Here is a 56362-nt window from a genome sequence, read left to right on the forward strand (position 1 = left end):
TGGGGCCGGGCGTACTGGACGCTCGGAAACTGAGGTGCGCTCGCCGTCGTGCTGAGTCAGGATCGCGGGCGTGACCGAGATCCGCGTTCTCACCGACGAAGCGCAGTATCGCGCCCACCACGGGCTCTTCCGCCGTGCGATGCACTGGAGTCCGGCCGAGGACGACAAGTGGGAGATCATCCGGCAGACCTACGAGCCCGGCCGGACGCACGCCGCGTTCGAGGGCGACGAGATGGTCGGCTCGACGCAGACCTTCGGTGGTTCCATGGTGGTGCCCGGTGGTGCCGTCGTACCGCACGCTGCCGTGTCGCGCGTGGGGGTTCGTGCGGACTACACGCGCCGTGGCGTGCTGAGCGCTCTCATGCGCGAGCAACTCTCCACGCTGTCGGAACCCGTTGCGACGTTGCGCGCGTCGGAGGGCCGCATCTACGGCCGTTTCGGTTACGGGCTCGCCGGGCGGGTGCGGTTCCTGCGGATCGACGCGCGCAAGGCGGTGATCCCGGGTTCGCCGGTCGGGCGCGTGCGGATGGTGGACCCGGACACCTCGGACAAGCTCCTGCCGGAGTTGCACACCGAGATCGGCCTCGACCGGCCCGGTCAGATCTCCCGCTGGCCCGGCTGGTGGGCGATCCACCAGGAGCGCAAGGGTGCGGCCGAGAACCTGGTCACCGTCGTCCACAGCGGACCGGGCGGCGACGACGGCTTCGTGTCCTACAAGGTGTCCGCGGACAAGGACTTCAAGCACACCATGGAGATCGAGGACTTCGCGTGGGCCAACGCCGACGCGTGGCGCGACCTCTGGATCTACCTGACGCGCCTGGACCTGGTGGACGAGATCCACGTCGACGCGGCGCTCGACGACCCGCTGAACTGGCTCTTCGAGGACCCGCGCGTCGTGTGCACGAAGGACGTCTACGACCAGATCTGGCTGCGGCTGGTGGACGTGCCGCGCATGCTCGCCGCCCGCACCTACGGCGCCGCCGAGCCCGTCGTCATCGAGGTGCGCGACAAGTTGCTGCCCGCCAACGACGGCTGCTACCGCGTGTCGCCGGACGGCGCCGAACGCGCCGAGGGTCCCGCCGACATCACGATCTCCGTCGAACTGCTCGGAGCCGTCTACCTCGGCGACACGAAGTTCTCGGACCTCGCGGCCGCCAAGCGGATCGAGGGCTCGCGGTTCGACGAGGCCGACGCGTTGTTCGCCGTCCCCGTCGCGCCGCTCTGCTCGACGTTCTTCTAGGAGCGCCGCTCCATCGCGTTCACCAGGCGCGGCACCGAACTGCCCAGGCCCCAGCGCTGCGTGAGCTCACGCAGCCGCTCGGGGTCGGCGGGCACGCGCGGCACCTCGTCGGAGCGGTCCAGCACGACCGGGGCGTCCAGCGCCGTGCGGACGACCACCGGTGCCACCGCCAGGTAGTCCTCGGCGGCGATGAGCGCGTTGCGGGCCTTGGTGGTGAGCTTGCGGTCCATCGGGTCGGTCACGGCCTTGAGTACGGCGTCGAGCGAGCCGAACTCGGTGATGAGCTTCGCCGCGGTCTTCTCGCCGATGCCCGCGACGCCCGGCAGGCCGTCGGACGGGTCGCCGCGCAGCACGGACATGTCGGCGTACGCGGAACCCGCGTTCTCGACGGGCAGCGAGTACTTGGTGGCCAGTTCCTCCGGGCCGAGGACCTCGGCCTTGTTCCAGCCGCGGCCGACGTAGACGACGTGCACGGGCGTGGGTTCGAAGCGCACGACCTGGAACATGTCGCGGTCGCCCGTCACCACCTCGACGCGTGACTTCTTCTCGTGGTGGGCGAGCGCGCCGATCACGTCGTCGGCCTCGTACCCGGCCGCCTCGCCGGTGCAGATGCCGGCGGCGTCGAGCACGTCGAGGATGATCGGGATTTGTGGTGTCAGCGTGTCCGGGACCTCCTCGGACCCGTCCGCGGCGTCCTCGGCGACGCGGTGCGCCTTGTAGGACGGCAGCGCCTTGACCCGGAACTCGGGCCGCCAGTCGGCGTCGAGGCAGGCGACCAGCCGGGCCGCGCCGCGTTCGGTGATGACGCGGGCGATCGTGTCGACGAACCCGCGCACGGCGTTCACCGGCGTGCCGTCGGGCGCCGTCATCGAGTCCGGCAGCGCGTAGTACGACCGGAAGTAGAGGCTCGCGGAGTCGAGCAGCACCAGGGGAGAGCTCACGAATGGACAAACTACTCGTGCGTGGACCTCTGACGCTTGCCGGACGCGTCGTGGGCGTCGCTAGGTGTCCCACCGAGTGCCGAAGGCGTGCGGCGAGCATCGCGGTCCACGCACTAGGATTTCGACCATGGCAACGATCACCGGGCCCATCGACGTGTCCGCGCTGCGTGCGCGGCTTGACCGCGCGACCGCCGCCGCCGAGCAGGCGGGCGTCGACGCCCTCCTCATCTCGCCCGGTTCGGACCTGCGGTACCTGATCGGTGCCGGTGGCGACTCGTTCGAGCGCCTCACCTGCCTCGCGCTGCCCGTGGGCGGCACGCCGACGCTGGTCGTGCCGAAGCTGGAGCAGCCGGGCTACGCGGCCATCCCCACGGACGAGCTCGGAGTCGAGGTCGTCACGTGGGTCGACGGCGAGGACCCGTACGCGCTGGTCAAGGCCGCGCTCAAGGGCAGCAGGACGGCTGTGGCGGACATGATGCCCGCGCTGCACACCATCAAGCTCGGCCACGCGATCGGCGGCGAGCAGTCGCTGGCCGGGCCGATCATCCGCGAGCTGCGCATGCGCAAGGACACCGCCGAGATCGACGCCCTGCGCAAGGCCGGACAAGCGATCGACCGCGTGCACGCGCGCATGGGCGAGTTCCTGCGTGTTGGCCGCACCGAGCGTGAGGTCGCCAAGGACATCGCCGCCGCGATCGTCGAGGAAGGCCACACGGTCGCCGACTTCGTGATCGTCGGCTCCGGGCCCAACGGCGCGTCCCCGCACCACCGCGACTCCGACCGCGTGGTGCAGGCGGGCGAGGTCGTCGTCATCGACATCGGCGGGCCGGTCGCCGAGGGCTACAACTCCGACTCGACCCGCACCTACGTGATGGGCGAGCCCACTTACGACGACGTCCGGGACACCTACGCGGTGCTCCAGGCGGCGCAGCAGGCGGCGGTGGAAGCCGTGAAGCCTGGCGTGACCTGTGAGGAGATCGACGCCGTCGCCCGCAAGGTCATCACCGACGCGGGCTTCGGCGAGTACTTCGTGCACCGCACCGGCCACGGCATCGGCCTGGACGTGCACGAGGAGCCCTACATCGTCAGCGGCAACTCCCTGCCGCTCGAAGCGGGCATGGCCTTCAGCGTGGAGCCCGGCATCTACCTGCCCGGCCGCTGGGGCGCGCGCATCGAGGACATCGTGGTCGCCACCCCGGACGGCGTCGAGTCCTTCAACAACCGACCTCACGACCTGGTGGTGCTTTGACCCTCGAGCAGATCGACAGAGCGATACTGAAGGAACTCGCCTCGGACGGCCGGTGCAGCTTCACCGACCTCGCCGAGCGCGTGGGCCTGTCCGTGTCGGCCGTGCACCAACGCGTGAAGCGCCTCGAACAGCGCGGCATCGTGAAGGGCTACGCGGCCCGGCTGGACGGCGCCGAGATCGGCCTGCCGATGTCCGCGTTCATCTCGCTGTTCCCGATCAACCCGGCCGAGCCGGACGACTACCCGAAGCGCCTTGAGCACCTCACGGAGATCGAGGCCTGCTACTCGGTGGCGGGTGACGCCTCGTACGTCCTCCGTGTCCGCGTCGGCTCGCCGGTCGCGCTGGAGGAGCTCCTGCAGAAGATCCGGGAGTCGGCGAACGTCTCGACGCGGACGACGGTCGTGCTGTCCACGCCTTACGAGGACAGGCCGCCGGCCGTCTGAACCTGCCCGTCGGCCAGCAGCAGCACACGGTCGGCGACGGCGTGCACGGCGTCGTGGTGCGTGGCGATCAGCACCGCGGCGCCTTCGTCGGCGACCCGCCGCAGCAGGCCCACGGCCGCCACGGCGCTCACGGCGTCCAGGTGCGCGGTGGGTTCGTCCGCGAGCAACGCCGACGGCCGCGCCACGACCGCGCGGGCCAGCGCCGCCCGTTGCTGCTGCCCGAACGACACCTGCCCCGGATACCGGGCTCCCAGCCCGGAGATCCCCAGCTCCGCGAGCAGTTCGGACACCCCGGCCACCTCGCGTCCCGCCAGCCGCAACGGCAGCGCGACGTTCTCCTCCAGCGTGAGCTCGGAGGCCAGCCCGAGCGACTGCGGCAGAACGGCACAGGCGGACCACGAGGCCAGCCCGGGCGACACCGAGCCGCTGTCCGGGAAGTCGAACCCGCACAACAGGGACAGCAACGCGGTCTTCCCGGACCCGGACGGCCCGCTCAGGGTGACCAGCTCACCGGCCCCGACGGCCAGATCCACCCCGCGCAGCACGGACACACCGCCAAAGGCCCGGTGCACCCCGTCCGCCCGGATCATGACGCGGCCAGCGGGATGCACAGGTCCGCCAGCGACACGAGCCGCGGGTCGTGCGACGCCACCACAGCGGGCACAGGCAAGGACTCCAACGTCTCCAGCACGAGATCGGCGGACCGCACGTCGAGCTGCGAGGTCGGTTCGTCGGCGATCACGACGGACGCGCCGCGGGCCAGCGCGCACCCGAACGCCAGACGTTGTTGCTGCCCACCGGACAGCGCGCCGATCCGCCAGGTCGCCGACCCGCCCAGCCCGAGCCGATCGAGCAGCGAATGATCCGCGGCACCGGCCGCGCGGAGGTTCTCGCCGACGGTCAGGTGCGAGATCAGGTTGTCGGCCGGGTTCTGGAAGACCACGGCGATCTCCTTGCGCCGCAACGCCCGCAGCTCCGCCCACGACAGGGACGAGGTCGCCACGTCGTGCACGAACACCTCGCCCAGGGACGGGCGTTCGATCAGCGAGAGCACGCGCAGCAGGGTCGACTTGCCGGATCCGGAAGGGCCGGACAGGACGGTGAGGCCGGGCGCGATCGACAACGACATGTCCGCGACGGCGCGCACGGAACCGTAGGACACTCCTACGCCACAAGCGCGAATCACCTGAGCAGTTCTCCCATCCGTGCGGTTCTCACACCGCGCAACGCGAGCCAGGCCGCCACGACGACCACCAGAGCGCCGCACGTCACCATCGACACCAGCAACGGCAGCAGGTCCGGCAGCATCGGGGCCGGGTTCAGCCACGGCGCGGGATCCAGCCGCGGTACGGCCGCTCCCGCGCTCAGGAACGAGGCCACCGAGCCTATCCCGAGTGCCAGCGACGCCAGTGCGCCCACTTCCAGGAGATGGCTCGACCACAGCACGGCCGGGCGCATGCCCATGCGGGTCGACAGCGCGCCCGAGACGGCGTTCTGGCGGCGGCGGACCTCGACGGCCAGCAGCAGCGCCACGGCGGCGACCACGGCCAGGACCACGCCGATCGCCGCCACGAAGCCGAAGGTCCACTCGACGGTCAGGAACGGCAACCCGTCCAGCACACGGGCGCGGTCGGCGACGTTCGTGTAGTGGATTCCTTCGGCCTGCAGCGCGGAAGTCAAGGCGGACAACGGAAGCGACGACCACAGGTGCCACGAGCCGACCTGTTCGGCGGCGGGCACCGAGTCACGGGCCACCACGTAGCCGCGCGTGCCGAGCTTCGGGAACGACGGCAGCGACGCGACGGGCTTGAGCAACGGCAGGCCGGGGACCTGGATCTCCTGGTTCGCCGAACGGCCGATGCGCACGGCGGGCGCGGTCTCGCCTTCCCGCCGCAGCCCCGAGAGCAGCGAACGCACCGAGGCGGCGTCGTCCAGCACCGCGGCGTCGGTGAACGTCGCGGGGTCCACGACCAGCGCACCCGTGCTCACGCCGACGAGAGTGGTGTTGCCCCGCAACGAGGACGGCAGCGCAACCCGGCCGAGCGCGACGTCCTGCGACACCTGGACCGTGCTGTTGGCACCGACGAACACGCCCGACTTCGAGTCCAGCGCCGACTGCTGCGCGCCCGCCACCGCGCTGCCGACGGCGATGGTGCCGACCGCCAGCACACCGACGAGCAGCACGCCGGTCACGGGGCCGGAGGCCGCTGCCAGGCGGCGCACGGCGAGTTGGGCGGCCGGGACCCGCCACCACCGCACGTGGTGCGACCAGACCAGCGACCACCGCAGCAGCCGGGTCGCGAGCAACGCCGCCGCCAGCACCACGAGCAGCGGGAACGCCAGCGCGGCCACGTCGACGCGCGGCAGCGAACCCGGCTTCAACGCCGTGCCCAACCCGTTGTGGGACAGGCGAACCCATGCCGGCACGGCCAGTCCGGCGACGACCAGTTCCCACGGCACCAGCGCGAGCCGCCGCGTCCGGGTCTGCGCCTGGAACGTCCGGTGCGCCCGCCAGGCCGCCACCAGCACGGTCACCGCCAGGCTCAGCACCACCACGGCCAGCACGAACCCCAGCGCCACCCAGAGCGTTCCGGAAGCCGGCACGACCCCTGGCGCGTACAACGGCAACAGCAGCCGCGCGGCCACCAGCCCGAGCAGACCGCCCAGGACCAGCGGCGACCCCAGCTCCAGCACACCGCGCAAGCCCAGGGACAACGGGCTCGCCCCACGCACCCACAGCAGCCGCAACTCGGAATGCCTGCGTTGCGCCCATTGCACGGTCACGGTGCCCACGCCCGCCAGCCCGACCAGCACGCTGATGATCACCAGCGGGAGCAGCGCGGACGAGACGTTGCGCTCCGCGGTCCGTGCCGCCGTGATCGCACCGGACAGCAGATCGGTTCGCGTCAACGGCAGCCCGAGCGCCGCCAGCCGCGCGTTACCGTTGTCCCGCAACGCCTCCGCCTCGGCGAGCGTCGCCGGAGCCTCGGTGGGGAAACGCAGCGACACGGTGGCGCCCGACGCGAACTCCGGCGGCAGCAGGGCGAGGTCGGAAGCGGAGGCCACCCAGATCACCGACGTGCTGGCGCCGTCACCGCCCAACGGGTTCGGCACCACGGTCTTGGCCTCGGAGCACCACCACCCGGACACGGGTTGCGTGAGGTCGGCGTAGATCGCGGTCACCACGAGCGACGAGCCGGTCAGCCGGTCGCCGATCTTCACGCGGGCGGCCGTGGCGATCGTCTGCGGCACCCACAACCCGGTGCCACCGCCCTGCACCACGGTCAGGTGCGACAACGCGTCCGGCCGGTAGCCGAACCGGCCGTAGGTCGCGAGGCCGTTGAAATCAGGCCGGTCGATCCGCGTGTAGGCGGCGCCGAGATCGCTACGCGCCGCCATCGAGACGGCGGCCGGCAACGCGAGCCCGTCCCCGTCCAGCGACGGGTGCACGGAATGCGGGCACATCCGTCCCTGCTGATAGGCCAGAGCGGCACTGCCCGCAGCGGAGGAGTGCAGTGCGGCCGCGGCCACCACGAAGCCCAGCAGCAACGTCGTCGCGATGCTCACCAGCAACGTGAGCGGACTCGACAGCGCGGCCCTGGGCGCGGCTCTCCACGGCAACTGCACCTGCGCACGCTAACCGGCGACTCCGGAATTTGGGAGGCTTTCGACGGTAACGGAACGCATGACCCCGAACCGGGCTCCGAACGGGTCGACGAGCACCGCGATCCGGCCGACCCCGTCCAGGTCGCAGGGTGCGAGGAGCACCGGTGCGGAGGCCGCGGCCTGATCCACATCGGCCACCTCGAAGTACGGCAGCCAGAAGGCTTGGGTGTCCGCGACGATCGCGCCGAACATCCGGCCCGCACCCGTGCCCGCCGGCCGCAGGAACTGGCCAGGCGCCCCGGGAATCAGCTCGATCTCCCACGAGAACAGCGACCGGTAGAAGGAGGCCGACGCGCTGGGCGCGGGGGAGTGGAGTTCGAGCCACGTCAGCGATCCCGGGATCGACACCGCGCCGATCCCGGGGCGTTCTCCCGCCTGCCACACGCCGAACTCACCGCCGTGCGGATCGGTCAGCCGGACGTCGGCCGCCGGTTCCGCGCCGGACGCGGCGAAGTGGACGGTCCACGAACCGGACTGCGAGGGCACCTGTCCGGCCACCGTCCGGCCGGCGTGGGTGAACACGCCGGTGCCCGGGGTCTCGAGCGGCTGGTACCCCCAGCCGAGCACGCGCCCGTAGAACTCCGCCGCGGCGGCCTCGTCGGACGTGCCCAGATCGATCCAGGCAGGCGCTCCGGGCACGAAGTCGGTAGTGATCATCTACGCCCACCTCCAGCGGATACCTACCCAGTTCACCGACACATCAGTCTCGAAGTGGTGCACGGAGTTCGTGTGGTCCAGTTCCAGGTCGATCGTCCGGTGCGGTTCAGGTTCCTCCCAGTCCTGGAGGTAGACGTGCGGGTCGACGGGTGGCGCGGCCGGGTCGAAGTGCACCTCGATCAGGCTCTGCGCGAGGAAGCACCGCACGCCGTGCGCGTACTCGATGCTGTCCAGCTGTGTCGGGTCGTGCGCGACGAACTCGAAGACCCAGGTCTCGCCTTCCAGCAACGGCTTGTCGAACAGCAGCTCGTCGACGACCACGTGCGCGGTCTCGTCGCGGGTGGACCGGCCGAGACGGCAGTTGCGCACCGGTTCCTGGCGCAGCCCCGCCGTCTCCACCGAGTCGTCGCAGAAGTAGTGCGCGTAGAAGCGGTCGACGCCGTCGCGGCGGGCCCGGACGACCATCCGCACGTCGACGCGGGACGCGTGCCGGGCGGCGTCCACGAACACCCTGTCGTGCCGGGAGAGGATCTCCAGGTCGTTGGCGTTGAAGCCGGGCATCATGCCGGGCACGACGTCCGGCCAGCCGCTCGGGCCGGTGTGCTCCAGCAGGGTCCGCAGCGCGCGGGGCGGCACCTCCAGCAGCTCTTCCAGCACCGACACCGCCCTGAGCGACTTCGGGGAGATCGGCCGCACCCGGCCCTGCTGCCAGTCGCTCAGCGTCGACAACGCCACCGCCACGTCGTGTTGCGCGAGGCGGAGCCGGAGCCGTTCCAGCGTCAGGCCACGCCGGCGGATGGCCGCGCGCAGCGCCGAGTGGAACGGTCCGATGCGCAGCAACGCTTCCAGGCTGGGTGAAGTTGTCACGCGCATGACTGTAGTGACTACAACGCGAATCCCTCAGGAAACGGATCGGTCTCGTCCAGAAGATACTGACCCATGCCGGTGATCCACGCGCGTCCGGCCACTGTGGGCACGACGGCCGTGCGATCGCCGAGCGGGACCTCTTCGAGCAGCCGGCCGATGAACCTCGTCCCGATGAACGACTCGTTCACGAAGTCCTCACCGATGCCGAGCTCACCGCGGGCGTGCAGCTGGGCCATCCGGGCGCAAGTGCCTGTGCCGCAGGGTGATCGGTCGAACCAGCCGGGGTGGATCGCCATCGCGTTGCGCGAGTGGGCGCCGTCCTGGCCGGGCGCGGTGAACTGGACGTGCTTGCAGCCGCTGATCGCCGCGTCGACGGGGTGCACCGGCCGGTTCACCGAGTTGATTTCGTCCATGATGGACAGACCAGCCGCTAGAATTCGTTCCTTTTCCACGCGATCGAACGGGATGCCGAGGTCCGCGAGGGGCACGATCGCGTAGAAGTTGCCGCCGTAAGCCATGTCGTAGCGCACTTCGCCGAGTCCGGGCACGGTGACGACGGCGTCCAGTTCGTGTGCGTACGCCGGGACGTTCCGGATCGTCACGAGCTTCGTGCGGGTGTCGTAGTCGGCCAGCACCAGCCCGGCCGGGGTGTCCAGGCGCACGGTCGTGACAGGTTCTGTCAACTCGACCATGCCGGTCTCGACCAGCACCGTCGCGACGCCGATCGTGCCGTGCCCGCACATCGGCAGCAGGCCGGAGACCTCGATGAACAGCACGCCCCAGTCCGCGTCCTGACGGGTCGGCGGCTGCAGGATCGCGCCGCTCATGGCCGCGTGCCCGCGCGGCTCGTTGACCAGCAGCCTGCGGATGTGGTCGTGGTTCTTGATGAAGTTCAGGCGCTTCTCGGCCATGGTCTCGCCGGGGATCACCCCGACCCCGCCCGTGATCACGCGCGTCGGCATGCCCTCGGTGTGCGAGTCGACGGCGCTGAAGTACTTGGCGAACCTCATGAGGTGGCCAGTTTCATGTCCGCGTCGACCTGGGCGAGCTGCTCGGGGCTCAGCGGGCCGCGCGGCGGACGGCACGGACCGCCGTAGCGGCCGACGAAGTCCATGGAGCGCTTGATGGCCTGCACGAACTCGGTGCGCGAGTCCCAGCGGAACGCCGGCACGAGCTTCTCGTACAACGCCCGAGCCTCGTCGAGCTTGCCCTCCAGAGCCAGGTCGAACAGCTGCCTGCTCTCGGCCGGGAACACGTTGGGGTAGCCCGCGAACCAGCCGGTCGCGCCCATCAGCAGGCTCTCCAGCACGACGTCGTCGGCGCCCGCCACGACGGTGAGGTGCGGGGCGGCCGCGCGGATCTCCAGCACGCGCCGGACGTCGCCGGAGAACTCCTTGACCGCCACGACGTTCTCGATCTGACCCAGTTCGGCGAGCAGGTCGGGCGTCAGGTCGACCTTGGTGTCGATCGGGTTGTTGTAGACCATGATCGGCAGCCCGGCCTTCGCGACCTCGCGGAAGTGGTGCACGACCTCGCCGCGGTTGGCCCGGTACATCGTCGGGGGCAGGCACAGCACGCCGTCCGCGCCGTCCTCGGCCGCCAGTTCGGCCCAGTGACGAGCCTGGTGCGCGCCTACGCCGTGCACGCCGATGACCGCGATTCCCCGGCCCTTGACCGCCGCGATGGCGGTCTGGGCGACCTCGCGGCGTTCCGCGTCGGTCAGCGACGAGTACTCGCCCAGCGAGCCGTTCGGGCCGACGCCGCGGCAGCCGTTCTCGACGACCCACCGGCAGTGCTCGGCGAACCTGTCGAGGTCCGGGCGCAGTCCGGCCGGCGCGGCGGGATCCTCCGCGTAGGGGAGTGCGGTGGCGACGATGACGCCGTCGAGGCGTTCGGTCATGACTTGTTCTCCTCCGGGAGTGCGGCGAGTTCGCCGAGGGGGATCGGGACCGCGATCACGCGGCGTTGTCCGTCGAACGGGACGCCGGTCAGTTCGGCGGCGTTGCGGGCGCAGATACGGCCCTGGCAGCGGCCCATCGCGACGCGGCTGGTGAGCTTGAGTTCGCGCATGCTGGTCGCGTCGGTCAGGTCCTCGAGCCTGACCTTCTCGCAGCGGCACACGGTGGTGTCCGGGGCCGGCCACGTCCGCCAGCCCGGTTGCACGGCGTGTGCCCTGGCCAGGGCCTGGGCGAACAGGCGGCCCTTGCGCACGGCCTCCACGGCAGTCCGCGGTGGTTCCTGCCCGGCCGCGGCGGCTCCGGCGATGACGCCTTCGGCTTCGGCGAGGTCGGCGCCGCCGATGCCGGTGACCTCGCCGGCCGCGTAGACGTGCTCGACCGACGTCCGCTGGTGGTCGTCGACGTCGTAGAAGTCGTCGGTGCGGCTCGCGTTCGGCAGGAGATCGGTGCGGGGCAGGAAGCCGTAGCCGACGCAGACGAGATCGGCCTGCACGGTGCGGTGGCTGACCGGCCGCCACTGGCTGTCGAGCTTCGCGACGGTCACGCGGTCGCCGTGCTTGGCGATCACGGCCGTGCGGGTCTCCAGTCGTGGCAGCACTTTCCGGTAGCTCGCGAGCTCGCCGATCTTGTGCCGGTTCGCGGTGATCGCCCTGGTCTCGCGGAGCCATCGGGCGGGGGAGGACGCCTCGTAGACGCCGACGAGCGTGGCACCGAGGTCCTGCAACGCCGTCGCGACCGGCAGCAGGAACGGGCCGGTGCCCGTGACGATCACGCGTTCGGCCAGCGTGACGCCCTGCTTCGCGAGGGCCTGGGCGGCGCCCGCGGTGATGACGCCGGGGCCGTCCCAGCCCGGGAAGGGCAGCGGCCGGTCGTAGGCGCCGGTGGCGACGACCAGCGCGTCGAAGTGCAGTTGTGCCGGTCCGCGCAGGTGGAGCGTGTTCCCCTCCACCAGCCAGGCCTCGGTGTTCTTGAGGTGCGTGACCCCGGCGTGGCCGAACTTGGTCCTGCCGCGCAGGTACTGGCCGCCGGCCTCCGGTTCCGAGTCGACCATCACGACCTCGGCGCCCGCGTCGGCGGCGGTTCTGGCGGCGGCCATCCCGGCCGGTCCCGCTCCCACGACCACGACCCTCATGACGTCGTCCTGATCACGTCGCCGTCGCGCAGCGGGTGGCGGCACGCGCGGACCTCGGGCACGCCGTTGATCTCCGCGACGCAGCCGAAGCACACGCCGATGCCGCAGAAGAACCTGCCGGGCAACAACTCCGCGACGTGCGCGACCTCGCGCTCCAGGCCGTTGAACGTCACCTTCACCTCATCACCTCCGGCCGGTCCACGCGGAACGGGTGGGGATCGACCAGCGGGGACTCGCCGGTGAGCAGTTGCGCGAGCAGACGCCCGGTCGCCGGGGCGAGTCCGACGCCCGCGCCCTCGTGACCGGTGGCGTGCCACAGGCCGGGCGTGCGGGGGTCCTCGCCGATGATCGGCAGATGGTCCGGGGCGTACGGGCGGAAACCGCCGTACGCGCGCATGACCGGGACGTTCGTCAGCATCGGGAAGAGCGCGATCGCCTTGAGCGCCAGCGCTTTCAGCACCCTGCTCTCGATCGTGTCGTCGAAGCCCTTGCGCTGGCGGCTCGACCCGATCAGCACCGTGCCGGCCTGGGTCGACTCGACCACGCCGGACGTCTGCAGGTCCGCGTCGCCGCTCGCGACCGCGCCGACGTAGTCCGCGTCGTAGACCTTGTGCCGGATCGTGCCGGGGATCGGGGTGGTCACGAGCACCACGCCGCGCCGGGGCAGCACGTTGACGCCGAAGTTCCGCGCCCACGGGCCGGTGGCGTTCACGACCGCGCCGCAGCTGATCACGCCGTCCGGGGTGGTGACGCTGCGGCCGTCCGTTGTGGACACCTCGGCGCGTCTGACCTCGATGCCGCGCAGCAGGGTCCGGGTGGCCTTGACGGGGTTGAGCTGCGCGTCCTGGAGGTAGTGGACGGCGGCGGTGATCTCCGGGTTGAGGTGGGGCTCGTGGGTCAGCGCGTCGGCGGTGGTGATCTCGCAGGCGTCGATGCCCGCGGCCCGTTGCTGCGCGGCGAAGGCCTGGAGCGGGACGACGGCCTCGGGCGTCGTGGCGACGACCAGTCCGCCCTTTTCCTCCCATTCGGCGTCTTCCGCCAACTCCGGCCACAGGTCGCGACTCGCCCGGGCCAGGTCGAGTTCGGGGCCGGGCTCCTTGTCGCTGACCAGGACGTTGCCCTCACCGGCCGCGCTGGTGCCCGACGCCGGTCCGTGCCGGTCGACGACGACAACGCGGAGCCCGCGCGCTCGCAGGGCCTGCGCGCACGCCGCCCCGATGATGCCCGCGCCCATGACCACGACGTCCGGCTGCATCGCCACCTCCGTTCAATAGAATGAACGTTAGTGCTTCGGGTACTCCAGCACCAGTACCGAGCTGACCTCACCGCCGACGGTCTCGTACGAATGCGGCATCGAGCCGGGGAAGCAGACGTAGTCGCCGGGTCCCAGTTCGTACGGTTCGTCCGCGGGCCCCACGCGCAGCTGACCGCTCGTGACCAGCACGTGTTCCTTGCCGGGGTGTCCTTCGCTGGTCTGCGTGGCGCCGGGCCTGATCCGCTGGTCGTAGATCTCCAGCACGGTGTCCCCGATGTCCATCCGCCGCATCAGCCGCAGGTCGACGGCGTTGCTGCTGAGCACCTCGACGTCGCGGGCGCGCACCAGCACGACCTCCGGCGGCGTCCGCGCGGTCACCAACTCCGACACCGGCACGTCCAGAGCGTTCGACAAACTGAACACTGTCTCGATCGTCGGGTTGCCCGCGCCGCTCTCCAGCTGCGACAGCGTGCCCTTGGCGATGGACGACCGCCGCGCGAGCTCCGACAGCGACAGCCCGCGCTGCTCCCGGAACGCCCTGATGTTGGCGCCAAGCACCTGACCCGCACTCATAGCCACTGATCGTTGCATAGGCTTGCGCCCATGACTGCGTACACGGAGGCGGAGGGGCAGACCCTCCGCACGGCCGTTTTCGGTGCCATGGTGCTGGTGTCCACTGCGGACCCCGGCTCGGTCGACGAGGAGAGCCAGGCGGGCGTCAGGGCCATCACCCTGCTCACGGACGACCTGCGCGCCATCATCGCCGCCGCGCCGCCCTCGCTGCCGAAGGGCTCCGCGTCCGATGTGGAGTCCGGTGTCCTGGCCGCGCTGCGGGACTCCGTGGCGATCATCAACGCCCACGAACCGCGCGACGTCGCGATCTTCCGCGCCGCCGTGTCGGAGATGTGCCGCTCGGTGGCGGGCGCCGACGGCGAGGTGGCCGCGGCGGAACGGGCGATGGTCACCAAGGTCGTCGAAGCGCTGAGCTGACGGCGTTCCGCCTGGCTCAGGTCGCGCTGGGCCGCGACGCGAGCCAGGCGGCGTGCTCCTTGCCGATCACGGCCTCGGTCTCGGCGACCACGGCGGCCCAGTCGCTCTCCCGCACGTGGGGGAGCCGGTGGTCGATGTCCGCGAGCTCGCCGGCCGCGGCCGCGTAGGTGACCCTGAGGTTCTCGTACTGCCGCAGGCCGATCCAGGCCGCGCCGCCCGCGACGGCCGCGGCCATCACGCCGGACAGGTCGACGTCCCAGACGCCGTTGATGCGCAGGATGGCGAAGACGATCGCGACGAGCTCGCCGACGATCATCAGGACGCGGAACACGTTCGCGCGGGTCTCGTTCATCGCCGCCCGGTCGCGGTACCACCGCACCTGCGGCTGGACGCGGGCCTCGCGGTAGGCGGTCCTGCGCTCGTCGAACGGCGCGGCGCGCAGCTCGGTCATGACCTGCTCGCCGGTGTCGTTCGCGCTGGTGAGCATGACCTCCCTGCGGTGTTCCCGCACCGCGTCGGCGATGGCGAGGTCCAGTTCCCTGCGCGGCTCCCGGGAGATCGCGTGGAACGGGTCGCCCGCCACGGCGTAGCGCCAGGCAAGCGACTTCACGCGTTCGGCGACGGTCCGGCCCGCGTTCCACTTCAGCTCCGGATGCATCACCCACAGCAGGAGCTCGCCGAACAGCGCGATGAGGAACCCGCCCAGCGCCACCCACGCCCAGACGTCGACGCCGCCGCCGATCTGCCACTTGAACGCACCGCCGACGGCCGCGACCACCGCGCCGATCAGCCGCACCCGGCTGAACAGCAGGGTGAGCCGCTGTCCGAGCCGGGAGACCGCCTCCGCGTCGTGGTAGAAGCCGGGCAGGTGCTCGTCGTTCATCCAGTTCCGTCCCCGGTGACCGAAGTTGATCGTGCGCAGCCAAACGCCTGATTATCACGGCAGCGCCTGACAATGCGCCTGATCCTGGATTGCTCCGATGAGTAGTCGGTTTCCGATGCGCTTCGCCCCTTGACCCCGGTGCTTCCGGTTGCAATCATCGGATCTTCTCGCCGCCGCCCCGGACGAGAAGGCGATGGTCATGGGACTACGTCGTTGGTGCGTGGCTGTGGTGGCCGCGTTGCTCGCAGGCCTGCTCACCCCAGGCGCCGCTCACGCCGAGGTGCAGCACCCGAGACAGGAGTGGCTGAGGCAGTCGACCGCCGGCCTGTTCCTGCACTGGGGCATGTTCACCGCCCCGAAGCACCTGAACTGCGCCGAGTGGGAGCGCGACGTCACCGGCGGCGGGTGGACCCCCGACTACTGGATCGACGAGGCCCGCAAGCTCGGCGCCTCCTACGTCGTGCTGGCGACGTTCCACTCGCGGCTGGGCTACGCGAGGCCGTGGCCGTCGAAGATCCCCGGCAGCTGCGCGACCGAACGGGACCTGCTCGGTGAGCTCGTCCGGGCGGGCAAGGCCAAGGGCGTCAAGGTCGTCCTCTACATGACCGACGACCCGCAGTGGCACAGCGAGCAGGGTGTGCAGATGCTCGACTCGGCCGCGTATTCGGCTCATCGCGGCGAGCAGGTCGACCTGACCACGCGTGAAGGCTTCGGCAAGTACAGCTACGACCTGTTCTTCGAGGTGATGAAGAACTACGACGACCTCGCCGGCTTCTGGATCGACAACGACAACGAGTACTGGGAGCGCAACAAGCTCTACGAGCAGATCCGGCAGCTGCGGCCCACCTGGTTGCTGAGCAACAACAACGAGGACACGCCGATCATGGACACGGTCTCGAACGAGCAGAAGACCGGCATGTTCCCGTCCTACGACTACCCGGCGGCGACGTTCACGCCGATGCCCCGCCTGTCCGAGGCCTGCTACAAGCTCCCCACCACGGGCGACTGGTGGTACGACGGCGGAAACCACGCCGTCGACACGCGCCTGAACACCGGCCGCTACATCACCAACGCGGGCTCGTCGATCAAGTCGCTGATGGCCGAGACGCCGATGGTGAACGGCAGGATGCCCGCGCAACAGGAGACCTACAACAACTTCATGGCCTCGTGGGTGCCGCCGATCCGCGAGTCGATCCAGGGCGTCGAGGGCGCCGGGTACATGTACGGCGGCATGCAGCCCGGGTTCTGGAACGACGGCGCGCACGGCGTGATCACCATCAACCCCCGTACCGGCAAGCAGTACGTCCATGTCGTCACCCGGCCGCGCGCCGACTTCGTTCGCCTGCGGGACAACGGATACCGGGTCACTTCTGTTCGTGATCTGCGCACCGGTGAACGGATGCGGTTCTCGCAGTCGGCCGGGCATCTGACGATCCAGGGGATTGCCCGGTGGGACGAGTACGACACGGTGTTCGCCGTGGAGACCGCTGGGCAGCAAGGCTTCTACACCGGAGTGAAGGCTTCGGCGACGTCCTCCTCGAACGGTTTCCCGGCTTCTCATCTGACGGATGGCAGCTATGAGACGTACTGGGACGCGGGTGCCGCGCAGCCTGTCTCGATCTCCTTGGATCTCGGGCGCCGTCGTGCGGCCGCGTTCCTCGCGATCAACCAGCGCGAGTCCTCGCCGACGCACGCCCGCGTGTCGTTCGGGCGGCCGGAGGATTCCTCACGCATCAAGGACTATCAGCTAACGGCGTCTGTCGACGGCCGCAGCTGGTGGCATGTGCGCAGCGGGGCGTTGCCTTCGGCGCGCGGGACGCAGTTCATCGACATCGGCTCGCAGGAGGCCCGGTTCCTGAAGCTGACCGTGCTGAACACCTGGGGCGGGCCGCAGGCTCCCGTTTACTTCAAGCAGCTGAGGATCGACGAGATCCGGGTCGGCCACAGCTATCCACGTGGTGTCGGTGGTGGTGTGCTGGAAGCCGAGGACGCGTCGCGGTCGGGTTCGGTGCGCGGCGAGTCCTGCGCGGCCTGCTCCGGCACGCGGCAGGTGACCGGGTTCGGGAGCGAGCGCGACACCGTGACGTTCCGCGATGTTTCCGTTGGTACGGCTGGTACTTACAGCCTGCGGCTCGACCTGACGTCCGCCGAGCCCTCGGTCGTCTCGGTCTCCGTGAACGGCGCGGCACCGGTTTCCGTCGCGGTGCCGCGTGATCGGGCGGACGTGCCGGACCCGACGTCGGTGGCGGTGCCGTTGAACGCGGGCCGCAACACGGTGAAGGTGTCCGGCACCGGCAAGCTCGGCCTGGACCGGATCTCGGTGGGCGGACTGCCACCGTCGACCTACACGCCGAAGACGACCCTGACCGTGGAACCCCATGGCGTGCAATGGGTTGCGCCCGGCCAGCAGTCCGTGAAGATCACCGCACGACTGCGGCTCGACGCCGACGACCAGATCGACAACGTGTCCCTCGCGCCGGTTCTCCCTGCGGGCTGGACGCTGACCGGTGCGCCGGCCACGCGTGCGTCGATGCGCCTGGCCGGTCTGCTCGAAGGCACCTGGACCGCGACCTCGCCCGCCGGCGCCGACGCGGGTTCGGTGAGCATTCCGGTCGCTGCCTCGTTCCAGCTGCTCGGCTCCGACCGCAAGGTCTCGGGCACGGTGCCGGTGCGCACCAGGCCCGCCGACCGCGTGTTCGTGCGGGAGGCCGAGGACTCGGCGAACCAGTTCGGCAGCACCGGACTGACGGGCTGCGGGCCGTGCTCGGGCGCGGAGAAGGTGCGCAACATCGGCGGCAGCGCGGACGCGTCGGTCACCTTCCCGAACGTGACGGTGCCGGAAACGCGCTCCTACAAGCTGTTCATCCAGTTCACGGTGAACGGCCCGCGGTCGTACTTCGTCTCCGTCAACGGCGGCGCGCCGGTCGAGGTGAAGCTCGACGGGGTCGGCAACAACACGCCTTACGTGGCCGAGATTCCGGTGACGCTGAACGCCGGCGCCAACACCATCAGATTCGGCAACGACAGCGCGGGTGCCCCCGATCTGGACCAGATCGCGCTCGCCTGACCAGGCTGAAAGGCGCCCTGCCTCGGCGGGGTGCCTTTCTCAGCGACCGGCGCGCATCATGGAGTGATGCTGGATGCACTGCGGCGGCAGCTGAGCGAGCGACTCTTCGAGAAGGTCGCGGGTCCGGAGCGGGCGAAACACGCACGCCGGATTCACGACTCGCCGGGGCCGCGCCTGTTCGCCGACGACCGGCCGATCCGGCACGTGCACGCTGACCACGCCATGTTCATCGGCGGGCTGCGGGCGTTGCTGCTGCAGTCGTTGCACCCGCTGGCGATGGCGGCGGTCGCGCAGCACTCCGACTACCTCACCGACCCGTGGGGCCGGTTGCAGCGCACGAGTCTCTTCGTCGGCGTCACCACGTACGGCACGACCCAGGACGCGCTCAAGGCCGTCGAACGGCTCGGGCGCGTGCATCGGCACATCCACGGCACCGCGCCGGACGGCCGGCGGTACCGCGCCGACGACCCGCACCTGCTGGGCTGGGTGCACGCGGCTGAGGTCGACAGCTTCCTGTGCTGCCACCGGCGTTACGGCGAGAAGCCGCTCGACGACTACGACGAGTACGTCGCCGACATGGCCGTCATCGCCGACGCCATGGGCATCCCGGACCCGCCGCGCACGGTCGCCGAGCTCGACGCGAAGCTCGACTCCTACCGGCCTGAGCTCAAAGGCACGCACGAGGCACGGGAAGCGGCCAGGTTCCTGCTGCTCAAGGCGCCGTTGCCGATGCTGGCGCGCGGGCCGTACGCGATCTTGAGCTCCACGGCGGTCGCCACCTTGCCGGTGTGGGCGCGGATGCCGTTGCGGCTGCCCTACCTGCCGATCGCGGAGGCCACCGGGGTGCGGTTCGCGGGCCACGCGTTGATGCGCGGCCTGCGGTGGGTCACCGGGTGAGAGTCAGCGGAAGTCGCTGAGGCGGAACGTGCCGAACATGTCCTTGGTGCGGTCGTTCCTGTAGTCGAAGGACGCCTCGACGCCCACCCAGCCGCGGAACCGCGCGTCGTCGTCGAGGATCTGCAGCATCGGCTTGACGTGGGAGTTCCGCGCGTAACAGAACTCGTCCTTCTCGCCGACGTCGGTCAGGCAGCTGCACCAGTGCCACCGGGTGTCCCTGCGGTCGTTGTTCGAGATCCGCGCGATGTAGTACTGGATCGAGCGGTCGGTGCTCGTCGACTTGCAGCCTGAGGTGCAGGAGTTCGTCGCATGAGGCTGGAGGTAGGTCAGGCACCACGACGTGATCGTGCACGTGATGTGGTCTCCAGGGGTGAGCTCGGAAGGCGGGCTCGTGTGCGGGGCGCCACCCTCCCAGCCCTGGGAGTCCTGCGGGAGCACGCCGGGGTGGGCCCGCACGCTCGACATCTGCCGGCGGACGTTCAGCGGGGTGTTGCTGCCATAGCCGTAGCCGATCGTGGCCAGGGCGTTGGAGCGGAAGTCGAGCCTGGCGAGCTTGTCGTCGGGACTCGTGATGATCGCCCACTGCTCGTTCCAGCCGGGGACGTTCCAGGTGATGTGCAGCTGGTCGCCGTCGATCCGGTAGTTGCCGGTGTTCGCCTCGTTCGGTGCGCCGGTGAACCCGCCCGCTGTGAGCACCTCGCAGGCCCGGACCAGCGGCTTCTCGGGCGTCAGCGACTTGGTCGCGCACGAGCCGTTGGGCGTGAGCCCGGTGCCCTGCCGCGCGACCGGTTTGCTCTGCTGCCACAGGTAGGTGTTCGCGCGCACCTTGCCGTCGGCGGTGAACGTGTAGTCGCTCAGCCGGGTCCAGTTGGCCGTGCCCTCCTTGAACGAGCCGCGCGAGACGACGAAGTAGGCCTTGCCGCCGGGCAGCGCGGCCGCCGTGGCCGGCGCGGGCAGGAACGTGAACAGGGACAGGACGAGTAGAACGATCGGCGCCTTGCGCATTCATCCCCCAGAGAAGAGCTAGCTCTCCAGGAAGTCGACCACAAGAGGCGTCGCCTCGCTCGCGAACTCCTCGAAGTAGCCGTGCCGGGCCCCCTCGATCAGGTGCATGACCGCGCCGGGAATCCGCTCCGTGATCAGGGGAGCGTTGGCCGTGGGGTTGAAGATGTCCTCGGTGCCGTGCACGACCAGGGTCGGTGCGGCGATCGACGGCAGCACGTCCCACGCGTCGTGCTCGGCGCTCGCGAAGAGGTGTCGCTTGCGTGCGTGCGGTGGCATCTGCGGGTCGCCGAGCGTGTTGTACGGGCCTCGGTAGGCCGGTGTGTACATCAACGCTTCCAACGCCCTGCGCGCCTTCATCGGGTCGACCTGCGCCAGCGACTTGCGGACCTCGGCGCTGCGCTCGATGCCGTGCGGGCCGCCGGGGGAGGTGCAGCCGAGTACGAGCCGGTCGACGTGCTCGCCGTGTGCGGCCGCGAGCCACTGCGCGATCCGGCCGCCCATCGACGTGCCGTAGACGTGCGCCCTGTCGATGCCCGCGTCGGCCAGGATCGCGACGCAGTCCTCGGCGAACGTTCTGGTGCTGTACGGGACGTCCGGCTTGTCGCTGGAACCGGTTCCGCGGTGGTCGGTGACGATCGTCGTGAAGCGCGCGGAGAAGGCCTCGCGGACCTGTGACCACCACTTCGACGAGTTCGCCTGGCCCGCGACGAGCAGCAGCGGAGGCCCGGAGCCCTCGACCGAGTAGAAGAGCCTGGTTCCGTCGGCGGCACGAGCGTGGGGCACGGCGAGAAGTCTAGAACCTTGACTTCTCGATAGATGGTCTAGTCCAATTCGGGGTGACCCCCTGCCGGCCGCCAACGCGTGAGGGATGGAACCCATGCTGTTGTTCGCTCGAATATCCGCGGTGGCCGCACTGGTGCTCGGCACCGTGATCGTGAGCCTCGCCCCCGCCAGTGCCGCCGGAGTCACGGCGACGTTCTCCAAGCAGGCCTGGAGCACCGGCTACACCGCGACGGTGACGATCAAGAACGAGACCAGCGCGGCCATCAGCTCCTGGAAGGTCGAGTTCGACTACCCGGCCTCGACCTCCGTCGGCGCCTACTGGGACTCGCTGCTCACCAAGAGCGGCAACCACAACGCGTTCGTCAACCGGGAGTACAACGGCTCGGTCGCGCCCGGCGCCAGCGTGTCGTTCGGCTTCAACGCCGCCGGCACCGCGGACCCGTCGAACTGCACGATCAACGGTGCGGCGTGCACGGGTGGCACCGGCCCGACGACCAGTTCGACCACCACCACGACCACGACCACAACAACGACCACGACCACCACCACGACGACCGGTCAGCCGCCCACGGGGCAGTTGCCGCGCAAGGTGCTCGTCGGCTACCTGCACGCCAGCTTCGCCAACGGCTCCGGCTTCATCCGCATGAAGGACGTGCCGGACGAGTGGGACGTCATCAACCTGTCGTTCGCCGAGCCCACCAGCGCGACGAGCGGTGACCTGCGGTTCAGCCAGTGCCCGGTCGCGGAGTGCCCGAACGTCGAGTCCGAGGCCGAGTTCATCGCCGGCATCCGCGCCCAGCAGGCGAAGGGCAAGAAGGTCAACATCTCCATCGGCGGCCAGAACGGCCAGGTGCGGCTGGAGACCACCGCGGCGCGCGACGCGTTCGTGCGGACGGTCGGCGGCATCATAGACAAGTACGGCCTGAACGGTCTCGACGTCGACTTCGAGGGCCACTCGCTGTCGCTGAACCCCGGTGACCTCGACTTCAAGAATCCGACGACACCCGTGGTCGTGAACCTGATCTCGGCGCTGCGGACGCTGAAGTCCCGCTACGGAGCCAACTTCGTGCTCACCATGGCACCGGAGACGTTCTTCGTGCAGGTCGGCTACCAGTTCTACGGCGGCACGGGCACCGGCGACGCGCGCACGGGTGCGTACCTGCCGGTGATCGAGGCCATGCGCAACGACCTGACGTTGCTGCACGTGCAGGACTACAACTCCGGACCCGTGATGGGGCTGGACAACCAGTACCACAACATGGGCGGCGCGGACTTCCACGTGGCGATGACCGACATGCTGCTCGCCGGGTTCCCGGTGCGCGGTGACGCGTCGAAGGTCTTCGCGCCGTTGCGGCAGGACCAGGTCGCGATCGGCCTGCCCGCCGCGCAGTACGCGGGCAACGGGTTCACGTCCGTCGCGGACGTCCAGACCGCACTGGACTGCCTCACCAAGGGCACGCGGTGTGGCAGCTACAAGCCGAAGGGCGTCTACCCGAACCTGCGCGGCCTCATGACGTGGTCGATCAACTGGGACAAGTACAACAACTACGAGTTCTCCAAGGCCCACCGGGCTTATCTGCCCCGATAGCGGCCGGGGGCGGCTTTCGCGAGCCGCCCCCGTGTCCGTCATGCCAGCGTGGACCAGAACTGCAGTTCGTACGCCTGCAGCAGGCGGCCGTAGCGCCACGCGTGCTTCGGTTGCCAGCCGGCGTCGAGGGACGCCTGGATCGCGGCGACCGCACGGTCTTCGAGTTGCGGTGCGGGCGTGGCGAAGAAGTCGACGAACGCGCACGCCTCGTCGTCGAACCCGTAGTGCTCGCGCAGCCCCTTCGCCATGCGCGCGCAGTAGCCGCCCCACGCCGTGAAGTTCGCCAGGATCGCGAGGATCACGTCGGTCGGCTCCCCGTTGAGCGCCATCCACGCCTGGTAGGCGGGGTAGGACTGGCAGCCGGGGAACGGCTCGTAGCCGTGGAAGGCCTTGGCGGACATGCCCGCCGCCTTCGCCAGCGGCTCCAGCATCGGCAGCACCAGTTCCTCGCCACCCGCGAGCAACGTGAAGAACGCCCGCGCGTTCGGCTCCTCCGCCTTCGCCGCCAGCGCCAGGAATGTTCGCCAGTCCGACGACACGATGTGGTTCTCCTCGGCGGCGAACGTGGCGATCACCGCGCGCGGAGCCTGTCCGGTTTCGATCAGTTTGACCACGAGGTTGTCGTGCTCACCGGGGTGCAGCTCCGTCCGGATGCGCGTGACCAGCTCTTTTGCGTTCATGGTCCCGATTCTTTCGCACTCGGGAAATCGTTCGCCAGACCGCGGGCCCTTCGGGGAGCATCTTCGCTCGTGGCTGAACACACCTACCGAGTACTCGTCCGCGGCCGGTTCGCCGACCTGACCTCCGAGCAGCGCGTCTCGTTGCAGGACCGCCTCAAGGGCTTCGACTTCCTGCGCGACGGCGGGTTCAGCGAGGAGGGCGCGCTGATGTTCGACGAGAAGCTCGACTTCTTCAGCTACCGCGTGATCCTGACCGCCGCCGAGAAGCCCGACGAGGCGGGGCTGCGGCGCGCGGCCACGGCCCTCGACTCGCTCGGCGTCGACTTCCAGGGCCTGAAGGCCAAGGTCACGGACATGGACGAGATGAAGGTCAACCGGCCGAAACGGCTGGGCTGAGCGGGACTTCGAGGACCTCGGCGGCGTCCAGGGCCAGGTCCTCCCGGTACATCCGGGAGACCACCTGGACGCCGGTCGGCAGCCCGCCGCGCAGCCCCGTCGGCACCGCGACCGACGGCACGCCGACGAAGCTGCTCGCCTCGCACAGCTTCAGCGCGTCGAAGTACTCGCCGAGAGCTTCGGGACTGCGCCGGTCCTGGTCCGGTTCGAACGACGCGATGGTCGACACGGGCCCGAGCAGCACCGGGTACCGGTCGAGCAGCCGCGCCCATTCCCGCTGGATCGCCAGCCGGGTGCCGGTGAGCGCGAGGAACTCCGCGAGGTCGAGACCGGGCCGCACCTCCAGGAGGTGGCGGGCGAACAACGCGACCTCCTCCCCGGCGAACGCGGCGAACTGCTCGTAGCCGAGTGCGATCGGCGTGGCGATCATCCGCAGGGACAGGTCCGCGGCCTCGTCCAGCCTGGGCACCTCTACTGCCTCGACCGCGTACCCGGCCTCCGCCAGGCGTTGTGCCGCCTCCTCGACGACCGGGTCGCCCGGCACGAATCCGGCCACTCGAGGTGCCGGTGGGCCGAAGGCCGGTACCGGCACCGTGCGAGGGTCAGCGGGATCGGCGCCGCACAGCAGGCCGTGCACCTTCCACAGGTCGGCGGCGGTGCGGGCGAGCGGGCCCTCGACCGTCATGACCTGGGTGGGGAACGACGGATCGGGCTGGCCGAGCACGCTGCCCTGCGGGTAGCGGCCGTGGCTCGGTTTCAGCGCGCAGACGCCGTTCAGGAACGCCGGCAGCCGCAGCGAGCCGCCGCTGTCGTTGCCGATCCCGAGGTGCACCATGCCCGTGGCCACGGCGACCGCGTCACCGCCTGAGCTGCCGCCGGGCGAGAGAGTGGCGTCCCACGGGTTGATGGTGTGCCCGGCCAGTTCGCTGTACGTGTGCATGCCACGGGCGTTCAAAGTCGGCATGTTGGCGTGCGCGATCGGTGTCGCCCCGGCCGCTCTCAGCCGCGCCACTACGGGCGCGTCCGCGGATTTCACGTTGCCCGCCAGCGACTTCAGGCCGTGCGTGGTGGCGGAGCCCGCGACGTCGATGTTGTCCTTGACTGAGAACGTGACCCCGGCCAGTGGGCCGATTGGCTCGTCCCGAACTTCGAAAACACTGGTCAACGCGTTGTAGACCGGGTTCAGGGCCTCGATGACGCGCAACTGCTCAGAAAGAATCCCCATGCTCCAGTCTATGCGGACCGGAACATGGGGATGTGTCGTTCAAACCACTCAGTGGAACATCAATTCTTGGGGAAACATCACGGGTAGTTGGCCAGGTAGGCCTCGGTGGAACCGGGACCGGCCGTGCCGCCCGTGTTGTTGATGATTCGCTGGATGGTTCCCTTGCCGCCCAACGAGATCGTCACCATGCTGTGGAACTTCACGCCGGGCGTCTGAGGCACCTCGAACGCCCGGTCGGCCACCACGCTCGGGTTGGCGTTGGCGAAGATGTAACTGCCCAGGCCCCACGCCTCGTGCGTCGTGACGTTGTTGGCGACCTTGTACGCCGCGTAGCCGCGGGTCGAGCCGTTCATCCACGCCGCCTGGTCGGGCGCCTCGTACGGCATCTCGTTCTGGTAGAAGTACGTCCGGCCGCCCTGGCCGTTCCAGATGGTCTGGTACTTCTGGTAGTGCTCGACGAACAGGCCGTACATCGTCACGTTGTTGCCGTTGACGATCAGGCCGGTGTCCGCCCGGTTCACGTCCCAGCCGACGCCGATGGAGTGGTCACCTCGCCACAGCCAGAGGTGGTCGCCGATCACGTTGTGGCTGTTGACCACCAACGAGGTCGTGGCCCGCCCGATGGCCGAACCGCCGATGCGCACGTACAGGTCGTGCACCGACGTCGGGTTGGCGGAGTGGTTGGCGTTGCTGCCCGGCGCGCCGATCTGCGCCAGCAGCGGCGAGTTGGTCGGGGCCGCGTCGAGGAGCAGGCCGGCGATCTTCACACCGTCCACATCGGCCACGTCGAGTGCCATGTTGCCGTTGGTGGGCATGACGGTCGCGAGGCCGAGACCCATCACGACGGTGTCGGGACGGGTGACGCGGATGGGCTCCGAGACCTGGTGGACGCCCGGCGTGAGCAGCAGGTGCTTGCCGGCCGCGAGCTGCGCGTTCATCGTCGCCGCCGAGGTGCCCGGCTTCGCGATGTAGAACTGGGACAGCGGGATGTTCGTGCCCTGCTGGTTGCCCGACGCCCAGGTGGTGCCGCTGGTGTTGGAGCGCAGCGCCGGGACGAACACGTTGTAGTTGCCGCTGCCGTCGACGTTCAGGAACGGCTTCTCCCGCACGACAGGGGTCTGCGCGACCGTCGTGTACGGGGGCTCCGGGAACGTGTTCTGCGGTGCGTTGCGGGCACCGACGAACACCATGTTCCAGTTCTCGCCCGTCCACGAACCCCACTCGGTGTTGCGCGACAGCCACTGCTGCTGCGAACCGGAGCGGACCTGGCCCGTGACCACGGAGTCGGCGAGGAAGCCACCGCTCGACCAGCCGTTGTCGTCGAGCTGCATGTTGCCGTAGGTCTTGGTGCGGCGCATCGCGGACGCCTGCGAGACGGCCCACGTGTTGGTGCCCGAAGGCGGGCGGATCGCGAGGTTCTCCGCGCCACGCCAGAAGTTGTGCGTCGCGTTGCCCTCGAACCAGTCGGCCTCGACGTGCACCTGGCCGTTGATCGTCACGCCGTCCGGCAGCAGGCCCAGGCCGAGGACCTGGGTGAAGAAGCCGATGTTGACGTCGACGTTGTAGTTGCCCGGCTTGAACATGATCGCGAACCGGCGCGCGTCGTACTGACCCTCCTCCTGCTGACGGAAGACGTCGTCGAGCCGCGCCTGGATCGTCGCGGAGGACATCGACGGATCGAAGATCAGCACGTTCGGGCCGAAGTCGGGCTGGCCCGGCTGCTGCGTGCCGCCGGTGAGGCGGAAGGTCTGCGCGTTGGTCCCGTTGCAGGTGTACTGGACCAACTGGACGTCACCGGTCGAGGCGCCGGGCACGTCGAGGCACTTGGCGCTGTTGCGGTTCACGAACCGGTAGGTGTCCGTGCCGACCGCTTCGGCGCGCCATTGCTGGTTGTTCGCGTTGAACGACTGCCACATGTGGACAGCCGCGTTGTCCGCGACGGAGACGTTCGAGACGTCCCAGACCTGACCCTGGCCGACGGTGAAGTACCCGTCGCTCGTGGGCGTGAAGGTCCAGGTCTGTCCGGAGCATCCTTGTTGGCGGAGCTGTGCGCCGTTGGTCGTTCCCAGCGACTCCACGCACTTTCCGCTGCCGACGTTCGTCACTTGATAAGCGGTTCCGGGCACCACGTCGGCCTGCGCCGCGACCGTCCACACAGGAACGATCGCTGCTGCCGCCAACGCTGCCACCAGCAGGGGAGTTCTCACGGTCACAGGGTGGGGCGGTTTGTTGCAACCGTCAACGAACCTTACTGTTTCCGGTCCCGTTCCGGTATTGACAAACAATTTTGTCAAATGGGACCGTGCTGGGCGTGGAGTTGTCGCCGTTGCGCAGATCGTTGCTGGAGCTGCTGAGATCGCCCGCCTCGGCGACGCAGCTCGCGGCGGTCCTCGACCTGCCCCGGCAACGCGTCAACTACCACGTGCGAGCCCTGGAGCAGGCAGGACTGGTCGAGCTGGTCGAGGAACGCCAGCGGCGCGGCTGCGTCGAACGCGTGCTGCGCGCGAAGCCCGGTCGCGAGATCGCCGCCGACGTCCAAGATCAGTTCGCCGCCACGCACCTGGTGTCCGTCGCGGAGGGCGCGGCCCGCGACGGCGAGCGGATGTCGGCCGCCGCGGCCGACGCGGGAAAGCGCTTGCTCACGTTCACGGTGGAGACGACGGTCCGGTTCGGCGCGCCCGGCGACGTCCACGAGTTCACCGGCGACCTGGCCGAAGCGGTGCGGCAGATCGCGCTGAAGTACGACACCGAGTCAGGCCGCCCGTACCGGGTGGTCGCCCTGGGCCACCCCGGAGTAGCAGATGAGTGACGAAGGCGTCCAGATCGAGATCACCGTGGCCGCGCCGGTCGAGGAGGTGTGGCAGTCGTTCCGCGACAGGGAGAAGCTGCGCCACTGGCACGGCTGGGACCTCCCGGAGCTCGACGCCGAGATCGACCACATCTACTTCCAGAACGCGCAGGAGGACGGCACCACGCTGATCGTCCACGGTCACGACACGTTCGCACTGAGCGCCGTTCCCGAGGGCACGCGCGTCGTGCTGACCCGCGCGCCCAAGGGCACCTCGCCCGAGTGGGACGACTACTACGAGGACATCACCGAAGGCTGGATCACCTTCCTGCACCAGCTGAAGTTCGCGCACGAGTTCCACCCCGGCGAGAAGCGCCGCACGCTGTTCTGGCCGTCCGAGGTCGATCTCGGCGTGGACGGCAAGCCGTTCTTCGAGTCGGCGAACCAGCGCGGCGTCGTGGTCGGGGAGTTCGGCCCGGGGCTCGTCGTCACCAGCGCGAAGATGACCGTCGTGACGACCTACGGGTTCTCCGACGCCGAGCTGGAGGCACTGCGGGGCAAGGGGCCTCAGCTGGAAGCGGACCCGAAGTAGGTCGTCAGGAAGTCGTTGCGGAAGACGCCTTTCGGGTCGTGCTCGCGCAGCAACGCCCGGAAGGCGTCCCACTGCGGGTAGCGGGCGGCCAGCAAGGCCGGCGGCACGGTGAAGAGCTTGCCCCAGTGCGGCCGCGGCGCGATGGCCTCCTCGAGCCTGGGCAGGATCCGCAGCACGGCCGGGGTGTTCGGCACCCAGGTGAAGTGGATCGCCAGGCTGTCGCGGTCGTAGGCGGGGCTGAGCCACTGCGGTTCGCCGTTGATGGTGCGGATCTCGCAGGTCTGCACCAGCGGTGAGATCACCGTGGACATCTCGGCGAGCGCCCGCAACGCCGTCACCGCGCGGGTGCGGGGGACGAAGTACTCGGTCTGGAGCTCCTCGCCGACCGACGGGGTGAACTCGGCGCGGAAGTGGGGCAGCCGCTCGTGCCACGGTCCGGGCACGCCGCCCTGGACCGTGCAGTGGGCCGCGGGCTGGCCGGGCACCGGGTGGGCCGGTTCGGACGCGGGGCGGCCGGGGAAGCGGAACTCCTCGTCGCCGACGCGGTGCTTGACCCACAGGGTCGCGCCGCCCTGCCAGTCGACGAACGCGCTCACGCTGTACGCGCCGTCGAAGATCTGTTCCAGCTGGACGAGCAGGGTCGTCCACGCGACGTCCTGGTAGACCGTCTGCGCTACCTGGAACGACGGCACCACGTCCAGCGTCACCGTGGTGATGACGCCCAGTCCGCCCAGCGACACGGCCGCGCCACGGGAAGCAAGCTCGACGACCGAACCGTCCCCGCGCAGCACCTCGACGGACCGCACGGCACCGGCCAGCGAACGGGACCCCGAGCCGTGGGTGGCGGTCGCGATCGCGCCGGCCACGGTGATGTGCGGCAACGACGGCAGCGTGTGCAGGGCCAGGCCCGCCGCCTCCAGCCGGACGGACAGGTCGGCGAGCGTCATGCCCGCGCTGACCCGGACCGTCTGGCCGGACACCTCGAAGATCTCCGGCATGGCCGACAACGACACCAGCGTGCCGGTCGTGTCGGCGATCGTGCTGAACGAGTGCCCCGAACCGACGACGTGCACGGCCGACGAACCGCGCACGAGCGCACGCAGGTCTTCGGCCGAGGTGGGGGTCACGGCCTGGGCCGCGGTGAACGTGACGTTGCCAGCCCAGTTGGTCCTCATATGCACACGGTAGGCGTCCTGACGCGGTACGTCATGTCCACTATTGCTTCAGTGTTGACCAAAATCAGGTTGCCCGTGGTGGCAGGGTAGGTCTACGTGGACACCGACGTACAACGGCTCCGAGAGATGTCCGGGCTGATCACGCCGATGGCGCTCCGGGTCGCCGTGACCCTGGGACTGCCCGACCGGCTCCGTGACAACCCTGCCACCGCCCACGAACTCGCACCCGAACTCAAGGTCGATCCGCTCGCGCTCGACCTGCTCCTGGCTCACCTGACCACCCTCGGTGTGGCCGAACGAACGGACGCCGGCTATCGCACGACCGGCTTCGGCTCGTTGCTCGGCGCTGACGCGGGCAACGGCCTGAACAACCTGCTGCACCACGACTCCGCCGCCGGGCGCGCCGACCTCGCGTTCGTCGACCTGATCCACAGCGTCCGCACCGGCGAGCCCGCCTATCCGGTGCGCTACGGCCAGGACTTCTGGACCGACCTGGCCGAGCAACGGCATCTGCGTGACGCGTTCGACCGGCAGATGACCGACCGCATGCGGAACTGGACACCGCAGGTCGTCAGGAACTACGACTGGTCGCGCTTCAGCACGCTCGTCGACGTCGGTGGCGGGCACGGCGGCCTGCTCGCCGCGATCCTCACCGCGAACCCGGCGATGCGCGGCCACCTCGTCGAGCTCGAGGACACCGCGGCGGGTGCGCGAGCGGTGCTCGGCCTGTACGGCCTCGAAGACCGCGTCGAGGTGACCGGGGCCAACTTCTTCGACCCGTTGCCGGCCGGGGCTGACGCCTACCTGCTGTTCGACGTCCTGCACGACTGGGACGACGAGCAGGCGCACCGGATCCTGGCACGCTGCGTCGAGGCGGCACCGGACGGGCGGATCCTCGTCGTGGAGTCCCTCGGGGAGAGCACCGAGTTCGACCTGGTCATGCTTGTGCACTTCGGCGGGCGCGACCGAGGGCTCCACGACTTCGAACGGCTGGCGGCGGCGCACGGGCTCCGGCTGGAGTCCGTGACCCAGGTGGCCGGTGGGCGCAGCCTGCTGGAGTTCACTCGCTGAGCGCGGCGATCCGGTCCTGGGCCTCGGCGAGGTCGTCGGACGTCGGGGCGTCGTCCTGGGTGAGGGCCCGCCGCCAGTAGCCGGCGAACTCGATGTCCTTCTTGGACACTCCGAGGCCGACGAAGTGCCTGCGCAGCGCGCGAACGGCGGAGGCCTCGCCGCCGAGCCACACCCAGACCGATGACGGCACCCGCGCCGCCGTCACCACCGAGACCAGGTCCTCCCCGGCACTGCGGTGAATCCATCGCACGCCGGGGATGTCCTGTTCCTCCACCGGGTCCGCGACCTCGACGAACACCAGTCGTTGCTGTGAATCGGGCAGCAGTTCCAGCAGTGAGCCGATCGCGGGCAACGCCGTTTCGTCGCCCGCGAACACCAGCAGGTCCGCGGTGCCGAGCGGGCGGGCGTAGTCGAGGGACGGCCCGAACCGGCCGATGACGTGGCCCACGCGTGCGTTGGCGGCCCACTTCGACGCGGGGCCGTTGTCGCCGTGCAGCACGAAGTCGACGGTCAGCACGCCGTCGGCCAGTGACCGGACGGTGAAGCCGCGCATCCAGGGCCGTTCGGACTCGGGCATGGCCAGGTAGGCCTGGTACCAGGTGCCGACGTCCGGGGCGTCCGACACGTGTGCCGATCCGCCCGGCCGTGGGAAGAGCAACTTGAGCTGCTGGTCCGGCCAGGTGCCGATCTCGTGCAGGCCGGGGCCGGTGAAGGTCATCCGCGTCATGCGCGGGGTGACCGGCCGGACGGAGGTGACGGTCAGCAGGCTCACGAGAGGTACTCCTTCAGGTGCCGGGCGGTCAGGGTGTCCGAAGTGGACACGAGCTCGCCGGGCGTGCCGGAGAAGACGACCTGGCCGCCGTCGTGGCCCGCGCCGGGTCCCATGTCGACGATCCAGTCAGCGTGCGCCATCACGGCGAGGTGGTGCTCGATCACGATCACCGTGTTGCCGGCGTCGATCAGCTGGTCCAGCAGCCCGAGCAACTGGTCGACGTCCGCGAGGTGCAGGCCGGACGTGGGTTCGTCCAGCACGTACGTCGAGGCCTTCTCCGCCATGTGGATCGCGAGCTTCAGCCGTTGCCGTTCACCGCCGGACAACGTCGTGAGCGGCTGGCCCAGCGACAGGTACGACAGGCCGACGTCGTGCAGGCGGCTCAGCACCGCGTGGGCCTGGCCGGACGGGAAGAAGTCGCGGGCGTCGGCGACGGACATGCCGAGCACCTCGCTGATGTTCTTGCCCCGCAACGTGTAGCGCAGCACCTCGGGCGTGAACCGCTTGCCCTCGCACTTCTCGCAGACGGTGGCGACGCCGGCCATCATCGCGAGATCGGTGTAGACGAGCCCGATGCCCTTGCAGTTCTCGCAGGCGCCTTCGGAGTTCGCGCTGAACAACGCGGCCTTGACGCCGTTGGCCTTGGCGAAGGCCGTCCGGACCGAGTCGAGGAGACCGGTGTAGGTGGCGGGGTTGGACCGGCGCGAGCCGCGGATCGGCGACTGGTCGACCGTCACGACGTCCGGGCCCTTGCGCAGCGAGCCGTGGATGAGCGACGACTTGCCGGATCCCGCGACGCCGGTGACGACGGTCAGCACTCCGAGCGGCAGGTCGACCGAGACGTCCTTGAGGTTGTTGGTGCGGGCGCCGTTGATCGTCAGGAAACCCCTGGGGGAGCGGAACTCCGACCGCAGCTTGGCCCGGTGGTCGAGGTGGCGGCCGGTCAGCGTGCCGGACGCGCGCAGGCCCGCCACGTCGCCGGTGTAGCAGAGGTGGCCGCCGCCCGCGCCCGCGCCGGGGCCGAGGTCGACGACGTGGTCGGCGATCTCGATGGTCTCCGGCTTGTGCTCCACGACGAGGACGGTGTTCCCCTTGTCCCGCAGGCGGAGCAGGAGGTCGTTCATCCGCCGGATGTCGTGCGGGTGCAGGCCGACGGTCGGTTCGTCGAACACGTAGGTGATGTCGGTGAGCGAGGAACCCAGGTGCCGCACCATCTTCACGCGCTGCGACTCGCCGCCCGACAGCGTGCCGGACTCGCGGTCGAGCGACAGGTAGCCGAGGCCGATCTCGACCAGCGAGTCGAGGGTGTCGCGCAGGGTGGCGAGCAGCGGTGCGACGGACGGGTCGTCGATGGCGTGCACGAACTTCGCGAGGTCGCTGATCTGCATGGCGCAGCAGTCCGCGATGTTCACGCCGCGGATCTTCGAGTTCAACGCTGCCTGGTTGATGCGCGCGCCCTTGCAGTCCTGGCAGGTCGCGAAGGTGACGGCCTTGTCGACGAACGCGCGGATGTGTGGCTGCATGGACTCGCGGTCCTTGGACAGGATCGTGCGTTGCAGCTTCGCGATCAGGCCGTCGTAGGTGACGTTGGTGCCGTTGACGTTCAGCTTCGTGGTCGGCTTGTAGAGGAAGTCGTCGAGCTGCTGTTCGGTGAACGTCGAGATCGGCTGGTCGGCGGGGTAGAGGCCGGAGTTCGCGAGGACCTGCCAGTACCAGGTGCCGACGCCGTGGTTCGGGGCGTCGATCGCGCCGTCGTCGAGCGACTTGCTCCTGTCGACGATGGCGTCCACGTCGATGGTGGTGACCTTGCCCAGGCCCTCGCAGGCCGGGCACATGCCCTCGGGCAGGTTGAAGCTGAACGCGCCGGACGTGCCGACGTGCGGCTCGCCGAGGCGGCTGAACACGATCCGGAGCATGGTGTGGGCGTCGGTGGCGGTGCCGACGGTGGAGCGGGAGTTCGCCCCCATGCGTTCCTGGTCGACGATGATCGCCGCGCTCAGGTTGTGCAGCGCGTCGACGTCCGGGCGGCCGATCGACGGCATGAACGACTGCAGGAACGCGGTGTAGGTCTCGTTGATCATCCGCTGGGACTCGGCCGCGATCGTGCCGAAGACCAGCGAGGACTTGCCGGAACCGGACACGCCGGTGAAGACGGTCAGGCGGCGCTTGGGGACGTCGAGCGACACGTCCGCGAGGTTGTTCTCTCTCGCTCCGCGGACCTGGATCACGTCATGGCTGTCGGCGACAGCGTTCAAGGCTGCTTCCCCCGTGTGTGATTCAAAACTGCTTCTTTATGCCGTAAAGTATCGACCGGCAAGGTTACTTTACGTTGTAAGGAGTCGCAACCGTGGTCGTCTACGCAGGTCAGGGCGACCCGCGCCGTTCCGTCGAGCTGCTCTGGCGGGCATCGGTCGCGGAGAAGCGTTCCGGTCCGAAGCCAGGGCTGAGCGTGGACGCGATCGTCGACGCGGCCATCGCGGTCGCCGACGAGCACGGCATGGCGTTCTCGATGCGCGCGGTGGGGGAGCGGCTCGGGCGCACCGCCATGGCGCTCTACACGTACGTGCCGGGCAAGAACGAGCTGGTCGACCTGATGTACGACCGGGCGATGGCCGAGCTGCCGACGTCGTACGAGCTGGACGACGGCTGGCGTGCCGCCGTCACGCGGTGGGCGACGGACATGTGGGAGTTCTACGGCCGTCACCCGTGGGTGCTGCAGGTGTCGCAGGCGCGCCCGGTGCTCGGCCCGCACGAGTTCGCGGTGATCGAGGCGCTGGCCGCGATCCTGGTGCCGACCGGGCTGCCCGGCCGGGAACTGCGCGGCATCGTCGGCGCCGTCAACTACTTCGTGCGCGGCGCGGCCCAGACCGTCGCGGAGGCCCGTGCGGCCGGTGGTGCGACCGGGGAGGCCGACGAGGAGTGGTGGTACGCGCGGTCCGCGGTGCTGCTGGAGATCGAGCCTGACCTGGCGAAGAAGTTCCCCATGCTGCATTTGCTGGAGAACGATAGAGAGCCTATCGATCCGGAACTGCCGTATCTGGAGAACGACGCCGTGGAGAACTTTCGTGGCGGATTGAAAGTGTTGCTCGACGGCGTGGAGGGCGCTGTAGCAAAACCGTGACATAGTCCGGACGTTCAGTGCACACGGACTCGATGAGATCGTGCTCATGGTTTTCGGCAGAGTCCTTGTTGCCGTCGCGTGCGCCCTGGTGCTGACGGCGCAGAGCACGGCGGCCGCACCCTCGCAGGACGACGACTACCGCCCCGCGACCACGTCCACGCGCTACGAGGCCGGTTCGCTGACCGGTGTGGTGCACGCGCCGCGCACGATCGTCGGTGTGCGGCCGCTGGTGTTCCACTTCCGCGGATCCGATGTGTACGCGCAGGAACTGGCGCGGCAGGGGTTCGTGGTGGTGCTGGTGGACGACCGGTTCTCGCTCGACGGGCACCGTGCACTGTGGCGCGAGGTCGTCGTGAGCAGGGGACCGCTGGCGGAGCGGTTCGCCAGGTTCGCGGGCCATCTCGCTGTGGCAGAACCGTGACAGCTCCCTCACAGGATGACCACAAGTTCCGGGTGAGATCGGCACATGGCAATCGGAAGAGCCGCGGCCGCCGTCGTGATGGCGATGGTGCTGGCCGCGCCGACCACCTCCGCGGCCTCGGCTCCGGCATCAGGAAGGTCGAGTACTCGCCCGGTGATCGGGCCTTTCGCGCGCCCGGCTTTCACAGCGAACCGGACGGACCCGTCGCGGATCTCGAACTCACCGCGGTCGTGCACGCGCCGCGCACGCTCGTCGGCAAACGGCCGCTGGTGCTGCTCGCGCACGGTTGCTGGAAGTGGCCGTGTCCCGCCGGGGACGCGTTCCCGAGCTACCACGGGTACGACCACCTCGCAGAGGAGTTGGCGCGGCAGGGTTTCGTGGTCGTGCCGGTGAGCGTGAACGGCGTCGACGTCGTGACGCATCAACCGATCGGCTAATTTCCCCGAGACCTTCTTTGGGTGTTTCCCCCTTCCTCCACTGCCAGGGTTGATGGTGGAAGGGGGAACTCATGCTCAAGACCACAGCGCTGCTCACGACGGCGCTAGTAGTGCTCACCGCGTCACCCGCGACGGCGCACGCCAACGGCGACTGGGCGGGGTGGCAGAAGGACCTCAACGGCTCCCGGCACAACGCCGCGGAGTGGCGGCTCCACGCGGGCAACGCCGGAAAGCTCAAGCTCAAGTGGGCGTTCGCCTATCCGAAGAGCGAGTTCAACGGCGTCCGCAGCCAGCCCGCGGTCGTGGGGGACACCATCTACTTCGGTGGCCCTGACCGGAAGTTCTACGCCAGGGACGCGCGCACCGGCAGGGCGAAGTGGGAGTTCACGCTCCCGACGGCCGCCCACTACACGTACAACTCCGACGGGCCGACGGTCGCCGAGGGCAAGGTCTTCTTCGGTGACAACTCCAGCCGCCTCTACGCGCTCGACCAGCGCACCGGCCGGCTCAGGTGGCAGGTGCAGATGGACGACGGCATCGCCTCGACCACCACCAGTTCGCCGATCGTCCACAACGGACTGTTGTACGTGGGCACGTCCAGTGCCGAGAACACGCTGCCGATCACGCACGCCTGCTGCACGTTCCGGGGCCACGTCGACGCCTACGACATCGACACCGGTGCGCTGGTGTGGCGCCACTACACGGTGCCGGAACCGGTCGAGGTCGGCACGTGGCCCAACGGCGCCAAGCGGTTCGAGCCGTCGGGCGCCGGGGTGTGGAGCTCGCCGGTGATCGACCGCAGGACCGGCACGCTGTACGTCGGTACCGGTCAGAACTACACCGGCAAGGGCGGCGAGTTCGACTCGCTGCTCGCGCTCGACGCCCGCACCGGCGCGGTGAAGTGGACCAACCAGGTCACCGACGCCGACACCTGGCGCGACGCGTGCAACACCCCCGACGCCGAGGGGTACTGCCCGGGACTGAAGGACGGCACCAACCTCGACTACGATATCGGCGCGACGCCGAACCTGTTCGTGGTCAACGGCCGCCAACTCGTCGGTGTCGGCCAGAAGTCCGGTGTGTACCACGTGTTCGACGCCTCGACGGGGCAGGTCGTGTGGCGCCGTCAGCTCGGCGTGCCGCTGCCCAGCGGTGGCGTCTCCGGCATCCAGTGGGGATCGAGCTACGACGGCAAGCGGCTCTACATCGCGACCTACTACGCCGAGCCGGGCACGCTCTTCGCGGTCGACCCCGGCACCGGCGAGGTGCTGTGGGAGACCCCGGCGCCCGAGGACGGTTGCACGACGGGCGGGGCCGCGGGCCAGCCGAGCTGTGCACGGGCGCACGGCCTGCCGGTGTCCAGCACGCCGGGCGTGGTCTGGCTCGGCGCCGCGGACGGCAAGTTCCGCGCGTACGAAGCGAAGACCGGCAGGATCCTCTGGTCCTACGACACCGTTCAGGACGTTCGCGGTGTCAACGGGCTGACCGGGCGTGGCGGGACGATGTCCGGTCCCGGCACGGGCGCGGTGGTGTCGGACGGCATGGTGTACGTGCAGTCCGGCTACTACCCGGAGTTCACGAGCCCGAACGGCAGCGTGCTACTGGCCTTCGGCCTGTAGTTTCGCGCGCACGAGGTCGGTCGGAAGGCCGGCTTCGGTGCGTAGTTCGACGGCCTTCCGCCAGGCTTCTCGAGCCGGCTCGGTGTCACCCGCGGCCGCGTGGGTGTCGCCGAGCTGTTCGTGCGCACCGGCTTCGTGCGCGAGGTCGCCGCCGAGCCGGAACATCTCGGACGACCGGGTGAACGCCTCGGCGGCCTTCGCGTGCTCGCCCAGCCCGAGGTGGCCCAGGCCCAGGTTGTCCCACGCCTCGGCCTGGCCGATCAGGTGGTCCATCGCCCGCCACATCCGCATCGCGCGCTCCGCGTACTCCACGGTTCTGGCGTACTCGCCGAGTTTGGCGTGGCCCCACGCGAGCCCGGTCAGCGCGTTGGCATGCCCGTAGGAGTCGCCGCACTCCTCGAACAGCGCGAGCCCGCGCCGCGTGTGCTCCAGCGCCTCGGCGATCCGGTCGTCCGGGGTCAGCATCGCGATGTTCAGCAGCACGCCGGCCTGGCCCGCCGGGTCGCCCTCGTAGACGTCGAACGCGCGGTGCAGTGCGGCCGTGGCCTCGTCGGGTCTGCGCATGCGGCTCAGGCTGCGGCCGAGGTTGATCAGCGTGCGGCCCAGGCCGTCGGCGTCGTCGAGCTGCTCGACCGCGGCGACCGCGAGTTGCTGGGACGTCAGCAGATCGCGGTAGCGGGCCTGGCGGTCCAGTGCGTCGGCGAGCGACCAGCCCATGAGCCACGTCTGGGTCGCGGTGCCGTGGGGCATCGCCGCCATCAGCGCCGGGTGCTCGGCCATGAGCCACGCCAGCGCTTCCTCGTGCGTGCCGAACCGGTGGACCACCACGCCCGCGGCCGGTTCCGGAGTCGCCGGGCGATGGCGGCCGGGCGTGTACGCGACGGCCGCCTCGACGCTCGTCAGCGCGAGGTGGTCGAACAACCGGTGCAGCGCCTCGTCCCGTTCACCGGCGAGGGCGAGCTCGGCCGCGTAGTCGCGGAGCAGGTCGTGGCAGGTGAACCGGCCCGGTTCCGGCTCGTCGAGCAGGTTCGCCCTCGCCAGTTCGGCGAGCAGCGTGCCGGTCTCCCACTCGTCCAGCCCGGCGAGCGACGCGGCACCGGCGAGGCTGATGTCCGAGCCCGGCATGAGCCCGAGCAGCCGGAACAGCCGCAGTGCCGCGGGGCTCAACGCCTTGCAGGAGTGGGAGAACACCGAACGCAGGTCCGCCGTGACGTCATCGTCGTCGGCGAACGCGTCGAGGTCGGCCAGCTCGTCGGCCAGCGTCGCCAGCGGGAACTCCGGCTGCGTCGCCGCCCGTGCCCCGGCCACCGCGAGTGCCAGCGGCAGGCGGGCGCAGCGGCGGACCACCGTGTCGACCGCGTCCGGTTCCGCACGCGCGCGGTCGTGCCCGATGCGGGCGGCCAGCAGTTCGCGGGCGTCGTCGGGCGGCAGCAGCCCCAACGGCAACGCGTGGGAGTGCGCGGGCTTCAGCGTCGTACGGCTCGTGATCACCACATGCGCGTTCGGGGTGCGCGGCAGCAACGGCTCGATCTGGTCGGCGTCCGTCGCGTTGTCCAGCAGCATCAGCACGCGCTTGTCGGCGAGCGCGTCCCGCAGCAGCGCCGACTGCCCGGCGAGGTCGTGCGGCACCTGGGCGCGCGGCACGTCGAGCGCCGAGAGGAACCGCAGCAGCGCGTCGCCGGGGCTCACCGCCGCGCCGCTCGGTCCGAACCCGTGCAGGTTCACGTAGAGCTGGCCGTCCGGGAACCGGGCCGCCACGCGGTGCGCCCAGTGCACGGCGAGCGAGGTCTTGCCGACGCCGCCGGTACCGGTGATCACCACGACGCCGTTCGGTTCCCGGTCGAGCTCCGCGAGCTCCAGCGCCCGGCCGGTGAACGGCTTGGGCGCCGCCGGCAACTGCCGCGGCGCGGAGGCGGTCTGCAGCCGCCGGTGCAGGGTCGCGAGGTGCCGGGACGGTTCGGCACCCAGCCCGCCGGCCAGCCGTTCGCGCACGATCTCGAAGTGCCGCAACGCCTCCGCCGCGCGCCCGCTGCCGTGCAACGCCTCGATCAGCTGGGCCGCGATCCGTTCGTCCAGCGGGCGTTGCGCGGCGAGGGTCTGCAACTCGGGCACCAGCGCCGAGTGCTCGTCCTGGGCCAGCCGGGCGTCGACGTGGTCGAGCCGGGCGGCGAGCAGCTCGTCCGCGAAGCCCGCGCGCAGCTGCCGGGCCCACGGCGTGTCCAGTGTGGACAGAAGAGGCCTGCCGGCGAGAGCGAGTGCCTCGGTGGTGCGGCCGGTGCGCACGAGGTGCCGGAACAGGTGCAGGTCGATCTCCAGCGGATCGACCCGCACCAGGTAACCGGCTCCGTCGCGTTCGACCAGGCCGGGCAGCGAGTGCCGCAGCCGGGTCAGCCACGTCTGCATCATCGCGCGGGCACGGGGTGGGGGTGCGTCACCGAGAACGCGCTCGACCAGGTCGTCGGCGCTCACCACCCGGCCAGCGTCGACGAGCAGGACGCCGAGCAGCGCCCCCAGCCGGGTCGGGCCGAACTCGGTCGTGCGGTCGCCCGTTCGTGCCGAGACCCCGCCGAAGACCGTGAACCGCACGGTGATCACCGTAGTCGCTCCAGCGCAGGCCTCGCAGAAGAAACGCCTCTCGCAGTTCCGCGACCATCAGCTCCGGCACCTTCAGCGCCGCGAAGTGCCTGCCCCGCGCCATCTCCGCCCACCGCACGATGGTGTGGTCGCGCTCGGCCATCCGCTACGAACGCCCACGTCGTGCGGGCGTTCGTGGCGGCACGCGTCGCCGACCGGTGGCCCGCGCAGGGCGTCGTGCGACTGAGCGTGCCCGCGTCGGAGGCGAGAGCATGGACGACGGAACTGGCCACGGCGTTGCTCCGGGCCGCGGACCGGTTTCGCAGGGCGGCGAAGTTCTAGAGAATTTCTCAGGGTCCTGACAGCAGACTCCTAGCTGCACGCGGCTTAGTGGAGGTCAGGGAGGTCCGCCATGCTGATCGATCGCACGATGCCACTGGCCACCATGCCGATGGGTACCGCGCTCACCGTGACCCACGCGTCGGAGCGTGGGCCGCGCACGTACAACGCCGACGCTTTTGCGCAGCACCGCCGCACGTTCGTGGTGGCCGACGGTGTGGGCGACTCCGCGTCCGCCGCCGAAGCCGCGTGGGCAGCCGCGCGAGCCGCCGCCCTGCTCGCCGACCCGGTCACCGCGATCCTCGCCGCCCGCGACGCCCTCCAGGTGCACGTCGGCGACGCGGTGATCGTCGTCGCCACCGCCCGTCCAGACGGCGGCTTCGACGTGGCCTGGGCAGGCGACTCCCGTGCGTACGCCTCGAACGGCTCGGACCTGGTTCAGCTCACCACGGACCACACGGTCGCCGAGTACTTCCGTGAGCGCGGCATCAAGGCCGAACCGCGGATGGAACACGTCGTCACGAACACCGTCCGCCACGCCACACCCGAGAACATCGGCCGTGCGACGACTCGTGCACCACGGCTCGCTCTCGTGTCCGACGGCATCTACGGACCGTTGGGGCACAACGGGATCGAGGCGATCATGTCCGGGCACGCCACGGCGGAGCGTTTGGTGCGTGCGGCTCTCTACGCGCGTGGCACCGACAATGCGACGGCGCTCGTGGTCAGCTGACCTTCCGCTTCTTCTTGCTGGCCTCGACGCTGCGCTGCAACGCCTCCATGAGATCCATGACCCCGGTGGCCTCGGCGGGCTCGTCCTCGACCTTGACCTTGCGGCCCTTCTGCTTGGCTTTGATCAGCTTGGTGACGCGCTCGGTGTAGGTGTCGCGGTAGTCCTTGGGCCGCCACTCGTCGGCCATGGACTCGACCAGCGACACCGCCATGTCGAGCTCCTTGCCGCGCGGTGCCCGGCCCTCCGGGGTCACGTCCAGCACGTCCTTCGGCTTGCGGATCTCGTCCGCGAAGAACAGCGTGTGCACCGCGAGAATGCCCTTGTCCTCCGTCAGCGCCGTGAGGTACTGCTTGCCGCGCATGACGAACATGGCGATGCCCGCCCGGTTCGTCTTCTTCATCGCCTGCGCGAGAAGCAGGTACGGGCGGGAGAACTCGGGCTTGGCCGGCCCGAGCCAGTAGGTCTTCTGGAAGTGCACCGGGTCGATCTCGTCGATGTCCACGAACGCCTCGATGTCGAGCGTGCGGCTGCGGCCCGGCGCGATCTCGTCCAGTTCCTCCGGCTCCACGACCACGTACTCGCCGCTGTCGACCTCGTGCCCCTTCACGATCTTGTCGTAGGGCACCTCGCGGCCGGTGCGCTCGTTCACGCGCTTGTAGCGGATGCGGTCGGACGTGCCGCGCTGGAACTGGTTGAAGTGCACGGTGTGGTCCTCGGTGGCGCTGTACAGCTCCACCGGGATGCTCACGAGTCCAAAACTGACCGAACCGCTCCAGATCGCCCTCGCCATGCAGGTCAGGTACCCATCGCGGCGCGCGGTTATTCGTCGAGGAGCCGAAGAGCCGCGTGCGGCCGGGGTTGTTACCGGTAATGCGGGCTAGTGCGCCGGGTTTCAGCCCGGTGGTGAAGGCCCGCGCGGGCGGCCGGTCACGGCCGAACGTGTTCTAGCCCGGCCGGTTCTGCTGCCCGATGTACTGCCGCAGCACGCTGATCGGCGCGCCTGCGACCGAACCGGCGCAGTACGACCCGGACGAGAGTCGTTGTGCTCGCCAGTAGTGGCGGGTCAGTTCGGGGAATTCCTGTCGCATCCTGCGGGAGGAGACGCTCTTGAGGCTGTTGACCAGCTTCGAGATCGCGACCTTGGGCGGGAAGCTCACCAGCGGGTGCACGTGGCTGTTCTCGCCGTTGAACTCGGTCAGTCGGTGTCGAAGTCGGCGCAGACCGCCCGCTTGGTCTCTTCCAGCCGGGTCAGGTGCTGGTCGCTGAACACCGTGTGCCGGTACTTCGTCACGAAGACCAAGTGCGCGTGAAGCGCGAAAAACACAGTGCTGGCCAGTACGAACACCGGCGAGATTCTCCATGGAACCAACGGAATATAATGGCGCTGTGCAGTTGCGGTACAACTTCCGCGTCTATCCGGAGCCAGGTCAGCGGGACGCGCTGGCGCGGGCGTTCGGGTGTGCGCGAGTGGTGTTCAACGACGGACTGCGCGCACGCCGGACGGCCCACGAGAACGGCGAGCCGTATCTGTCGGACGGCGAGCTGTCCAAACAGGTCATCACCGTAGCCAAGACGACGCCGGAGCGGGCGTGGCTGGGCGAGGTGTCGGCGGTGGTGTTGCAGCAGGCGCTGGCGGATCTGAACATCGCGTATCGCAACTTCTTCGCCTCGGTCACGGGCAGACGCAAGGGCCGGAAGGTCGCCCGGCCCCGGTTCCGGTCCCGCAAGGACAACCGGCAGGCCGTGCGGTTCACCCGCAACGCGCGGTTCGCGGTGCTGGGCAACGGGCGGTTGCGGTTGCCGAAGATCGGTGACCTCGCGGTGCGCTGGTCGCGTGACCTGCCCGCTGAACCGTCGTCGGTGACGATCGTGAAGGACGCGACCGGCCGGTACTTCGCCTCGTTCGTCGTCACGACGAGGCAGGACGAGGCACTGCCGGCGGTGGAGTCCGAGGTCGGTATCGATCTGGGCCTGACGCATTTCGCGGTGCTCTCGGACGGGACGAAGGTGGCGGCGCCGAGGTTCCTGCGTCAGGCGGCGCGCAGGCTGGCGCGGTTGCAGAAGTCGCTGAGCCGCAAGGTCAAGGGCTCGAACAACCGCAGGAAAGCTGTCATCAAGGTTGCCCGCGCGCATGCGCGGGTGGCCGACACGCGGCGGGACTGGCAGCACAAGCTGTCCACGGCGATCATCCGCGACAACCAAGCGGTGTACGTCGAGGACCTGTGCGTGGCCGGTCTGTGCCGTACCAGGCTCGCGAAGTCCGTGCACGACGCCGGGTGGGCCAGCTTCTCCGGCATGCTGGAGTACAAGGCGGCCCGGTACGGGCGTGGGTTCGCCCGGATCGACCGGTGGCTGCCGACCTCGCAGACCTGCTCGGAGTGCGGGCGGATCGACGGGCCGAAACCGCTGTCCGTGCGGTCGTGGACGTGCCCGTGCGGCAGTGTCCACGACCGGGACATCAACGCCGCCAGGAACGTGTTGGCCGCCGGGCAGGCGGACAACTCAAACGACCGTGGAGCGCAGGTAAGACCAGCATCCGTGCTGGCACCGCGCCGCGAAGCGGTAACCCACTCAGACGCCGCGCGATCCACGCGCAGCGTGGAGAGAGTCTCCGTCTCTTGAGGACGAAGAGGATGTCAAGGTCGCAGCCGTGAGAGTCGTCGTGCTGTCCGACACGCACGCGCCGCGGTACTGGAAGCGGTGCCCTGCCTCGGTCGCGTCACATCTGCGGTCGGCGGACCTGATCCTGCACGGCGGAGACGTCTGCGTGGCGCCGGTGCTGGACGAGCTGGCGCAGTACGCGCCCGTTATCGCGGTGTGCGGCAACAACGACGGGCCCGACGTGGTGGCCTGGGGCGCGCCGGACGTGGTCGAGGCCGAGATCGGCGGGCTGCCGTTCGCGATGATCCACGACAGCGGCCAGAAGACCGGCCGGATGACGAGGATGCGCCGCCGGTTCCCCGCCGCCAGGCTCGTCGTGTTCGGACATTCGCACATCCCGTGGGACGAGCAGGAGAACGGCGTCCGGGTGTTCAACCCCGGCTCGCCCACGGACAAGCGTCGTCAGCCGCAGGGCACCATCGGGTTGCTGGACGTCGAGGACGGCGTGCTGCTCGACGCCCGGATCGTGCCGGTCACGCGCTGACCTCGACGTCCTTCCGCGCCCAGGCCGCGAGTCGGGGGCCGAGAGCTTCGTAGACCTGCGGGTCGAACCCCATGCCGGTGTGCGTGCTGCGCACCTCGACGCATTCCGCGCACGGGTCCTGGCACAGCTCCCACGGCACAATGCCGTCCAGCCGCGAGAAGATGGAGATCGCGGGGACCTTCAACGGTTCGGCGAGCGCCTTGATGTGTTCGTCGAAGCAAGGCCCGCGCATGCAGTCGTCGTCGAGCAGCCCGGGCACACCTGCGGCGGCCAGACGGGTCAGGAACCGGGCGACGCGCAGGACGTTGGGATGCGCGCCCATCGGGTCGAGCACGGGGCTGCCCAGCATCACCAGGCCGTGCACGAGGTCGGGACGCCGGGCGGCGGCGAGTCGCGCGAGCCAGCCGCCGCGACTCTGGCCGAGCAGCACCACCGGACGGCCGGTGAGCTCGGCGTGCTTCTCGGTGCTGTGCAGGAGTTTTGTCAGCAGCTCCGTGGTGCAGCCGACGGTGAACCCGACTCCGGACCGGCCAGGGTGGTAGCCGCGGGCGCGCAACCACGACCCCGCGGGGGACAGGCTGGCCTCACCGGCGCCGAAACCCGGCACGAGCACGACGCCGAGCCCGTTGCCCTCGTGCGGATCCGTGCTGCGCCACACCGGGTGGCGCAGCAGCCTCGGGACGTTCCACACCGCCCTGACCACGCTCTCGCGGGAGGCGGATCGCAATCCGTCGAACATGACTGTGGATTGCCGACTGTTCGGTGACTAAACCTTCATGTTCGGACCACGATGGAGCGAAGGGAAGCATGCCCTGGTCGCCAGCCGGTCGACACGGCGACGTACCGCGCGGTGGTGTCGGCCCCATAGGTCCTGCCGTCCACGCTGTACGTGACGGTGTGCGGTGGCACCGGCCCGGCCGTCCACTGCAGATCGACCTCGCCGATCGCACGGGTCGTGCCCAGGTCGACGACCATGCGGCCGTTCGGTCCCGGCTTCCACGCGGTGTGCTGCTCGCCGTCGACGGCCGCTGATGGATCGCTCATGCCGGGCGGCAGCACGGAGTTCGGGAACGTGACGCGGCCCAGCGCCAGGTCGTTGATCGGGAACGGCGTGGCCGGCGGCATGCTCACCGTGCGCTCGGCCCTGCCCAGCACGACCGGCAGGCTGCGGCCGTCGCGATGGATCAGCACGAACATGGCCGGGCCACCGCGAAAAGTGACCCGCTGCCCGTCGTGCACGACGGCCGTGATGCCCGGCGGGATGCCGCGGGCGGTGAACCAGGGCGCCTCGATCCGGGCGGTGGCGGAAGGCAGGGTGAGCGCGTAGTCGGTGCCGTCGCGGGTGGTGACCTGCGTGCCCCGGTACAGGCGGGTGCCGCGCAGCCGGACGGTTCCGGTGACGTCCGCGCCGGACAGGTTGAAGAGGCTGAGGAACCCGTCCGCGGTGCTCGCCCGCACTCCTGGCGGGCACTCCGGGGCCTGCTCTGCCGCGATCTTGCGCAGATCGGCTCGGACGTACCCCTCGACGAGTCCCGCGGGGACGGTGATCGTGTCGCCGTGCACCGTGATCGGCTCGGGGGACCGCGCGACGAACCCCGCCCGGCCGTCCACGTCGAGCCACCCCGGTGTGCTGAGATCCGGTCGCGGGTATTCGGCCGCCGTCGTCCACGCGGCGCCGTCCAGCGACGTCTCGATGCGGTACGCGCCCGCGGCCGCTGTCTCCCAACGCAAGCGCACGCGTTGCACGGTCGTGGCGGTGCCGAGGTCGACGGCGATCCAGCTGTCCGCGCGGCCGCGTTCGGCACGGGCGACGGCCCAGCGCGTGGCCGGATCGCCATCGATCGCCTTCGCCGGTTCGTAGCCGGGATCGAACGACGAGGCCGTCACCGTTCCCCGACCTACCTCGAACTCGAACAACGAGTAGCCGTAGGTCGGATGCGGGGTGATGCCGACCATGCGGACGTGCCGCGCGGACGTCGCCGGGAACGTCAGCTCGTCGACCCGGAACCCTTCCCGCGCGTGGACCGTGACGCGGCCCGCCGATCCCGTGTAGGTGCGGGAACCGGTGAGGCCGGGCATCCCGGCCATCGCGAGGTTGTGCACGTCGACCCGGCCGGGACGGGGGAGTGCGCACACGATCGTGCCGGTCGGCAGGGTGGCGGTGCCGGCGAACCCGTCCGCGAACCGCAGCAGGCTCGCGGTCGCGTCGAAACCGTCCCGTATTCGTTGGTAGACAACGGTGTCGCGTCCGGTGACGGCCGCCGGTGGCAGCAGCATCGGGGTCGCACCGCTGATCTTGAACAGCCAGTCGTCGTGCGCGGGCTGCCAGGCGAGCTTCGTGAACCCCGGCTTGGTCACCGTGCCCGCCCACGCGGCCGCCGACTGGTGCGTCAGCAGACCGGGGTCGGCGCCGTGGTCGATCGTGATCGCGGCGCGGGTGAAGAAGTCCGTTGCCGGGGCCACCGGCGGGCGCAGTTCGTGCAGCAGGTAGCTGATCGCGAGCTCCGCGCGTGCCTCCGGCTCGTACTTGGCCTCGCCGGAGAACTTCGCGAGCCGGTACACGGGCGGATGTGCCTGGTAGGCGAGCAGCCGGGACGCGAGCGCCGACTCGGCCCACGCCGCCATCGGGTCGCGCAGCACCGTGGAGCGGAACGCGAGCGGGATGACGTCACGGCCGTAGAGGTGTTCCCGGTCGTTGACCATCGGCATCAACGGCTCGCCGGCGTCGCTCATCGTGGCGAGGATGGTGCGCCACAACAGTTCCCCGTTCGGCTGCCTGGTCAGCACCTCGGGCAGCGGTCGTCCGGCGAGCAGGAAGTGCACGGCGTTGCGGCCGGAGGTGCGCCAGAGTTCTTCCTGGTAGTGCGGGCCGAACGAGCCGTGGTTCTCGACGACGAACGTGTCGTGCAGGTTCGTCGCCGTGTTGGCCGAGATCGGCGTACCGTCCACTGTGGAGGGATTGGCGAGGTCGGCGGCGGGCAGTCCCGCCTCGTTGCGGCTCCAGCGGCCGAACGCCTCGCGCCAGCCCGGTCCGTCGCCGTGCCAGGCCAGTCCGGGTGCGAGCGACTGGGCGTAGACGCCCATCTCCTCCAGCTTGGTGTCGCCGCGGTGGCCGCCGGTGAGGCCGTTCGGCGTCCAGCTGCCGGAACGCGGGTCGTTCGCGGTGCCGAGCGAGGTCGTGTAGTCGGCCTGGCCGCGTGCGATCGCCTCCACGTTCGCCCGGGTCCGCGCGTCGAGGTCCGGCCAGAGCAGCCGGGCGGCCAGTACGAAGTAGGACTGGAACGTGGTGTCCCAGAACAGGGTCTTGCCCCACTCGGTGCCGCCCGCCAGCACGTTGCTCGCCGCGAAGTGCCTGATCGTGGCGAGCGTGTGGTCGCGCAGAACCTCCTTCTCGACACCTGCCAGGGACGCGTCGTAGGTGCCTCGGGTGAGCAGGACGGCGTTGCCGAGCACGACCGCGAACCCGAAGTCCGTGCGCCGATACCGTCCGGCCGTGGCGTCGTACTGCGTCTCGGCCCACCTCGTGTGCCTGAGCAGCACCTCGTAGTAGGTGTCCTTGAGCTGTGCGAACGAGACCTTCGGCGCGACCGCCAGCACACCTGTGGCGTAGAGGAACGTTCTGCGGTTGATCAGCACGTCAGCGCCGCCTCCGCCCAGTCGGCGTGGTCGAAGTTGCGGCCGTCGCCGCCGTCGGTGACGCGAAGACTGAGCATCCGGACGTCGCTGACGTCGACGTCGATCGGCACCGCCGCTCCCTTGCCCTGGATGATTCCGCTGTCGTACAAGGGTTTGTCGTCGCCGTAGACCTGGAACGAGACCGAGCCCGGCTGTTCGGTCTCGTCGTCGAGGCCGATCTTCGCGGTGAAGTGCTCGCAGTCGCGGCCGAGGTAGACCGAGACCTCGGACGGCGCGTGCGTGCCGAGTCCCTTGGCGTAGGTGACGCCGCCGACGGTCAGCACGTTGCCGTCGCCCCCGGTGTTCTCGCCGTTGGACCTGTCGCGTTCCACCGGGCCCCAGCCGTTGTTCTCGCTCATGAACGGCAGATCGCTGACCTGGGCGCCGTTCGCCGGCGTCGGGGGCGGCACGAACGCCTTGACCGCCTGCTCGACGTGCACGTCGCCGAAGGTGGCGACGATCGGCACGTCCACCGGGCCGACCTGGGTGCCCGCGCGGAGCTGCCAGCTCCCGCTGATCGACTCGCCCGGCGCGAGCCTGCGGCGTTGCACGGCCGGACCGCTGACGGACCAGCCCTCGGGGGCGGTCGCGGTCAGCTTGACGTCGCGGATCTCCTTGTCGCCGTTGGTGAACGTGCCGGCCACCTCGACGGTCGACCCCGCCGGGGTGTCGACCTGCCCGGTGGGCGTGACGGTGAGCGTGGTCTTCGGGACCTGCCGGATCGGCTGGTCGCAGGTCCGCAACCCCGGCCGGTACCGGCAGATGACCGCCGCGAAGCCGCCGTTGCGCTGGACGGGCACGCTGAGGGTGTCGGAACCGCGCAGGATCTGACCGTCGCGGACGACGTCGGCCCTGATGGCGGGGTCGCGGACGGTCTCCACCAGCCACTGCCCGCCGCCGAGGAACCCGAGTGGCGCCTGAAGAGTGAGGTCCTGGGTGGCGATGGCGCCGACGAACCACCTGTCGCCGTTGCGGCGCGCGACCACGGCGTGCGAGTCCGGGTCGCCGTTGAGCAGCCTGGTCTCGTCCCAGACCGTCGGGATCTGGTCGAGGTAGCGCAACGCCTGCGGATGCCGTTCGTAGGCCTCGGGTTTGTCCGCGAAGTGCGTCCAGCCCGACTCGTAGACGACCGGCAGCGCGACCTCGTGCGCGATCGACGCCTCCTTCGTGCCGACTTCGAGTGACACGGGCGTGTAGTCCATCGAACCGGCGACGTTGCGGGTGAAGAACTGCACGGGGTTGTTGGCGGCGGGCGGGTAGTTCTCGGCGCCGCGCACGGCCTCCATCGTGAGCACGTGCGGCCACGTGCGCGCGAGGCCGTGCGGAATGGTGGAACCGTGGAAGTTGACCATCAGCTTGAGGTCGGCCGTCTTCTGCAACACCGCGTCGTACCAGCGATAACGGTCCTGCGAGTCGGACTCCATGAAGTCGAGCTTCACGCCCTTGGCGCCCCACTGCTTGATCCTGGGCAGCACGGTGTCGCGTTCCTGCTGGGTGTCGAGGTCGCTCCAGTGCAGCCACAGCAGGATCTCCACGCCCTGCGCGCGGGCGTACCGGATGAGCTCCGGCACCCACGCGGCGCTCCAGCCCTCGTCGACCAGCGCGTACTCCCAGCCGTTGCGGGCGGCGAAGTCCACGTACTGCTTCTGCCGCGCGAAGTCGCTCGGGCTCGAATGTTCGCTCAGCCACGACCACGCGACCTTGCCCGGCCTGATCCACGACGTGTCGGTGTATTTCGCGGGACTCGCCAGGTCGTCCACGAGCGTGGAGGTGCTGACCGTGCCGAGATCGCCGACGATCGCGGTGCGCCAGGGGGTGGTTCCCGTCGACGCGACCTGTGCGTCGGCGAGCACGACCTGGAAACCGCTGCCGCTCCTGCGCAACCTGCTGCCCGCGTACCGGCCGTCCACATCGGACTCGGTGAGCAGCGCGAAGTCCTGTCCCGTCTGGAACAGCGACGGGTAGCCGAAGTCGCCGGTGGCCTCGCCCGCGGTCGTGCGCACGCGGTTGGCCTCGTACCAGGCGTTGTAGGGGAGCAGCCACGCCTTCGAGTCCGCCGGAACGCTGAAGCTCGACGCCTCTCCGGTGATCGTCGCCGGGGCGGGCAGCACGTAGCGGTAGGCGACGCCGTCCGCGGAGGCGCGCACGACCAGGTCGAAGCTGCCGCTCGCGTTGCGGAAGCCGAACCTGGCCTCGTTCATCCGGGTGGCGCGCTGCAGCCGTTTGCCGGTCGGCATGGTGTAGCGGTCGATGACAACGCGGTCACTGCGTCCGGTGGACGTCAGGTCCTTCGTGAGGTCCGCGGTGGTCGTCGTGAGGCCGACCGCGGCGGGCTGGAGCACCGTTCTGCCCTGCCGTCGTACGGCCAATGTCAGGTTTCCGCTGTTCAGGGCTACTTCCGCGACGACCTGGCCGGGGCCTGTCACCGTCCAGCCGGCAGGTGCGGCGACGGCGGGCGCGGCGGGCAACAGCAGGGCGAGCACGAGTACGAGCAGTCGTGACATCGTTGTCAGCTCCCGGTGTGAGACCGCTCCCATCGTGTGGGGCCGCTCGTTCCCGGTCAAGAGGCTGATAGTTATCAGTCGATTTGCGGACAGTGGCCGTGCTGCTGGTGCTCACCGTGGTGCGACCGGGTCCGCCTGACGTGCGGGCGCCGAAGGTCCGGCCAGGACGATCGGCCCGCCCGCACGCGTGCAGTCGGCGCGGCCCTCACATGACGACGATCTCGATCTCCCTGCCGAGCTTCGCGCCGCGCAGCAGGTCGAGGTCGTCGCCGCTCCAGAACTTGCCGGGGTCGTACCAGTTGGGCCTGCGCTGGGGCAGCAACCCCATCTCCTCGTACGTCACGGCCACGATTTCCGCGCAGAACGCGCTCTCGAGTGTCGCGTCCCCCTTGGGGCGCAACGGAATCCGCCCGCGTGCCCACCGCGAGGCGAGCTTGGCAGTGGACGGGAACGGCGTGCCGTCCAGCCGTGCCACCGTCCTGAGCGCCGCGTCCTCCATCTCGCGCGTCACCTCGTGGTCGAGCTGCCGCAACCAGGCCCGCTGCCCGTACTTGTCGTGCCACGTCACGACGGCGTCGCGCAGGTCGTGCAGCTGAGCGCCGCGCTGATGGGTGCCCGACCACATGTCCTTCAAGGACTTGCCGAGCTCGGCGTGCCACATCAGCGGCGGCATGTCGTCGATCACGATCGCCATGCCGACGTGGTTGACCGGGCTGTTGGTCATGGCCTGGATCGCCCGGTCCGCCGCACTGCGCCCGCGGAACACCCACACGTCGCCGGTGCGGGTCATCTCGACGGCTTTGTCCAGTGTTGTCGCCATGACCGACTAGCCTAGGCACATGAAGCTCTGGAAGCTGCTCGGCATCGCCGCTTTCGCGGGAGTCGCTGCCAGCGGCGCGGTCGTCGCCCGGAACCAGCGCCGCCGCGAGGCCTACACGCCGGACCAGATCAGGGAACGGTTGCACGAACGGCTGGCCGAGGCGTCCCGCCCGGAATGAGCCGGTAGGCCACGAAGGCCGCCACCGCGAGCAGCGCCGCCGCCACCAGCGCCGTGCCCTGCACGGCCTCCGTGAACGTGCCGGTGGCGGCCCACGCCGACAGCACGGTCCCGAGCACCGCGATGCCCAGCGCCGCGCCCAGTTCGTACGCGGTCTCGGACACCGCGGATGCCGCGCCCGCCTTGTCCGCGGGGACGGCCGACACCACGGCGTCCGTGGTCAGGGTCAGCGCGAGCCCGACACCGGCGCCGATGACCACCAACGCCACCGCGATCGCGCCGTACCGCGCCGAGAAACCGACGATCGCCAGTCCCGCCGCGCTGACCAGCAGGCCGGCCGCGATCGCGCGGCCCACGCCGAGCTTGCGCACCACCGGTCCGATCACCGCGATCACGAGCATGCCCGCGACACCGAGCGGCAGTTCCCGCAGTCCGGCCTCCAGTGGCGAGTAGCCCAGCACGTTCTGGAAGTACTGCGACAGGAAGAACACCAGCCCGGTCAGCGCGAACACGGCGATCATCGTCGCGCCCACCGCGCCGCTGAACGCCGGGTTGCGGAACAGCGCCACGTCGATCATCGGATGCGCGGACGACCGCTGCCGCTGCACGAACAACCACAGGCCCGCCACGCCGACCGCTCCGGCCGGCACCGCGGTCCAGGTCGGGCCGGCCAGCGCGACCTCCTTGATCGCGTACACGAGCGGCACCACGCCGACGGCCGACAGCAGCGCGCTGACCAGGTCGAACGGTCCCGGATTCGGGTCACGGGTCTCCGGCAGCCACCAGGCGCCGAACACCAACAGCGCCGCCATCACCGGCAGGTTGATGATGAACACCGAGCCCCACCAGAAGTGCTCCAGCAGCACGCCGCCGACCAACGGCCCGAGCGCCGCACCGGCTGTGGCCGTCGCCGCCCACACCGCCACCGCCCGCGTGCGTTCGGCGGGGTCGGTGAACAGGTTGCGGATGATCGACAGCGTCGACGGCATGATCGTCGCGCCCGCCACGCCGAGCAGGGCGCGCGCCGCGATCAGCCACTCGGCGGAGGGCGCGAACGCGGCCAGCAGCGACGCCGCCCCGAATCCGGCGGCGCCCAGGAGCAGCAGTTTCTTGCGGCCGATGCGGTCGCCGAGCGTGCCCATCGTGACCAGCAGGCCGCCGAGCACGAACGAGTAGATGTCGCCGATCCACAGCACCTGCGCGGCGGTGGGCGCCAGTTCGTGCTGAAGCGCCGGGATCGCCAGCGCCAGCACCGTGCCGTCCACCGCGATCAACAACAACGCGAGCGCGAGCACGCCGAGCGCTGCCCACTTCCGCATGACGAACCCCCTCAGCCGACCATCTGGTCTGCAAATAACGTACCGTCTGGACGGTCGGCTAAGCAACCGCTAGGTTGATCACATGCCCGGAGAGCAGCGCAACGCGCCCCGCACCCGCAGAGAGGTGCTCGCCGCGGCCGCGCGCGCGTTGAGCGAGCAAGGCCCGAACATCAGCCTCGATGCCGTGGCGAAAGAAGCGGGCGTCTCGAAGGGAGGCCTGCTGCACCACTTCCGCACCAAGCAGGCGTTGATCGTCGGGTTGATCGAGGAGTGGTTCGACCACTACGACACGACGGTCGAAAGCCTGCTCGAACCGGAGGACACACCCGGCCGCTGGACCCGCGCGCACATCAGGGCGACCTTCGTGCCGGACGACCTGTGGTCTCACCCGTCTGTCGTAACGGCGTTGCTCGGCGTGCCGGAACTTCAGCAGCGCCTGGACGTCGCGGCGACCCGCTGGCGGCAGCAGACCGATTCGGACGGCCTGCACCCACAGCGGGCGGACCTCATTTCCCGTGCACTCGATGGAGTGACGCTGGCGGATCTCCTGTGGCGCGGCCAGGAGTCGGACGAAGAACGCGACCGCACCCGTGACCTGCTGCTGAAGCTCACCGAGCAGACGGGGCCGTTCGTCTGAGAGTTTGTCCGCAGAACGTTGTCAAGTGGAACAACGCTGACACCGGACAACGAAGTCTGCGTACCGTCGGAAGTGGGGGGCACTCCGGGGGGAAGCACATGCCGATCGTGATGTCCGAATCCGTGCCCAAGGGGCGCGGACTGACAATTCTGTTCGAGCTGGAAGATCTGGCGCGCACGCGGTTCGCGTCGGCTCCACTGCCGATGTACGAACTGGTGTTCACACTGCACAGCGGCAACTGGGACCGTCTGCTGCTGCCGCAGATCCGCCCGCTCGCCGAACTGGTCAGACCTGGCCGGTTCATTCCCGACTTCTTCAACTCCGCGCGGCCCGACTTCGACGACGCCGTGCGCCAGGTGCTCGAAGTGCCGTCGACGCGGGTGCGCGACCAGATCGCGAGCATGCTCGGCACGACGTCACCGTGGCTGCGGTCGTTCGCGGCCGGCACCCCGACCTCGCGCCAGGACCTGAGGTCCGCGTTCCACTCCGGTTTCCGCGACCTGCTCGGCCCGAACTGGCCGCAGACGCGGCAGGGGTTCGACGCCGAGGTGCGCCTGCGGTCCTCGCAGGCCGTGACGCGCGGGCTGGGAGAGCTGCTCGGCCACCTGCACCCGTCGATCTCGTGGACCTCGCCGGCGCTGCACGTCGAACTGGGCTGGGACACCGAGATCTCGTTGCGCGGCACGGGGATGCTCATCGTGCCGGTGCTCAACGGGCTGACCCGCCCGGCGGTGTCGATGTTCGCCGAACCGCAGCCGTTGCTGTTCTACCCCGTCACGGCGCCTCAGCCGAGCGGCGCCAGCCTCGAACTGGCGCTGGGACGCACCCGGACGCTGGTGCTGCGGGCGCTCACCTCCGAACGCACCACCACCGAACTCGCCAAGCACGTGGGCATCAGCCTGCCCACGGCGTCGCAGCACGCCACCGCGCTGCGCACCGCGGGTTTCGTGTCCACCCACCGCAACGGCAGGTCGGTCCGCCACCGCCTGACCCGGCGCGGCTGGGAACTGCTGAACTGACGATCAGGGAGGCCAGCATGACCGCGATGCCGCGGTACCGCACCGACCCGAGTCCCCGTGCGCTGGCGGTCCGGCTGCGCGCCCTGCGCACCGCCCAGGTGCCCGTCGCCTGCGGCGTCTACGCCGGACTGTCGGCCCCCGGCACGACTTCCGCACTGCACGCCCGCATCACCCACGCCATGGCCCGTGCGTTCGTGACGGGCACCTCGGCAGGCGTTCCGCGCTTCGACCCACCGCCGTCCGCCCAGCTGCGGCTGCTGACGGCCGCGAGCTGGGGCCGGCTCGACGGCGTCGGCCCGGACATGACGGAGTTCCCGGTGGACCTGGCCTCCGAACTGTGGTGGCGGGTGCACGAACGGGCGCTCGGCTCGTTGCGCACGGCCGAACGCCGCCTGGCCTGTGACCTGTTGCTGCGTCTGGGATATCCGCAGCGCGCGGCCTCGGTGATCGGCCTGAGCGTGATCGACCCGCGCAAGCACGTGTTCTCGCCCGAACTCGCGCTGGAACAGCTCGCCGTGCTGCGCTGCCACCTCCCGTCGTCCGCCGTGGAGGCGATGGCGCTGCGCGGCGCCAGGTCCGGGCTTCCTCCCGAGACGCGCCGCGACCTGGCGCTGTTCGTGGTGTTCCGCAACGCCGCCCGCGGCGCCGACTCCACGTCCCTGCGGGCCGCCGCGGCGCTCGCCATGAAGGCCACGTCCGAGCTGCCGCAGAACGGATTCGCCGCGGCCCTGCACCGAGCCCGGCTGCACCGGGCGATCGCCGCGGTTCCGTTCGTGCGGCACGACATCGTCGAGACACACCGGCTCCTCGGCCGGGCACTGGAATCGCTGACCTCGGCGACGCCGGGGGCGGCCGAGATGGACCGGCTCGCGTGGGCGGACGAGGCCTACGCCCTCTACTCCTTCCTCGTGCAGACCCACGTCGCCGTCGGCCTGGGACACCGCGCCGTCGGCTACTCCGGCGAACTGGTCGAGCTCAGTCCCGGCGACCACCGGACGTGGGCGCTGCAGGGCGACGCGCTGGCCGCGTGCGGTCAGCTGGAGGCATCCCTGGAGGCCTACGGCCGCGGGATCGCGCTCGGCGGCTGGGGTGCGGCTCGTGCCGCCTACCTGCGTGGCTTCGTGCTGGAACGGCTCGGGCGGGTGGCCGAGGCCGCCGAGGACTACGTGCTGTCCCAACGCATCGATCCGACCTCGTCGGTAGTGGTGGCTCCGGTTGTGCCGGTGGGCGGCCACGGCCGGCAGTTGCCCGCGGAACCGGGTGTTCGCGGACGGGGCGTTGGTGGACGCCGTGCTGCTGAACGGGTCCGAGCCGTGCAGGTGCGCTGAGACGGAACCGGCCACCTCGGTGGCGTTGGTCGCGGGCGCGGTCTCCTCAGCGCGCGTCGGCCGTGACCAGTAATCGCAGGTGCGCGGCGAGCCAGGTGGCCGAGGCCGGGGCGTCGGCGAACGCCGTGACGCCGGCCGCAGCCGTGCGCAAGCCCGCGCGGTGCAGGTGCGCGCCTACCTCGCGCACACGGGTGAGCAGACTGTCCGTCAGGTGGTCCAGGCCTCGGTGGGAGGCCTCGGCCAGCACCGTCAGCGCGCTGTCCACCGCCGCGCTCAGCGGGTCGGACGTCGTGACTCCCGGCGACAGGGGTTGCGGCGTCGTGTCCGTCGCAAGGTCCACGACGACCACTCCCGCCGGGGTGTGCACGGCCAGCGGGTCGACGACCAGGGTGCCTCGATGTCGCCGGACGCTGCCGGTGATCGTCGTCGAGGTGGCGCGCAGGGCCGCTGTCAGGGCGTCCAGCGAGTGCGGTGCGACGGCTCGGTGCGTTGCTTCCAGGCGGCACGACATGCCCGTCGGATCGTGCAGCGTGGCGGTGAGGCGTTGCGCGGCCGGGTCGTAGGCGAGGTCGGACACCTCGGTGACGCGGATCGCGCGGACCAGTTCGGCCTCCACCCTCGCGCGGACCTGGCGTGGCGGCAGTTCGGCCAGGTGTGCGGCGGCCTTGGCGTAGTCGTCGATCACCAGGGCCTGGGGCAGGTGGTCCCAGGCCGTGCCGACCGGTGTGAGCGAGGTTTTGGCCACCCTGCTGGTCTTCAGGGTCACCGCGCGGCTCGCGCTGCGCGTCGCCGACTCGGACACCACGTTCGACGCCGCCAGCCGTGTGCCGGTGCGCAGGGGAGTGTCGCGCTGCACCAGGACGACGTCGCCCGAGGCGAAGTAGACGTCCACCGCGTTCTCCGCGCGCAGGCGGGCGCCGAGGGCGGTCAGCCTGACTCGCTTGAGCGGTGTTTCGGCGGGCTCGTCCGGGCCCAGGATCTCGGCGCGGGGGCCCGTGGCGGTGGTCCGCGCGTGCAGTTCGGTCAGCAGCGCGGCGAACTGTTCGGCCTCGTAGTCGGCGCTGCGCTTGCGGTACGCGGCGAGTTGGGCGAGGAGATCGGTGATCACGGCGGCGGGCCAGTGCAGGCGTTGCGCGGTGAGGTCGCGGTGCAGGCGCTGCCACGCGCCGTCGAG

53 protein-coding genes and 1 pseudogene (2 of these 54 only partly in view) are annotated in these 56362 nt (G+C 70.0%); 24 read left to right on the top strand and 30 right to left on the bottom strand.

Going from position 1 to position 56362, the window contains the following annotated elements:
- A protein-coding gene (locus ACIRG5_RS09525; protein WP_402902580.1) for a hypothetical protein crosses the window boundary here: on the top strand, positions 1 to 33 show its 3' end. Its footprint begins 327 nt before the window's first position; only the last 33 of its 360 coding nucleotides appear in the window; its start codon lies beyond the left edge, outside the window; its stop codon occupies positions 31 to 33.
- Positions 34 to 70: 37 nt separating this feature from the next.
- Complete coding sequence (locus ACIRG5_RS09530; protein ID WP_402902582.1) at positions 71 to 1240, top strand: GNAT family N-acetyltransferase; 1170 nt, start codon at positions 71 to 73, stop codon at positions 1238 to 1240.
- Here the strand turns inward: ACIRG5_RS09530 and ACIRG5_RS09535 are convergent.
- On the bottom strand, positions 1237 to 2181 hold the full coding sequence (locus ACIRG5_RS09535; RefSeq protein ID WP_402902585.1) for a 5'-3' exonuclease H3TH domain-containing protein: 945 nt from the start codon (positions 2179 to 2181) through the stop codon (positions 1237 to 1239). The two genes, ACIRG5_RS09530 and ACIRG5_RS09535, sit on opposite strands and share 4 nt — an antisense overlap.
- Positions 2182 to 2308: 127 nt before the next feature.
- Between ACIRG5_RS09535 and ACIRG5_RS09540 the strand changes: the two genes are divergently transcribed.
- Both ACIRG5_RS09540 and ACIRG5_RS09545 read left to right on the top strand, forming a co-directional pair.
- Positions 2309 to 3430 carry a M24 family metallopeptidase gene (locus ACIRG5_RS09540; protein WP_402902587.1) on the top strand — a complete coding sequence of 374 codons (1122 nt, stop codon included), beginning with the start codon at positions 2309 to 2311 and terminating at the stop codon, positions 3428 to 3430.
- On the top strand, positions 3427 to 3873 hold the full coding sequence (locus tag ACIRG5_RS09545; RefSeq protein ID WP_319973090.1) for an Lrp/AsnC family transcriptional regulator: 447 nt from the start codon (positions 3427 to 3429) through the stop codon (positions 3871 to 3873). Before ACIRG5_RS09540 ends, ACIRG5_RS09545 begins: the two co-directional genes overlap by 4 nt.
- Here ACIRG5_RS09545 and ACIRG5_RS09550 read toward each other — a convergent pair.
- Genes ACIRG5_RS09550 through ACIRG5_RS09600 form a run of 11 tightly spaced genes read right to left on the bottom strand, consistent with a single transcriptional unit; the run spans position 3846 to position 13981 of the window.
- Entirely contained in the window at positions 3846 to 4463 is a 618-nt protein-coding gene (locus ACIRG5_RS09550) for an ATP-binding cassette domain-containing protein (RefSeq protein WP_402902590.1), read from the bottom strand. The genes ACIRG5_RS09545 and ACIRG5_RS09550 overlap by 28 nt on opposite strands.
- Positions 4460 to 5035: an ABC transporter ATP-binding protein gene (locus ACIRG5_RS09555; protein WP_402902592.1), complete on the bottom strand. Its 576-nt coding sequence runs from the start codon at positions 5033 to 5035 to the stop codon at positions 4460 to 4462. Before ACIRG5_RS09555 ends, ACIRG5_RS09550 begins: the two co-directional genes overlap by 4 nt.
- A 20-nt stretch (positions 5036 to 5055) precedes the next feature.
- Positions 5056 to 7500 (bottom strand): ABC transporter permease, encoded by a 2445-nt coding sequence (locus ACIRG5_RS09560; RefSeq protein ID WP_402902595.1) that lies wholly within the window; start codon positions 7498 to 7500, stop codon positions 5056 to 5058.
- 9 nt (positions 7501 to 7509) lie between these two features.
- A complete protein-coding gene (locus ACIRG5_RS09565) occupies positions 7510 to 8196 on the bottom strand; it encodes a hypothetical protein (protein ID WP_402902598.1) in 687 nt (228 codons plus the stop codon).
- Positions 8197 to 9063, bottom strand: coding sequence for a hypothetical protein (locus ACIRG5_RS09570; protein ID WP_402902601.1), 867 nt, complete (start codon positions 9061 to 9063; stop codon positions 8197 to 8199).
- Positions 9064 to 9080: 17 nt separating this feature from the next.
- Complete coding sequence (locus ACIRG5_RS09575; protein WP_402902604.1) at positions 9081 to 10073, bottom strand: proline racemase family protein; 993 nt, start codon at positions 10071 to 10073, stop codon at positions 9081 to 9083.
- Positions 10070 to 10963, bottom strand: a complete 894-nt coding sequence (locus tag ACIRG5_RS09580; protein ID WP_402902606.1) for a dihydrodipicolinate synthase family protein — start codon at positions 10961 to 10963, stop codon at positions 10070 to 10072. The genes ACIRG5_RS09575 and ACIRG5_RS09580 overlap by 4 nt, the downstream gene beginning before the upstream one ends.
- Positions 10960 to 12153, bottom strand: a complete 1194-nt coding sequence (locus ACIRG5_RS09585; RefSeq protein ID WP_402902608.1) for an FAD-dependent oxidoreductase — start codon at positions 12151 to 12153, stop codon at positions 10960 to 10962. The genes ACIRG5_RS09580 and ACIRG5_RS09585 overlap by 4 nt, the downstream gene beginning before the upstream one ends.
- Positions 12150 to 12332, bottom strand: coding sequence for a 2Fe-2S iron-sulfur cluster-binding protein (locus ACIRG5_RS09590; RefSeq protein WP_402902610.1), 183 nt, complete (start codon positions 12330 to 12332; stop codon positions 12150 to 12152). The genes ACIRG5_RS09585 and ACIRG5_RS09590 overlap by 4 nt, the downstream gene beginning before the upstream one ends.
- Positions 12329 to 13408 (bottom strand): NAD(P)/FAD-dependent oxidoreductase, encoded by a 1080-nt coding sequence (locus ACIRG5_RS09595; protein WP_402902613.1) that lies wholly within the window; start codon positions 13406 to 13408, stop codon positions 12329 to 12331. The genes ACIRG5_RS09590 and ACIRG5_RS09595 overlap by 4 nt, the downstream gene beginning before the upstream one ends.
- Before the next feature lie 27 nt (positions 13409 to 13435).
- Positions 13436 to 13981 (bottom strand): helix-turn-helix domain-containing protein, encoded by a 546-nt coding sequence (locus ACIRG5_RS09600; RefSeq protein WP_402902616.1) that lies wholly within the window; start codon positions 13979 to 13981, stop codon positions 13436 to 13438.
- 30 nt (positions 13982 to 14011) lie between these two features.
- Between ACIRG5_RS09600 and ACIRG5_RS09605 the strand changes: the two genes are divergently transcribed.
- On the top strand, positions 14012 to 14398 hold the full coding sequence (locus tag ACIRG5_RS09605) for a hypothetical protein (protein ID WP_319973078.1): 387 nt from the start codon (positions 14012 to 14014) through the stop codon (positions 14396 to 14398).
- Positions 14399 to 14414: 16 nt separating this feature from the next.
- Here the strand turns inward: ACIRG5_RS09605 and ACIRG5_RS09610 are convergent, their stop codons facing one another.
- On the bottom strand, positions 14415 to 15281 hold the full coding sequence (locus tag ACIRG5_RS09610; protein WP_402902621.1) for a DUF4231 domain-containing protein: 867 nt from the start codon (positions 15279 to 15281) through the stop codon (positions 14415 to 14417).
- A gap of 193 nt (positions 15282 to 15474) precedes the next feature.
- Here ACIRG5_RS09610 and ACIRG5_RS09615 point away from each other — a divergent pair, with 193 nt between their 5' ends.
- Positions 15475 to 18348 (top strand): CBM35 domain-containing protein, encoded by a 2874-nt coding sequence (locus ACIRG5_RS09615; protein WP_402903129.1) that lies wholly within the window; start codon positions 15475 to 15477, stop codon positions 18346 to 18348.
- Between the two features lie 66 nt (positions 18349 to 18414).
- Positions 18415 to 19245 (top strand): oxygenase MpaB family protein, encoded by an 831-nt coding sequence (locus ACIRG5_RS09620; protein ID WP_402902624.1) that lies wholly within the window; start codon positions 18415 to 18417, stop codon positions 19243 to 19245.
- Between the two features lie 3 nt (positions 19246 to 19248).
- Here the strand turns inward: ACIRG5_RS09620 and ACIRG5_RS09625 are convergent, their stop codons facing one another.
- Together ACIRG5_RS09625 and ACIRG5_RS09630 are read right to left on the bottom strand one after the other, a co-directional pair.
- Complete coding sequence (locus tag ACIRG5_RS09625; RefSeq protein WP_402902627.1) at positions 19249 to 20250, bottom strand: hypothetical protein; 1002 nt, start codon at positions 20248 to 20250, stop codon at positions 19249 to 19251.
- An 18-nt stretch (positions 20251 to 20268) separates the two neighbouring features.
- Positions 20269 to 21033, bottom strand: coding sequence for an alpha/beta fold hydrolase (locus ACIRG5_RS09630; RefSeq protein WP_402902630.1), 765 nt, complete (start codon positions 21031 to 21033; stop codon positions 20269 to 20271).
- Positions 21034 to 21127: 94 nt separating this feature from the next.
- Here ACIRG5_RS09630 and ACIRG5_RS09635 point away from each other — a divergent pair, with 94 nt between their 5' ends.
- Positions 21128 to 22621: a chitinase gene (locus ACIRG5_RS09635; protein WP_402902633.1), complete on the top strand. Its 1494-nt coding sequence runs from the start codon at positions 21128 to 21130 to the stop codon at positions 22619 to 22621.
- Positions 22622 to 22659: 38 nt separating this feature from the next.
- Here ACIRG5_RS09635 and ACIRG5_RS09640 read toward each other — a convergent pair whose 3' ends face one another.
- The gene (locus ACIRG5_RS09640) at positions 22660 to 23301 is read right to left on the bottom strand and encodes a transcriptional regulator (protein ID WP_402902636.1); all 642 of its coding nucleotides are present in this window, start codon (positions 23299 to 23301) and stop codon (positions 22660 to 22662) included.
- Positions 23302 to 23370: 69 nt separating this feature from the next.
- Here ACIRG5_RS09640 and ACIRG5_RS09645 point away from each other — a divergent pair, with 69 nt between their 5' ends.
- The gene (locus tag ACIRG5_RS09645; protein ID WP_093587908.1) at positions 23371 to 23697 is read left to right on the top strand and encodes a DUF6204 family protein; all 327 of its coding nucleotides are present in this window, start codon (positions 23371 to 23373) and stop codon (positions 23695 to 23697) included.
- Here ACIRG5_RS09645 and ACIRG5_RS09650 read toward each other — a convergent pair.
- Together ACIRG5_RS09650 and ACIRG5_RS09655 are read right to left on the bottom strand one after the other, a co-directional pair.
- Positions 23672 to 24922 carry an amidase family protein gene (locus ACIRG5_RS09650; RefSeq protein ID WP_402902639.1) on the bottom strand — a complete coding sequence of 417 codons (1251 nt, stop codon included), beginning with the start codon at positions 24920 to 24922 and terminating at the stop codon, positions 23672 to 23674. The two genes, ACIRG5_RS09645 and ACIRG5_RS09650, sit on opposite strands and share 26 nt — an antisense overlap.
- Before the next feature lie 77 nt (positions 24923 to 24999).
- On the bottom strand, positions 25000 to 27129 hold the full coding sequence (locus tag ACIRG5_RS09655; RefSeq protein ID WP_402902641.1) for an RICIN domain-containing protein: 2130 nt from the start codon (positions 27127 to 27129) through the stop codon (positions 25000 to 25002).
- Positions 27130 to 27224: 95 nt separating this feature from the next.
- Between ACIRG5_RS09655 and ACIRG5_RS09660 the strand changes: the two genes are divergently transcribed.
- Both ACIRG5_RS09660 and ACIRG5_RS09665 read left to right on the top strand, forming a co-directional pair.
- On the top strand, positions 27225 to 27731 hold the full coding sequence (locus tag ACIRG5_RS09660; protein ID WP_402902644.1) for a helix-turn-helix domain-containing protein: 507 nt from the start codon (positions 27225 to 27227) through the stop codon (positions 27729 to 27731).
- On the top strand, positions 27724 to 28302 hold the full coding sequence (locus tag ACIRG5_RS09665) for an SRPBCC domain-containing protein (protein WP_402902647.1): 579 nt from the start codon (positions 27724 to 27726) through the stop codon (positions 28300 to 28302). Before ACIRG5_RS09660 ends, ACIRG5_RS09665 begins: the two co-directional genes overlap by 8 nt.
- Here the strand turns inward: ACIRG5_RS09665 and ACIRG5_RS09670 are convergent.
- Positions 28278 to 29477, bottom strand: coding sequence for an FAD-binding protein (locus ACIRG5_RS09670; RefSeq protein ID WP_402902650.1), 1200 nt, complete (start codon positions 29475 to 29477; stop codon positions 28278 to 28280). The genes ACIRG5_RS09665 and ACIRG5_RS09670 overlap by 25 nt on opposite strands.
- Positions 29478 to 29573: 96 nt before the next feature.
- Between ACIRG5_RS09670 and ACIRG5_RS09675 the strand changes: the two genes are divergently transcribed.
- Entirely contained in the window at positions 29574 to 30548 is a 975-nt protein-coding gene (locus ACIRG5_RS09675) for a methyltransferase (RefSeq protein WP_402902653.1), read from the top strand.
- Here ACIRG5_RS09675 and ACIRG5_RS09680 read toward each other — a convergent pair.
- Together ACIRG5_RS09680 and ACIRG5_RS09685 are read right to left on the bottom strand one after the other, a co-directional pair.
- Positions 30538 to 31320, bottom strand: coding sequence for a siderophore-interacting protein (locus ACIRG5_RS09680; RefSeq protein ID WP_402902656.1), 783 nt, complete (start codon positions 31318 to 31320; stop codon positions 30538 to 30540). The two genes, ACIRG5_RS09675 and ACIRG5_RS09680, sit on opposite strands and share 11 nt — an antisense overlap.
- The gene (locus ACIRG5_RS09685; RefSeq protein WP_402902658.1) at positions 31317 to 33575 is read right to left on the bottom strand and encodes an ATP-binding cassette domain-containing protein; all 2259 of its coding nucleotides are present in this window, start codon (positions 33573 to 33575) and stop codon (positions 31317 to 31319) included. The genes ACIRG5_RS09680 and ACIRG5_RS09685 overlap by 4 nt, the downstream gene beginning before the upstream one ends.
- 92 nt (positions 33576 to 33667) lie before the next feature.
- On the opposite strand from ACIRG5_RS09685, the gene ACIRG5_RS09690 reads away from it, so the two are divergent.
- The 4 genes from ACIRG5_RS09690 to ACIRG5_RS09705 all read left to right on the top strand — a co-directional run bounded on the left by ACIRG5_RS09690 (position 33668) and on the right by ACIRG5_RS09705 (position 36918).
- Positions 33668 to 34441, top strand: coding sequence for a TetR/AcrR family transcriptional regulator C-terminal domain-containing protein (locus tag ACIRG5_RS09690; RefSeq protein ID WP_402902661.1), 774 nt, complete (start codon positions 33668 to 33670; stop codon positions 34439 to 34441).
- Between the two features lie 46 nt (positions 34442 to 34487).
- Positions 34488 to 34862, top strand: coding sequence for a hypothetical protein (locus ACIRG5_RS09695; protein WP_402902663.1), 375 nt, complete (start codon positions 34488 to 34490; stop codon positions 34860 to 34862).
- A 32-nt stretch (positions 34863 to 34894) separates the two neighbouring features.
- Positions 34895 to 35299 (top strand): hypothetical protein, encoded by a 405-nt coding sequence (locus ACIRG5_RS09700; RefSeq protein ID WP_402902665.1) that lies wholly within the window; start codon positions 34895 to 34897, stop codon positions 35297 to 35299.
- A gap of 71 nt (positions 35300 to 35370) precedes the next feature.
- Positions 35371 to 36918 carry a PQQ-binding-like beta-propeller repeat protein gene (locus ACIRG5_RS09705; protein WP_402902668.1) on the top strand — a complete coding sequence of 516 codons (1548 nt, stop codon included), beginning with the start codon at positions 35371 to 35373 and terminating at the stop codon, positions 36916 to 36918.
- On the opposite strand, the gene ACIRG5_RS09710 is transcribed toward ACIRG5_RS09705, so the two are convergent.
- Positions 36898 to 39504: a BTAD domain-containing putative transcriptional regulator gene (locus ACIRG5_RS09710; RefSeq protein ID WP_402902671.1), complete on the bottom strand. Its 2607-nt coding sequence runs from the start codon at positions 39502 to 39504 to the stop codon at positions 36898 to 36900. The genes ACIRG5_RS09705 and ACIRG5_RS09710 overlap by 21 nt on opposite strands.
- Before the next feature lie 171 nt (positions 39505 to 39675).
- On the opposite strand from ACIRG5_RS09710, the gene ACIRG5_RS09715 reads away from it, so the two are divergent.
- Positions 39676 to 39834, top strand: coding sequence for a hypothetical protein (locus ACIRG5_RS09715; RefSeq protein ID WP_402902672.1), 159 nt, complete (start codon positions 39676 to 39678; stop codon positions 39832 to 39834).
- A 70-nt stretch (positions 39835 to 39904) separates the two neighbouring features.
- Positions 39905 to 40564 carry a PP2C family protein-serine/threonine phosphatase gene (locus ACIRG5_RS09720; RefSeq protein WP_402902675.1) on the top strand — a complete coding sequence of 220 codons (660 nt, stop codon included), beginning with the start codon at positions 39905 to 39907 and terminating at the stop codon, positions 40562 to 40564.
- Here the strand turns inward: ACIRG5_RS09720 and ACIRG5_RS09725 are convergent.
- Positions 40557 to 41312, bottom strand: a complete 756-nt coding sequence (locus ACIRG5_RS09725; RefSeq protein WP_402902678.1) for a Ku protein — start codon at positions 41310 to 41312, stop codon at positions 40557 to 40559. The two genes, ACIRG5_RS09720 and ACIRG5_RS09725, sit on opposite strands and share 8 nt — an antisense overlap.
- A gap of 196 nt (positions 41313 to 41508) precedes the next feature.
- Positions 41509 to 41925, bottom strand: a pseudogene (gene tnpA, locus ACIRG5_RS09730) (IS200/IS605 family transposase).
- A gap of 25 nt (positions 41926 to 41950) precedes the next feature.
- Between tnpA and ACIRG5_RS09735 the strand changes: the two are divergent.
- The gene (locus tag ACIRG5_RS09735; protein ID WP_402902680.1) at positions 41951 to 43186 is read left to right on the top strand and encodes an RNA-guided endonuclease InsQ/TnpB family protein; all 1236 of its coding nucleotides are present in this window, start codon (positions 41951 to 41953) and stop codon (positions 43184 to 43186) included.
- A gap of 28 nt (positions 43187 to 43214) precedes the next feature.
- Positions 43215 to 43709, top strand: a complete 495-nt coding sequence (locus ACIRG5_RS09740; protein WP_402902683.1) for a metallophosphoesterase family protein — start codon at positions 43215 to 43217, stop codon at positions 43707 to 43709.
- Here ACIRG5_RS09740 and ACIRG5_RS09745 read toward each other — a convergent pair.
- From ACIRG5_RS09745 to ACIRG5_RS09760, 4 genes are all read right to left on the bottom strand, one after another.
- Positions 43699 to 44448, bottom strand: coding sequence for an alpha/beta fold hydrolase (locus ACIRG5_RS09745; protein ID WP_402902685.1), 750 nt, complete (start codon positions 44446 to 44448; stop codon positions 43699 to 43701). The genes ACIRG5_RS09740 and ACIRG5_RS09745 overlap by 11 nt on opposite strands.
- 35 nt (positions 44449 to 44483) lie before the next feature.
- Positions 44484 to 47345, bottom strand: coding sequence for a discoidin domain-containing protein (locus tag ACIRG5_RS09750; RefSeq protein WP_402902687.1), 2862 nt, complete (start codon positions 47343 to 47345; stop codon positions 44484 to 44486).
- Positions 47339 to 49888 (bottom strand): glycoside hydrolase family 97 catalytic domain-containing protein, encoded by a 2550-nt coding sequence (locus ACIRG5_RS09755; RefSeq protein ID WP_402902690.1) that lies wholly within the window; start codon positions 49886 to 49888, stop codon positions 47339 to 47341. Before ACIRG5_RS09755 ends, ACIRG5_RS09750 begins: the two co-directional genes overlap by 7 nt.
- 205 nt (positions 49889 to 50093) lie before the next feature.
- On the bottom strand, positions 50094 to 50708 hold the full coding sequence (locus ACIRG5_RS09760; RefSeq protein WP_402902693.1) for a hypothetical protein: 615 nt from the start codon (positions 50706 to 50708) through the stop codon (positions 50094 to 50096).
- Positions 50709 to 50727: 19 nt separating this feature from the next.
- Between ACIRG5_RS09760 and ACIRG5_RS09765 the strand changes: the two genes are divergently transcribed.
- Positions 50728 to 50886 (top strand): hypothetical protein, encoded by a 159-nt coding sequence (locus ACIRG5_RS09765; protein ID WP_402902695.1) that lies wholly within the window; start codon positions 50728 to 50730, stop codon positions 50884 to 50886.
- Here the strand turns inward: ACIRG5_RS09765 and ACIRG5_RS09770 are convergent.
- A complete protein-coding gene (locus ACIRG5_RS09770; protein ID WP_402902697.1) occupies positions 50837 to 52204 on the bottom strand; it encodes an MFS transporter in 1368 nt (455 codons plus the stop codon). The two genes, ACIRG5_RS09765 and ACIRG5_RS09770, sit on opposite strands and share 50 nt — an antisense overlap.
- Positions 52205 to 52286: 82 nt before the next feature.
- On the opposite strand from ACIRG5_RS09770, the gene ACIRG5_RS09775 reads away from it, so the two are divergent.
- The 3 genes from ACIRG5_RS09775 (at position 52287) to ACIRG5_RS09785 (ending at position 55188) form a co-directional block, all read left to right on the top strand.
- Positions 52287 to 52841 carry a TetR/AcrR family transcriptional regulator gene (locus tag ACIRG5_RS09775; protein ID WP_402902698.1) on the top strand — a complete coding sequence of 185 codons (555 nt, stop codon included), beginning with the start codon at positions 52287 to 52289 and terminating at the stop codon, positions 52839 to 52841.
- A 98-nt stretch (positions 52842 to 52939) separates the two neighbouring features.
- A complete protein-coding gene (locus ACIRG5_RS09780) occupies positions 52940 to 53860 on the top strand; it encodes an ArsR/SmtB family transcription factor (RefSeq protein WP_402902701.1) in 921 nt (306 codons plus the stop codon).
- A gap of 17 nt (positions 53861 to 53877) precedes the next feature.
- Positions 53878 to 55188, top strand: coding sequence for a hypothetical protein (locus ACIRG5_RS09785; protein ID WP_402902703.1), 1311 nt, complete (start codon positions 53878 to 53880; stop codon positions 55186 to 55188).
- A gap of 46 nt (positions 55189 to 55234) precedes the next feature.
- Here the strand turns inward: ACIRG5_RS09785 and ACIRG5_RS09790 are convergent, their stop codons facing one another.
- Positions 55235 to 56362 carry the 3' portion of an SWIM zinc finger family protein gene (locus ACIRG5_RS09790; RefSeq protein WP_402902706.1) on the bottom strand. 678 nt of this gene lie beyond the right edge of the window, so 1128 of the gene's 1806 nt are visible here — the last part of the coding sequence; the start codon falls outside the window, past its right edge; the stop codon is at positions 55235 to 55237.

Source organism: Lentzea sp. NPDC102401 (assembly GCF_044765805.1).
Classification (GTDB): Bacteria; Actinomycetota; Actinomycetes; order Mycobacteriales; family Pseudonocardiaceae; genus Lentzea; species Lentzea sokolovensis.

What these genes read in the sequence shown, in the direction of transcription:
- ACIRG5_RS09755 (WP_402902690.1), bottom strand. Translation starts at nt 49,888, where the DNA reads ATGTCACGACTGCTCGTACTCGTGCTCGCCCTGCTGTTGCCCGCCGCG.
- ACIRG5_RS09785 (WP_402902703.1), top strand. Translation starts at nt 53,878, where the DNA reads ATGACCGCGATGCCGCGGTACCGCACCGACCCGAGTCCCCGTGCGCTG.
- ACIRG5_RS09695 (WP_402902663.1), top strand. Translation starts at nt 34,488, where the DNA reads ATGGTTTTCGGCAGAGTCCTTGTTGCCGTCGCGTGCGCCCTGGTGCTG.
- ACIRG5_RS09720 (WP_402902675.1), top strand. Translation starts at nt 39,905, where the DNA reads ATGCTGATCGATCGCACGATGCCACTGGCCACCATGCCGATGGGTACC.
- ACIRG5_RS09600 (WP_402902616.1), bottom strand. Translation starts at nt 13,981, where the DNA reads ATGAGTGCGGGTCAGGTGCTTGGCGCCAACATCAGGGCGTTCCGGGAG.
- ACIRG5_RS09650 (WP_402902639.1), bottom strand. Translation starts at nt 24,922, where the DNA reads ATGGGGATTCTTTCTGAGCAGTTGCGCGTCATCGAGGCCCTGAACCCG.
- ACIRG5_RS09550 (WP_402902590.1), bottom strand. Translation starts at nt 4,463, where the DNA reads ATGATCCGGGCGGACGGGGTGCACCGGGCCTTTGGCGGTGTGTCCGTG.
- ACIRG5_RS09665 (WP_402902647.1), top strand. Translation starts at nt 27,724, where the DNA reads ATGAGTGACGAAGGCGTCCAGATCGAGATCACCGTGGCCGCGCCGGTC.
- ACIRG5_RS09620 (WP_402902624.1), top strand. Translation starts at nt 18,415, where the DNA reads ATGCTGGATGCACTGCGGCGGCAGCTGAGCGAGCGACTCTTCGAGAAG.
- ACIRG5_RS09775 (WP_402902698.1), top strand. Translation starts at nt 52,287, where the DNA reads ATGCCCGGAGAGCAGCGCAACGCGCCCCGCACCCGCAGAGAGGTGCTC.
- ACIRG5_RS09765 (WP_402902695.1), top strand. Translation starts at nt 50,728, where the DNA reads ATGAAGCTCTGGAAGCTGCTCGGCATCGCCGCTTTCGCGGGAGTCGCT.
- ACIRG5_RS09585 (WP_402902608.1), bottom strand. Translation starts at nt 12,153, where the DNA reads ATGAGGGTCGTGGTCGTGGGAGCGGGACCGGCCGGGATGGCCGCCGCC.
- ACIRG5_RS09625 (WP_402902627.1), bottom strand. Translation starts at nt 20,250, where the DNA reads ATGCGCAAGGCGCCGATCGTTCTACTCGTCCTGTCCCTGTTCACGTTC.
- ACIRG5_RS09605 (WP_319973078.1), top strand. Translation starts at nt 14,012, where the DNA reads ATGACTGCGTACACGGAGGCGGAGGGGCAGACCCTCCGCACGGCCGTT.
- ACIRG5_RS09610 (WP_402902621.1), bottom strand. Translation starts at nt 15,281, where the DNA reads ATGAACGACGAGCACCTGCCCGGCTTCTACCACGACGCGGAGGCGGTC.
- ACIRG5_RS09580 (WP_402902606.1), bottom strand. Translation starts at nt 10,963, where the DNA reads ATGACCGAACGCCTCGACGGCGTCATCGTCGCCACCGCACTCCCCTAC.
- ACIRG5_RS09595 (WP_402902613.1), bottom strand. Translation starts at nt 13,408, where the DNA reads ATGCAGCCGGACGTCGTGGTCATGGGCGCGGGCATCATCGGGGCGGCG.
- ACIRG5_RS09745 (WP_402902685.1), bottom strand. Translation starts at nt 44,448, where the DNA reads ATGTTCGACGGATTGCGATCCGCCTCCCGCGAGAGCGTGGTCAGGGCG.
- ACIRG5_RS09780 (WP_402902701.1), top strand. Translation starts at nt 52,940, where the DNA reads ATGCCGATCGTGATGTCCGAATCCGTGCCCAAGGGGCGCGGACTGACA.
- ACIRG5_RS09565 (WP_402902598.1), bottom strand. Translation starts at nt 8,196, where the DNA reads ATGATCACTACCGACTTCGTGCCCGGAGCGCCTGCCTGGATCGATCTG.
- ACIRG5_RS09635 (WP_402902633.1), top strand. Translation starts at nt 21,128, where the DNA reads ATGCTGTTGTTCGCTCGAATATCCGCGGTGGCCGCACTGGTGCTCGGC.
- ACIRG5_RS09575 (WP_402902604.1), bottom strand. Translation starts at nt 10,073, where the DNA reads ATGAGGTTCGCCAAGTACTTCAGCGCCGTCGACTCGCACACCGAGGGC.
- ACIRG5_RS09705 (WP_402902668.1), top strand. Translation starts at nt 35,371, where the DNA reads ATGCTCAAGACCACAGCGCTGCTCACGACGGCGCTAGTAGTGCTCACC.
- ACIRG5_RS09640 (WP_402902636.1), bottom strand. Translation starts at nt 23,301, where the DNA reads ATGAACGCAAAAGAGCTGGTCACGCGCATCCGGACGGAGCTGCACCCC.
- ACIRG5_RS09770 (WP_402902697.1), bottom strand. Translation starts at nt 52,204, where the DNA reads ATGCGGAAGTGGGCAGCGCTCGGCGTGCTCGCGCTCGCGTTGTTGTTG.
- ACIRG5_RS09760 (WP_402902693.1), bottom strand. Translation starts at nt 50,708, where the DNA reads ATGGCGACAACACTGGACAAAGCCGTCGAGATGACCCGCACCGGCGAC.
- ACIRG5_RS09670 (WP_402902650.1), bottom strand. Translation starts at nt 29,477, where the DNA reads ATGAGGACCAACTGGGCTGGCAACGTCACGTTCACCGCGGCCCAGGCC.
- ACIRG5_RS09540 (WP_402902587.1), top strand. Translation starts at nt 2,309, where the DNA reads ATGGCAACGATCACCGGGCCCATCGACGTGTCCGCGCTGCGTGCGCGG.
- ACIRG5_RS09615 (WP_402903129.1), top strand. Translation starts at nt 15,475, where the DNA reads ATGGTCATGGGACTACGTCGTTGGTGCGTGGCTGTGGTGGCCGCGTTG.